The organism is Staphylococcus taiwanensis, from assembly GCA_020544305.1.
GTDB lineage: Bacteria > Bacillota > Bacilli > Staphylococcales > Staphylococcaceae > Staphylococcus > Staphylococcus taiwanensis.
This window is the reverse complement of the sequence record CP058667.1, coordinates 230686-288356: the sequence shown is the minus strand read 5'-3', so window position 1 is coordinate 288356 and position 57671 is coordinate 230686. Positions and strand designations below refer to the sequence as shown.

The window sequence follows — 57671 nt, the reverse complement described above, 5'->3', positions numbered from 1 at the left end:
CGTGGGACTCTAAGTATGCAATCATTGGAAGCACGAGAGATTCATATTGATTATATTTGGTGAATTTAAGGGCACTGAAATCAGCTAATCCTCCAATATGATGTACAAATCGCATTAAATAACGACGCATTTCCATCGCAGAATGCCATGGTTCAAATGCGAACATCGTTTTCCAATAAATCCAGAAATTCGAATGCATAAAGTCATTTGAGAAGACATCTGTAATCTTCACATCATTTAATGCCTCTTCTTTCATTAAGCATAATTGCACGATTTCTTTAATTGCCTGTTGCGTTAAAGTAAAGTCACCATCAGTAGGTAACTGATGTCCCCTTTTCTCAATAACACGACATCGTGAGTAGTTTGGATCTTCTTTATTTAACCAATAAAACTCATCTAATACAGAAGCATCTTTCATTTCAAGTGATGGGATGGAGCGAAATAAATCCCATAAACATTCGAAATGATTCTCCATTTCTCTTCCGCCTCTTACAACATAGCCTTTTAAAGGAAGTTCATCTCCGTCCAAACTTCCACCAGGTTTAGATAATTCTTCTAACACATGGATTTTTGACCCATCCATTTGTCCGTCTCTAATCAAGAAACATGCAGCAGCTAACGATGCTAATCCAGATCCGATAAGATAAGCAGATTTGCGTTCTACATTTTCTGGTTTTTTAGGACGTGCAAATGCTTCATAATTTCCATTACTATAGTACATATATATCACTTCCCAAGTTTTCATAGTTTTTAATTTTTAGATTGAAAAGTAGTAAACTATAAGTAATCTTTATGAAATTAATCTACCCTTCGACTGTATTATAAGATGACGAGGGGCGAGAATTGTGCGTCACTTATGTGTGTTTGTAACATAAGCGACAATGACGTCAAAATGTCCGATATGAGGAGTGATTAAGTTGAACAAACAAGATTTGCGCGTCCAAAAAACACATCAAGCTCTAATAACTACATTTTCTGAACTGTTACAAACAAAGTCCTTTGAACATATTACAATTCAAGACTTATGTACGAAAGCAAATATCCGACGCTCAACCTTTTATCGCCATTTTAGTGATAAATATGATTTATTGAACCATGTGGTTGGTACTTTGATTGACCATTTTAGAGAATTGTATTTGCCAGACATTAATCCTGATAATCCGAGACAGTTCTTTGAGAAATTGATGCACGATATTTTAACGTTTATTTATGATAATAAAACGATTGTTCGCAGCGTGATTACGATTCATTTTTACGGGGAAGTCTATACTATTTTTTACGATCAAATTTACAAAGCGGTTCAAAAACAAATCGCATTTGATAAACAAAACGGCCAATTTTATGTAGACGTCACGATATATGCACAATTTTTAACTGGTGGCATTTTAAGCGTGATTACGAATTGGATTCAACATGGCCAACAGCAATCCATTGATAAAATAACGAATGAAATCGTTAATATGATTTGTGGGGCAAGAGAGGTACATTTAAAGAAACTGAAATAGTGCGCGTAGGACAAATTTATTATCCTACTCCCAGCCTCTAAAGTTTTTCTAGCCATTAAAAAACTGTCGACAAGGTCATTGCTTATCGACAGTTGCACTATATTTTTAAATGTTTAGAACCATTTCCATTTCTTGTCTGCTGCTACACGAGGATACTTCGTTCCGAGTAAGAAGTCACGTTTATAATGAACATAGACTTTACCGTCGTTATTAACTGCTAATGTCCATTTCTTTTTGTTCTTTGGAACAACATCATATAAATCTTTTTTCACATGATATGTTCTGCCATCAATTTTATGGTCTCCTTTAGACACCACTTTTTCATATTCATATTGTTGACGATAATGTTGAATCATATGATTGCCAATAATACTTTTATTCTTTTTCGCCGTATCATCTGGATAAGATTGCACATTCATAACTGTGGCATTTAAACGCATATGGTCACGATGATTCGTCAACGCAATACTATAACCTGTATCGCTTGTGCCAGTCTTCAAGCCATCCGTGCCTCTATAATATTCTGGATTACCTTTCACTGATAAATTCGTATTTTTGAATGTGTTCCCTTTTTGCGTATCTTGACTCATTTTAGTAATATCTAATATTTCTGGATGTTTAGCGATCATGTGATGCATCAAGATATTAATATCTTTTGCTGTGCTTACTGGATGTCTTTGTGATTGATATTTGCTAGGTGCATATTTACCTAAGGCTGCGTTATCTGCACCAGCTGGATTAATAAATGATGTATTCGTCATCTTAAAATCTTTTGCTTGCTGATTCATTTTTTCTGTAAAAGTTGACGTCGAACCGCTCACTTGTTCACCAAGAATAATTGCCGCACTATTACTAGAAGCTAACATTGCCTGCTTAATTAGCTCTTTTATTGTATAAGTATCACCTTGTGTTAATGGTACAGATGATAAATTAGCAAGATTAGATATTTGTGCATCTTTAGCTGATATTTTTACTTTATCATTTAATTTAAGCTTACCTTGCTCTACCGCTTCTAACGTTAAATAAACGGTCATCGTTTTAGATAATGAAGCAGGATCTACTTTTTTATTTCCTTGGAAATTATACAGAATTTGACCTTGCTGCGTCGCTACCGTAAGACCACTCGGTTGGTAAGATGTATTAATTTCCACACCTTTATCTTTGTTAACTATATCTAACGGCTTTTCTGCAGCCATTGTCGTACTTGTATATAGTAAGCACGCCAAACTTACAACGCCAATACTCTTTACTGATTTTCGAAACATCTTATTCCCTACTTTTTAAAATAATTAAAATATTGCGTATCTAATTATATATCACTTTCATATACGAGTTACAACTATACCTACTACATATAATCTTATTCATGTTTATAATTTGAAATTTCTATAAGATTATTATCAGAATCTCTGACATAGATTGACAGAATATCTCCCATAGCACCTGTTCGATTAACGGGTCCTAACTCAATCGGCACACGATGTTGCTTCAACTGTGCCTCCACTTCCTCAATATGGGTTTCTGTAATGAAACACAAATCAGCCGAACCTGGTTTAGGGTTACTCGCACTTGGTTTGATGATATTCGTTACATGGTGAAGATTAATCTTTTGATTTCCAAACTTCAATGCTGTTCTATTGTCTCCAAATTGAATCTTTTCCATACCCAATACGTTGCTATAAAAATCTACTGTGTCGTCAATATTTGAAACAGTCAAAACTAAATGATCAAGATTTTTTATTTCCATAAATATAGATCCCTCTTTATATTTTAAATTTTAAAAATTTTTATCTTCTTTCACAAATATACCACCTAGGTCACGATGTCAATTTTTTAATGCTTAAAGCAAGTACTAAAAAACTCTGAGAAGGATGTGATGTCTTCTCAGAGTTTGTTATTAATCTACCAATTATTTATAATCTTTATCGCCTTTGAAATAGCTACGATCTTCTTTGCTATAAACTTTGTCAAAATCTACAAATGGTTTCAACTTATATTTAAATTCATATAAATTTAGGCCGTCAATTGCAACACGATCTTGATAAACACTATCTTTGCCAATATCTGTAAAGTTATTAGGTCCTACACCAGCTAAATATTTAAATCCTGCTTTATCTTCTAAATATTGATAACCTGCTGAACCTCTATCTTGCGCACCATGAGGGAAGATAAATAAATCTGTCTTTCCGATAATTGGTGTAACTTCTTTTTGCCAGCGTTCTGTATCTTTAACAATATGCTCATATGAACTATTGGCGAAATCAATATGCCCCCATGAATGACTCGCAAACGTCCAACCATCACGCTTCATCGCATTAGCGACTTTAGTGGCTTGTGCTTTGCGCTTATTATAATCTTTACTATCTAATTCGTCTGTGCGGTATCCAAGTACACCATTGTATCCTGTTAATCCGACCACACCTTTTTGCCCATTAAGTGAAAAGTCTGGATGTTTCTTCACGAAATTATTTAAAATCGGCACAATATCATTGGAATCACTTTGTGTGACTTTGCCATCTTTACCTTTCGTTTCAGATACAACGTGATTGTTTTTATCTAAGACTAGACGATCTGCATAACCATTTCCTTTCATATATTCATAGTAATTCATATCGTCAATCGATAGAATTAATGGTTTCTTACCTTTTGGCAATTTTAAAGTTTTCTTTTTAATTGGTTTTGAATTTAAATCGTAAGCATCATGCGGATCTACCAATATGTAATTATGTTTATATAGCTCATCAAGTGAACGGTTGAATTCATCGACAGTAATCATCCAATCATTATTACCTTTAGCCTTATTAGGTTCACCTGTGAATGCGACTTTAGGATCAGTGATTAAAGGATGGAAGAAGACATGTGCAACGTCGCCCTTATATTCAACCCAATCTTTCTGATTATCATTTTTCTTTTTAGCATATACATTTTCTTGTTCTTTTTTATCTTTTTGCGTTGATGCCGCTTCTTTATTATTTGATTGAGATGTAGATTGGCACGCACATAAAACAATGGCTATTAAAACTGTAAACACACTAAGTAAATATTTATTAGTCATGCAATTGCTCCTTTAAATTAAGAAATATATTTTATGCCGTTGATTTTACTATTATATAACATTTTTATACTATATATAATACATCAACTATAACTTAACGGAATTTTTACATGAATTTAATTTATTTAGTGATTAATCAGATTGTTATATCTTATTTTTCTTTAAAAATTGTATAACCCCATTAACAACTAGTCCTAAAACAATAACTAATTTCAACATTAATTCATAAATGTCAGGCATCGTAAACGTGCTGATAAAAAGAAAAGCTAAAATTAATATTAAAGCTATCTTAGTATGAATATCTAAAAACATCATTATCACCTTTAATTGAATAATTATTTCTTATATAATTGCATTATACATATAAAAGGAGATGGATTATTTGAAAAAGTTATTTGTGGCTGTATTAGTATTTGTATTAGCCTTAGCTGCATGTAGTAATCATAGCGATAATAGTTCTTCTAAAGATTCTAAAGAAGCGACTAAATCGTATAAAACGGATTCTGGAGATAAAATCAAAATTCCTAAGAATCCAAAACGTATCGTTGTGTTAGGTACTACGTACGCTGGGGGCTTAAAAGAACTTGATGCTAACATCCAAGCAGTTGCTAAAAATGTTGACGATAGCTCAGTATTAAAAGATAAATTTAAAGGCGTTAAGAAAATTGACCCTGAAAATGTTGAAGCAGTCGCTAAAGAAAAACCGGATTTAATCATCACATACAATACAGATAAAAACTTAAAGAAATTGAAAAAAATCGCACCAACTGTTGCTTTTGATTACATGAAACATGACTACAAAGAACAACACTTAGAATTAGGTAAAATCATTGGTAAAAAAGATAAAGCTCAAAAATGGGTAGACCAATGGGATGAAAAAACAAAAAATGATGGTAAAGAAATCAAAAAGGCAATTGGTAAAGATGCCACAGTTTCAATTATCAAAGACTTCGACAAAAAAATCTATGTCCTAGGTAAAACATATGGTCACGGTAGTGAAGTACTTTACGATTCATTTGGTCTAAAAATGCCAAGTAAAGTTGAAAGTGCTACTAAGAAAGAAGATTTAGCCGACATTTCTGCTGAACAAATTCCAGATATGAGTGGCGACTATGTGGTTACGCCAGTCGCTAAAGGTGCTAAACTTTCATTTGAAAATAAAGACGTATGGAAAAACACTAAAGCTGTTAAAGACAAACATACATTCAAAGTAGACGAAGGTGTTTATTGGTTAAACGATCCATATTCATTAGACTTTGAACGTAAAGACTTAAAGAAAAAATTATTAGACTCAGCAGATAAATAATGAATTCAACAACATAAACGATAAGCGAGGTTCCGACAAATACCAATTGCCGGAACCTCAATTATTTATATACACTAACTTCGCTATCTATATATCTAAATCCTCTAAATCTTCTAATGTCGGCATACCACCTTGTGCCCCCATACCTGTCACTGAATAACTTGCCGCTAAGTTAGCAAACGTCAATGCCTTTGGCAAATCGTAGCCACGTTGCAAGCCCACTGCCAATGCACCATTAAATGTATCACCCGCACCTGTTGTATCTTTAACATCACGCTTAAATCCTTTAATTTCGACTTGCTCAACACCATCATGGTACATCGCACCGAGTTCACCTAACGTGACAATTAATTTATCAGGGTAACGTTCCAATGCTTGGTCCACATCGCCCTCAAACATGTTCTCACTTTCTGTTTCATTTGGCGTAATATATGTGGCTTGTTCAATCACATCATCTGCAATGTCTCTATAAGGTGCTGGGTTTAAGATTGAAATCAATTCACGCTCATAACAATACTTCACAGCCGCTTCAACTGTTTCAGAGGGAATTTCTTGTTGAAGCAAGACAATATCACCCGCTTTAGTAGCTTCCAAAGCTTGTTTCACATATTCGGGTGTCACTTCATTATTCGCTGAAGGCACCACAATAATACTATTATCATTATCAGCTAACGTAATATGCGCTGTACCTGATGGTCCTGCTGTTGACTTCACATGTTCAACGTTTACGCCATTATTTTTTAAATTTTGGAAAATGTCTTCACCAAACGTATCATTTCCAATGCGCCCTACCATATGTACATCTTGACCCAATCGAGCTGCTGCTACTGCTTGATTGGCACTTTTACCACCTGGTGTCGTAAAGAATGAATTGCCAAGTACGGTTTCACCTTTTCCAGGGACAATATCGGTTGAAACAACTAAATCCATCGACATGCTTCCAATAACATAAATATGTCTCTCCATATGTTACACCTCTTTATAATTATCTAACCTATTAATATTATCTTACCCAATTATGATTAGAACAATTTAAAGAGTCCGGGACATAAAGTTCTTGGATAAGTGAATAAAAGACAATTTCTATTGAAATAATATAGAAATTGTCTTTTTTATAAATTTTTTGATTATTTTCAGCTCGTTGAGCTACTACTTTTCTTATATTAAGTGCCATTAATACAAAACCAAGTTCTCTTTTGACTTTATTGAGTCCTCGGACAGACATCCGAGTGAAACCCAAAATAGCCTTCATAAATCCAAAAACAGGTTCCACATCAATTTTTCTTTGACTGTAGATATTTTTTGTTTTTGGTTCTGAAAGCTTTTTGTTAATTTGGGATTTAAAATATTCCCAGTTATAATTCTTCATTATTTTTTTGTTTGTTTTTGAATTGAAGTTCATACATTGATTTTTCAGAGGACATTCTGAACAATCGTCACATTCATATAATTTGAAGTCTCGCTTGTAACCATACTTATCATGACGATAGGCATATCTTTTAAAACCTAGCCGTTTATTATTCGGACAAATGAATTCGTCATTAATTTCGTCATAGTCCCAATTTTGAGTATTAAAGATGTCACTTTTATATTTTTTAGTTTTATCTTTTATAAACATTCCATATGTTATGAGTGGCGTTCGATTAAAGTCATCTATAATTGCCATATAATTTGATTCACTACCATAACCTGCATCAGCTACAATATATTCAGGTAAATGACCGTAGGTCTCTTGAATTGAATTTAAAAATGGAATCATCGTTCTAGTATCCGTTGGATTTTGATACACATTATAAGATAAAACAAATTGGGAATTTGTCGCTATTTGTAAATTATACCCTGGCTTAAGTTGTCCATTTTTCATGTGATCTTCTTTCATTCTCATAAATGTCGCATCATGATCTGTCTTAGAATAACTATTTCTATCCTTTAAAATAGATTTTTGAAATTCGTATCGATACTTTCGCTCAGAATAATCATTGATTTGCTTTTTGTATTTTTTGATTTTAGTTCTTTTGAGACGTATTTGTTTTCTTGTTTTAGTACATTTTTCATTGTTGATATGTTGGTTTAAATCTTCGATTTCTTTATCTAAATGACTACCAATCAAATCTATTTCTTCTTTTGTTAATTCATTATCATGATCTTCTTTGATTTCCGGTATGATTTTATTGGTTACCAATTCATGGTAGAGGGCTTTAGAATCCTCATTCATCTTTGATTCATGGTTTTGAATACTCTTTTTCCATACAAATGTATATCGATTGGAATTTGCTTCAATTTTTGTACCATCAATAAAAATAGCTTTATCATCTATAAGATTTTGTTTTATACACTGACTGTAAAATTGAATAAATAAAGATTCTAATAAAGCATCTACTTTTGGATTTACTCTAAATCGATTAATTGTTTTATAAGAAGGTTTTTGATTTTGTGATAGCCACATCATTCGGATGCTATCATTAAGCATTTTTTCTATTTTACGACCTGAGAATACAGATTGTGTGTAGGCATATAGAATCACTTTTAACATCATTTTAGGATGGTACGAAGTTGCACCACGGTGATGTCTGAATTCGTCGAATTCATTGTCAGGAATTGTTTCAACAATATCATTTACATGTCGTGAAATATCATTTGTGGGGATAAGAACTGAAGTTTCCATTGGTAGAGTAAGTTGAGTCATGTTATAATTTTTATACATAAGGCACCTCGTTAATTTAGTTTAGTGATGTTTATTAAATTATACGAAAGTGCTTTATTTTTTTAAAGTATTACAATGTAAAATTACATATAAATACAAAGTATTTTGGCGAGACTCTTGAGGGAACAGGACAAGCTGAAGACTACAGGCTGAAGCTGTCCCCTAAGAAAGCGAGCCAACAATACGGAGTATTGTAAATAAAGAAGCCAGTAAATGAATTTGTTAAAACTCATTTACTGGCTATTTCTCTAGGAATTATGTCCCAGACTCTTTGTATGTCTTACTTACTGCTCACTTGTGGTTCTACCTGCAAACATGACTATCCATGTCGCAAAGATAAAGGGTGCAGTAAATACCGGTAAACCAACCGGTGCAAGCAATGTTGCCACTGCCCCATGCATAACAACTGTCAGTAATAGACCGGTCACAACAGCGACATACGTATTTAATTTCGTTTTAAATGTCGCACCTAATGCAATTCCTGTCAAAATAGAGTTATAACCATATAAACCATTGGTAATAGACGGATAATCGCCACCAAGTGATACGATAAATACCACTGCTAAGATACTAGATAATATCGCAAAGATACCACCTTTGACTGAACCAATAAAGATACCAATGATAATCAATATACTACCGATAACAGAAGTCACTAGAAAGATTTCACTAAAGTTGGTCGTAATACCACTTAGCCAACTAATATGGTCATGACTAATATCAGGATGTTTCACTTGTTGGGGCAGGATATCAACATTTACCTTTAACTTTGAAAATTGTGTCGTCATTGCTAAGGTTAACCATGTCATCAACACAAAAGGAAATGTTAACATCGGCACGCCAAAAGGTTTAAGCAACTCACGCATGGCAGCGCCAACTGGCAATGTTAAAATAACTGCTAAAATCAGTACAATCCATGCAATCACGGATGATTGTAAAAACAATGCTAAACCAATTGCAGTTAACACAGAATTATAACCTGCTAAACCGTCCTTTATTTCTTCTTCACTATAATTGAAATACGGTGCCAGGAAGAGTGCCAAGACACTACCTATCATTGCCGCTAAACCAATTTCCCATTTTGCAACAAATAGACCGATTAGAATAAATAATCCTGACCACTGATTATTCATAAACACAACTTGTGCGATATTTTTGAAAAAGATATTTACATACTTCACATACTCACCTTACTCTTCAATCATTACATTTCTTTCTCTTAAAGTTTAGCACTATTCATTAGTACGACAAACATTTTTGCTAAATTAAATCATGTAGAAATTCATTTTAAGTTAATATTTAAATTTATTGTACGACTATATTACTTGTGAAAACTTTTCAACCGTTCTAACATGAAGAGTACGAAAGTCATCTTAAAATGGAAAGAAGGAATAAATGTGCATTTTACTCAGCGTGAACAAGATAAATTAATGATTGTTGTTGCTGCAGAAGTTGCAAGACGTCGTAAAGCACGCGGCTTGAAACTAAATCATCCTGAAGCCGTCGCTTTAATTAGTGATGAATTACTTGAAGGTGCTCGTGATGGTAAGACTGTTGCTGAACTCATGAGTTACGGTAAAACCATTCTAAACGAAGACGACGTAATGGAAGGCGTTGCAAATATGATTACTGAAATCGAAATCGAAGCAACATTCCCAGATGGTACGAAATTGATTGCCGTCCATCATCCAATTGTGTAAGGAGGACATATTATGATTCCTGGAGAAGTTAAAGTAAAAAATACTGAAATCGAAATTAATAAAGGACGAGCTGAAACTGCATTAACTGTTAAAAATACAGGTGACCGTCCAATTCAAGTAGGCTCTCATTTTCATTTTTTCGAAGCGAATAAAGCTTTAAAATTTGAACGTGAAAAAGCCTATGGCAAACACCTAGATATCCCCGCTGGTGCTGCCGTGCGTTTTGAACCTGGTGATGAAAAGAAAGTTCAATTAGTAGAATATGCTGGTCAACGTAAAATTTACGGATTCAGAGGCATGGTAAATGGTCAAATTGATGAAGATCGCGTGTACCGTCCAACTGATGAAAACGATGAATATGCCGGCGTATTTGGTGACGAAGGTGAAGAAAATCATAATAAAAAAGGTGGCAAAGCGTAATGAGTTTTAAAATGACACAATCTCAATATACCAGTCTTTATGGTCCAACTACAGGCGACTCAATCCGTCTTGGTGATACAAACTTATTTGCACAAGTTGAACATGACTACACAAGTTATGGTGATGAAGTGACATTTGGTGGCGGTAAATCAATCCGTGATGGTATGGGTCAAAATCCAAACGTGACACGTGACGACCGTTATGTTGCAGATTTAGTTATTACAAATGCTGTTATCATTGATTACGATAAAGTAGTTAAAGCAGATATCGGTATTAAAAATGGTTATATCTTTGCAATTGGACAAGCTGGTAACCCAGATATTATGGACGGCATTGATATTATTATCGGTGCGACAACAGATATTATTTCAGCAGAAGGTAAAATCGTAACTGCTGGTGGTATCGATACGCACGTTCACTTTATTAACCCTGAACAAGCAGAAGTAGCACTTGAAAGTGGTATTACAACACATATTGGTGGCGGTACAGGTGCTTCGGAAGGTGCCAAAGCGACAACCGTTACCCCTGGTCCTTGGCACATCCACCGCATGTTAGAAGCCGCTGAAAATTTACCAATTAATGTTGGTTTCACTGGTAAAGGTCAAGCCGTTAATAACACTGCCCTTATTGAACAAATCCATGCTGGCGTTATCGGATTAAAAGTGCATGAAGACTGGGGTGCAACGCCTTCAGCATTAGATCATGCATTAGAAGTTGCTGACGAATCCGATGTTCAAATCGCGCTTCATGCCGATACATTAAATGAAGCAGGTTTCATGGAAGATACTATGGAAGCCGTTAAGGGCCGAGTATTACACATGTACCATACAGAAGGTGCTGGTGGCGGACATGCGCCTGATTTAATTAAATCAGCTGCTTATCCAAATATCTTACCTTCATCTACTAACCCAACATTACCTTATACGCATAACACAGTAGATGAACATTTAGATATGGTGATGATTACACACCATTTAAATGCATCTATTCCTGAAGATATCGCATTTGCAGATTCACGTATTAGAAAAGAAACAATCGCAGCTGAAGACGTATTACAAGATATGGGCGTATTCAGTATGGTTAGCTCAGACTCTCAAGCTATGGGACGCGTAGGCGAAGTCATTATTCGTACTTGGCAAGTCGCACACCGTATGAAAGAACAACGTGGTTTCTTAGATGGCGATGCGGAATATAACGACAACAATCGTATCAAACGTTACATTGCCAAATACACAATTAATCCTGCCATTACACATGGTATTTCTGACTATGTTGGTTCAATTGAAGGTGGCAAATTAGCCGATTTAGTAATGTGGGAACCAGCATTCTTTGGTGTGAAACCAGATCTTATCGTTAAAGGCGGTATGATTAATTCTGCAGTTAACGGTGACGCTAACGGTTCTATTCCAACATCTGAGCCTCAAAAATATCGTAAAATGTATGGTCAATATGGTGGTAACTTACAACATACATCTATTACTTTCGTATCTAAAACAGCGTTTGAAAGTGGCATCTACCGTCACTTGAACTTACAACGTATGGTTCGCCCAGTGCATGGCATTCGTAATTTAACGAAAAAAGATATGAAAAATAATGATGCAACACCTAAATTAGACGTAGACCCACAAACATATGAAGTATTTGTAGATGGTAAAAAAGTCACAAGTGAAGCTGCGACAGAATTACCATTAACACAACGATACTTCTTATTCTAGGAGGCACTTTTTAATGATTATTGAAGAAATTCAAGGCAACATCGCTAACTTATCTGCCGAAGATAAACAAAAACACGTTGAAAAAGTTTATTTAGAGAATTCTGATTTAGTTAAACGTATTCAACGTGTTACTACTGATCACGGCACTGAAGTTGGTATTCGTTTAAAACAACCCATTGATTTACAATATGGCGATATTCTTTATCAAGATGATACTAATATGATTGTGGTTGACGTCAATTCTGAGGATTTACTAGTTATTAAACCACGTACATTGCAAGAGATGGGAGACATTGCCCATCAACTTGGTAACCGTCACTTACCGGCACAATTTACAGAAACTGAAATGTTAGTCCAATATGACTATTTAGTAGAAGACTTGCTTAAAACCTTAGGCATTCCTTATAGTCATGAAGATCGTAAAGTAAACAAAGCGTTTAGACATATAGGACATTCACATGATTGAGCATGCTCAGTTAAGACTTTTTCAGTTCTGTGATTCACAATTCCCTACCGGTGCATTCAGTCACTCGTTCGGTCTTGAAACTTATATTCAACGCGATGCCGTACATGATGCTGCTTCATTTAAAGAATGGCTTCAACTTTTCTTAAATGAACAGTTAACGTACTCTGACGGTTTAGCAATGCGTCTTGTTTATCAAGCTTTAGATAATGATGATACAAATGAAGTGTTAAACATCGATCGTTTAATCTTCGTTCAAAGTCTCCCACGCGAAACACGTGTAGGTACGAAACAGATGGGAACGCGTATGGCAAAGCTTGCTATGGAACTCTATGATAGTGAATGGATTACTTGGTACCATACGCAAATGACTGAAAAACGTGCTAAGTTACATCCGGCAATTTGTTTTACCATGCTAGGTCATCATTTAGGCGTTGATATCGAAACAATTATTGACTATTACTTGTATCAAAATGTTTCAAGTTTAACACAAAATGCGGTACGTGCGATTCCACTTGGCCAAACGACAGGTCAACAAGTTGTGACGGAAATGATTCCACATATCGAACGTACACGTCAACACATTTTCACATTAAGCAAAGAAGACTTTGGTATAACAGCTCCAGGATTAGAGCTTAACCAAATGGAACATGAGAATGTTAATGTGAGAATCTTTATTTCATAGGAGGTTATTGTTTATGGCAAATCCAATTAAAATTGGTATAGGCGGTCCTGTTGGCGCAGGTAAAACACAATTAGTAGAAAAATTAGTGCGCCGTCTGTCTAAAGATTTAAGTATCGGCGTTATTACAAACGATATTTATACCAAAGAAGACCAAAAAATCTTAGTTAACACTGGTGTGTTAGCTGAAGATAGAATCATCGGTGTTGAAACTGGTGGTTGCCCTCATACAGCTATTCGTGAAGATGCTTCAATGAACTTTGCGGCCATTGATGAATTATTAGAACGTAATGATGATATCGAACTGATCTTCATTGAATCTGGTGGCGATAATTTAGCTGCTACATTCAGCCCTGAATTAGTTGATTTCTCTATCTACATTATCGACGTTGCTCAAGGCGAGAAGATTCCACGTAAAGGTGGTCAAGGGATGATTAAATCTGACTACTTTATCATTAATAAAACAGACTTAGCTGAATTTGTAGGTGCGTCATTAGACCAAATGGCAGAAGATACAAAGACGTTCCGTGGTAATCGTCCATTTACTTTTACAAACTTAAAAACAGATGAAGGTTTAGATAATGTGCTTGAATGGATTGAACGTGACGTATTCCTTAAAGGGTTAGCTTAATGACTGAAGAAATGAAGCAAGATACTGAACAATCTTGGACTGGCCAGCTTGACCTGACAGTATTCAATAATGGTAAACGTTCGGTAGCACGTGATATCTTTTTTGAAAAAGCATTGAAAGTCATTCGACCTGTTTATTTAAATCAATCGACAATTCCAACGTTCTATATTGTGAATGTTGGTGGTGGTTACTTAGATGGTGACCGATATCGTATGAACATCAATGTAGATGAAGCGGCTGCTGTAACGTTAACATCGCAAGGTGCTACGAAGATTTACAAGACGTTGAATGATCGTGTGGAACAGTATCAAACATTTCATATAGCAAAAGATGGTTATATGGAATATGTTGGTGACCCGATTATTGCATATGAGCATGCGAAGTTCTTCCAACATAATGTATTTAAATTGGATGCAACGGCGTCAATGTTCTACACAGATATTCTTACACCTGGCTATTCTTCCAGTGAGGCGCATTTCACCTATGACTATATGCATTTACTAAATGAAATTTATGTAGATGATGAACTTGTCGTGTATGACAATTTGCGTATGCATCCGAGTGAAACGAAGATAAGTGCGATTGGTTACATGGAGAACTATACGCATTTAGGTTCAGCTTACTTTATTCATCCTGATGTGACGCAAAAGCTAATCGAAGAAGTGTATGAGGAAATCAAAGATTATACGCAGCAGTATGATTGTCGCCTTGGAATAACACAATTACCGACACATGGCTTTACTGTGCGTGTGTTATCAAATATGACCCAGGAAATTGAAGAGATTCTGAATACGGTGCAATCTTATATTGCGAATAAGTTATATGATCGTCAATTAGACTTTTTAAGAAAGTATTAATATTTAAACTAATAACACCTTATAGTGCGAATAATGAGCGTACTATAAGGTGTTTTTTCAGTAATCAAGAAAGAATTTATTTTTAAATAAACAGGTCTATATATTAATGTCTACTTAAAAATCAAAACCTAATTGTTCTACATTATTACTTTCTTGATTATCAGTTTTCACTGGTTTAGATTGTGACATTTGTTTTTTATCTTTTTCAAAATTAACATTTGAATCATTATAATATGTTTGCATTAATTCATCGAAATGTTCAATACTACTTAACTCATATAATGGATACACTTCATTATCATTAATTCTCTTTAAATTCCCTTGTATTTGTTCTGTGTTGTTTCGTTCTTCATTGCTTAACTTTGGAAATTTAGTATGGTCTAACATGCCCACTGGTTTATTTTGTTTTAGACCATGGTTCAAAGCATGATTTGTTCCACCTTTTATTCCTGTTTCAACTGCAATTACACCATTACTCATAGATGTTTGCCATTCATCTCTTGCTACTAAAAATTGGGGCACCAATTTTTGACCAAGTGGATAAGTACTTAACCAAGCACCACCAGCCTCTAATATTTCATCAGCTAAACGTCTATTTTCCTTAGGATAAACAGGTTGATCTAAACCATGTGCAAGAATGGCAACTGTTTTTCCAGTCATCTGCACACCTACTTGATGAGCGATTGCATCATGACCCTTTGCAAGGCCACTTACAACAGTGTATCCTCGCTCATAAAAATGTTTGCTAATACGTTCATTCATTTTTTTACCTAAAATTGTAGCGTTTCTTGTACCAATAATCGCTACAGTTTTTTCATTATTTAAAATAGACAAATTGCCTTTTACATATATAATCAGAGGGTATTTCTTTTGTTTTAATAAATTTTGGGGATAAAGTTTCTCACTAAAGTTAATGACTGAAATACCTTGCTCTTCTGAATTAATCATTTGTGCTTTAGCTTTCTCAACTGATGATAACCAAATCTCTTCATTAGTGATTTTGTCATTAATTAAATTCTGTATTTTTTTCCCCTCTAATTTAGATAAGTAGTTATAATCTAATATATCTTCATCAACATTTACTTCTTCTAAAACAGATTTAACTGTCGCATCGCCTACTCTTTTAAAGCTGCTTAATGCCAAAATAAAAATCGATATTTTATCCATTGTATTACCTCAATTACATATTATTTAGGGAGATTATTAGCAATAAATGATTTAAATTCATTTACTGTATCAAACACATAGTTAGCACCTAAATCATTATCAATAATTTGATCATTTCCCCAGTTAACTAATACACTTTCAATATTTGCATTGTTATAAGCTGATATATCATTTAATGCATTACCAATACCTATCACTCTATTTGTTTCTGTATTAAGCCCCATTTTTTTGATTGCTTCATCTATTAAATAACTGTCTGGTTTCATTCTAAAAAGCTTTTGTTCTTCATCTTCAACTATACAATCTTTAAATGATAATAAAAAGTTGGTATCTGAATTATCATTTGTGATATATAATTCATCTTTAAAATAATCTAACATTGTTTGAGCTGTTTTACCTCTATTACTGACAAAAGCAATTTTTAAATTTTTATTAGTTTGAACAATAGACATCAATTCTTTAATTTCATCAAACAATTTAATCTTCTTATCATTCAACATTTCAGTAACTAATCCTCTACTGTTTTGTTCTTTCATATCATAATTAAACAGTATACTATTATCAAAAATTGTTTGGTCTAAATCAAAAATGATACCATCTATTGATTGATTTTGCTTAGGTATATTTTTAGTTGTATTTAACATAATATAATTGTCATGTTTTATTGTACGGCCATAGCTATAAAAATAAATATTTTCTTTATCGATTCCAAGTGATTGGATTAATAATTTATAGATTGCTATAAATGAACTCCCAGAAGTCATAACATCATCTATAACTAGAATCGGGTAATTTTTATATTCTTTAGGTATTGTGTTAACACTTAGACTTTGTAATTGGTCTTGCCAATTTCTAGTTCCACTTTTTTCATGTGCAGTTTCTGTATTATTTACTTTTTGAATTAAATTATTCGCATTAATAAAACGCGCATCCTTATTACAAACATAGTCTACAACTTTATTTGTAATGCTTACTTTATCAATTTTAGAACTTGGTATTGATGCTAATAGAATCTTGCCTCCATAGTCACTATTTAATAAGTGAAGAATACATTTACTATAACCAGGAATATTACCAAATTCTTCTAAAAATTGATGGAACTTTTCTTTATCCTCACTGTTAATATACTTATCATTATCTACATATTTTAACCCTTTTATAAATCGATACTTCTTATATGTTTCATCATCATATGACAAATTATCACCGGTTACATAATCTACATAGTACATCACGGGATGCGGTAATTCTGGATTGATATATAAATTATTAGTGTTTAGGATTTCTCCAGTTTCTTGTTTAATTAACTGTTGTTCATTTAAAATCTCTTCTTCAATATCAATATGATTAAATTCGTATAAAAATGTCAGATACGTTCTAAGAACACTGCCAAATTTGAAGTCCTCAAACACAATTTCTGTCGGATGATTTTGTTTTTCATACTCCATAAACTTATTAAACAATTCGTTTTGGTTTTCACTATATTTAGGTCTTTTCCCTTTTACAATTTCAATTATAGTTTCAGTATCATCCTCTAATATAGATTGATATATATTCCTAAACAATTTACTAGAAGTGTACTGTAAAAAATTTTTATTATAATAGTTTTCTTTCATTTCACTATTTAAAAATTCACCAATGACACTTAGCGTATGAATATAATGATGAATTGTTTTTTCGCTAGCCTTGTTTTTACCAATTAACCATCCAGTAAATTCACTTTCTAAGTTTTTCATATGTATCATCCCACCCTAAATAATAACTAATATATTATTTAGATACCCTGAATTAATATTGCATAATACATCATTTTATATTTTATAATTCTTTTTTTATTAAATTATAAAAAACACCTTAAAAAATGTTCTTTAGTCACAAATTTGTAGGTGTTTTTTAGGAATAAAGACAGTATTTATTTTTGAAAATGGATTGGCGCGGGAATGTATTTAATACTTTGTGTTGATTAGGTTCGCTTGCTCTAGGCATAGTTTTGGAGTGAGATAGAATTCTTTTTAAATTCGTCGTCCCACTCCCAATCAGCTACTGTGGAACTAAGTTGTTTTGAGTAAGGAAAAGCGATGAATCGCTTGACCATCCTTTTACAAAGACTATATGGTCATGATTCATCGCTTTTGTTTTCATTTTTGTCTTAAGACGTATGCGATTCCTAGTAGCGTCTTGCCATCAATGCGACGTAGTTGTACTAGGAAAGATAAATTGGTCAGGCTATTCGGTATCGCCAAATATATATTTATATATGTCTTGTGATACTTGTTCGAAGTTATCGACATTGAGTGACAGATAGAATTTCAGTTTGGGTTCTGTGCCTGATGGTCTTAAGGCAATAAATCCTTCATTAAAGATAATTCGAATCACATTTGCTTGTGGTAATGATATTGTTTCTTCGGTATTATCTTCTTTATTTAGGCGTTTTAATGTCTCATAATCTTCTACTGCAACAACTTTTAAACCTGCTATGGTTTCAGGAATATTTTGTCTTAACTGATTCATTAATTCATTAATCTGTTGTTGTCCTTCTTTACCTTCAAAGACTTTAGACATCGGTTTATCACGATACTGGCCTACTTCTTTATGGATTTCTTTTAATGCATCGTGCAGTGTTTTGCCTTCATTTTTCAAAATAGAAGCATACTTAATAATCAATGGCACAATTTGAATGGCGTCTTTGTCTCGCACGAAATCATCGGCTAAATAGCCATAGCTTTCTTCATAAGCAAATAAAAATGATTCTGTGTCATCTAATTCACGAATGGCTTTAGCAATGTGTTTAAATCCGATTAAGACTTCCTTCACAGTGACCCCATGTTGTTGTGCAAGACGTTTACCTAACTCGCCACTTACGATAGATTGAATGACAACCGAATGATTCGGCACATTCGTGTATTCGAGCAGATATTTAATGAGTAATGCACCGATCTCACTGCCACCAAAGTAATATGTACGACCATTTGTATTTCGTTCTACAAAGCCCATTCGATCCACGTCAGGATCTGTTGCAATAATTAAATTAGCGTCGATATCATGAGCTTGTTGAATTGCTAAATCAAAGGCTTCGCGTTCTTCGGGATTCGCACTTTTCACGGAACTAAAATTCGGATCAAGTTCACATTGTGATTGAACTAGGCTTACATTCTTGAAATTGAGATGCTTTAAAACGTCTGGAATAATCGGCACACCAGTACCATGCAAACTCGTATAAACGAGCTTTAAATCAGATTGTGGAATATCGCCTATAAGATTTGTAATTTCATTTATGTAACTACCATAAACCGCTTTTGGTAAATCAATAGTGTTCTGCTCAACACGTTCTTGGTTTAATTTAATATTTAACTCAAGTGGATTACCTAAGTTATTGATATATTCAGCAACTTCTAATGACGTATCCTCATCTAATTGCGCGCCATCTGCACCATAAACTTTGATACCGTTATAATCTTTAGGGTTGTGGCTTGCTGTAATCATGATACCCGCAGATGTTTGCAAATATCGCACAGCATAAGATAGTTGTGGCGTTGTTTTATACCCATCTGCCAGATAAACTTTGATATCATTCGAAGTCAAAATTTGCGTAATAATATGCGCGAATTCTGAAGATAAATGACGGATATCATAGTGAATGACAATTGAAGGATTATCTTCTTTATCTTTTAAGTAATTAGCAATTCCTAAAGCCAAACGTTGTATGGTATAGCGATTTAAACGACCTGGACCCAGTCCAAACTGGCCACGAATACCTGCAGTACCAAATGCTAATTCAGTTTCAAATCCCTGTTCTTGAAACGTCGTGGTCTGGCTATCATAGAATGATGCTACAAGACTGTCATCTTTATATTTCATCCAATTGTCTTTCATCATATACTCCTTTCATACTTATGCGGATGTCTTATTATTCTATTACAGTATACTGGATATTCGAAAAAGTTTCATTGGATTAGAAAATAAGCATTACTTAGTAATCATTTATGCTGGACGAATTAAACTTGCAATAAGTTACTCATAGTGATATAATACATTCATAAATTAATTCCATTGGCAACACCAAACCCCTCACTAGGTCGATAGTGAGGGGTTTTATGGTGTGTTAGACGATGTCGCTTATTTCTTATTACGGTTGTCTAACCAATATTTAAAAGCCGTAATAGTACATCCTTTAATAACAGGACCAATGATGGTTAAAAAAATTAACTCCATTGGCATCACACCTCCTTCCGTCGAAATTACCGCCGGAAGAGCTAGCGACGCCTTGATTATAGCACCAAAGTGTAAAATCACTCTACGTTGCAAATTTTTATATATTAAATGCTACATTAATATTTAAATTAATAAATTCACGATTATTTATAGAAAACTGTTTTGTTTACTCTAAAATAATTTATATTTACTATCTTTCTGAGTTTTTATTACTTACTGAAATTGATAGCTTTCATGACCTTTCGCAAAGGCTTCGACGGTATAAATCATAGAACCACCTTCTGAGCCATTCTCAATGTCATTGGTACAAATGAGCAATTGGTTTGTTCCAGGAATAAATTGTGGATGTGTTGAACGTAACATTTTACCTTCATCACGCCCTGGCATTAAGATTTGACCAATAGGATAGCCACGTTTATTAAAGACTAAAACACGACCTTGTCCATACATCGCGACATATAAATTATCATCGCTATCAATACATACTGAATCTGGCCCTTCATGACCAGTAAAGTAATATGGAATCGTTGCACCAAATGGTGCAATTGTCACGCCATCGTCCTCTAATTGAATACGATGAAGTCGGTTTGTCGTCGTTTCCGTAACCCATAGTACTTTTTCATCCGTACTTAACGCTACACCATTCGCTACTGAAATGTTCTGAATGACTGGGGTCACTGTCTTGAAGTCAGGCGAAACGTAGTAGACGCCACCTTTAGGATTTGTAGAATACCCTCTGAAATCAGTGAAATAGAAACCACCTTTACTATCAAAGACCATGTCATCGATACAATATTCCGTGTTAAGTTCCGAAATAATCTCTTCAAATTGTTCACCGTGTTCATCTGTGGCGAAGATGCCACCTGTTGACTCAAAGTCACCTAAATAGCATGTAAATAATCGTCCATCTTTATGTATTTTGACTGCAGCTGGATTTTGTTTTGTTGATTGAAACGCTGTTGAAACTTCTTTTGTGTTTAGATCAACTTTAAAAATTTTACCGTCAAATACTTCACATAAGAACAAATTATGATCTCTATCAAAGATTAACCCTTCTAATTGAAGTCCTTCATCTGAAATTTTCAGCCAAGGTTCTGCAGTTACCGTTTGTAATTCATTTTCAGAAATAATGGGCACTGCACTTTTAGATACTCCTGTATATGTTAATTTTGGTAATGATTGATTTGTCATAATTAACAATTCCTCCCTTTTCGAAAAGTATAGTCTTATCTCATTATAATCCTTTAATACACTTACTACTTATCGTACTACATGTAATCGCTTTCAAAAAGTAAAATTACTTATAGCATAGGTTTGTTGCCCTATTTTATAGACCGAAATATTGAAAGTTATTGTAAATTTGGTAAAATAATATAATGTTGATTTTTATAAAAAGAGAAACGAACTAATATTTATATGATACGGTTTGCCCTTACGATATATTACAATTTTTAGAGGAGAATTAGAAAATGGATTATAGAGTGTTATTATATTACAAATATACAACAATTGATGACCCCGAAACATTTGCAGCTGAGCATTTAGAATTCTGTAAAGCGAACAACTTAAAAGGTAGAATTCTAGTTTCTACAGAAGGTATCAATGGCACATTGTCTGGTACGAAAGAAGATACAGATAAATATATTGAACATATGCATGCAGATGAACGTTTCGCAGATATGACGTTCAAAATTGATGAAGCTGAAGGCCATGCTTTCAAAAAAATGCACGTACGTCCTAGAAATGAAATCGTTGCTTTAGGCTTAGAAGATGATGTTGATCCACGTGTCACAACTGGTAAATATTACTCTCCTAGTGAATTTAAAGAAGCATTAGAAGATGAAGATACTGTTATCTTAGATGCACGAAATGACTACGAATTTGATCTCGGTCACTTCCGCGGTGCCATTCGTCCAGATATTACACGTTTCAGAGACTTACCAGACTGGATTCGTGAGAACAAAGACCAATTAGACGGTAAAAACATTGTGACATATTGTACTGGTGGTATTCGTTGCGAAAAATTCTCTGGTTGGTTAGTTAAAGAAGGCTTTGAGAATGTAGGACAGCTACACGGTGGTATTGCAACTTACGGTAAAGACCCTGAAACAAAAGGTCAATATTGGGACGGTAAAATGTACGTCTTTGATGAACGTATTAGCGTTGATGTTAACCAAGTTGAGAAAACAGTAATCGGTAAAGAACACTTTGACGGTACACCTTGCGAACGTTATATTAACTGCTCAAACCCTGAATGTAACAAGCAAATTCTTGTTTCAGAGGAAAATGAAGACAAATATCTTGGTGCTTGTTCTTATGACTGTGCCAAACATGAACGTAACCGTTATGTAGCTAAAAACAACATTAGCGATGAAGAATGGAATCGTCGTTTAGAAAACTTTAAAGACGTACCAGAACACGCACATGCTTAATATATGAATCAAATCCCTTATGAGTTTTAATTAGCTCATAAGGGATATTTTTATGCCTAACTAATGCTATAATAGTGTAAAATTACGATAATCATTGGGAGGTGTAGCCATATGAAAAAACATAGTAAAGATTACTTCTATCTATTTTATAGTCAGTTATTTGCTAACACTGGTGATGTTTTAACGATTGTCGGCCTTATTGCTATTGTTTTTAATATGACATCTAAAACGACTGCTGCCTCAATGATTCCCATTATCTTTACATCTGGCATTTTTGTGAGTAGTTTTATTTCCAATTATATTTATCAATATTTTACGCAAAAGCAAGTCTTATCTATATTTCAAGGTCTTAAATTAGTAAGTTTAGCAAGTATCGCTGGTTTATTAATATTTGGCATATCACCCTTCTTTATTTTTGTTTTACTCTTTTTTAATGCTATGTTTGATGGGTTCACAAACCCAATTAAGAATTCAATGATTCCTTTTATTGAGCACAAAGAAGCAATCACATCAGCAAATGCTTTAATGAATATGATGAGTAGCATTATTCAACTGTCTACTTGGGCATTGGGCGGTATTTTAATGAGTCTTATCGGTGCAAAATACTTATTTTTATTTGCGCTAGTACTTGAAATGATAAGTTATTTTTTTATTTTACGCCTTTCAGAACGTCATATTTATAAAAGAGAAAAGGAGAATATTTTTAGTAGTTTTAAAACAGTAGTTCATGATAATTATCGTGATAAACTGAGTTTATTTTTAAACATTTCTACAATTTTTGAATCTTTCGCGACGACCATTTGGATCGCAGCGTTCATTTTAACTTATACAAGAACCTATTTACACGTCCCTGATTATTGGTTTGGACTGATTAATGCCCTTTTCTTTACTGGGACAATAATTGCAGGCCTTTGGATTAATTATAAGGACCGCTTCTTCACCCAAATGAACTATTCAATTATTATTTACGTTCCGTTACTTTTAGCATTCATTAATTTAAGTTTTATTCTCCATCATTCAATAATGGTTGCCCTACTATTTTCATTGTTTATGGGCATTTTCGAAGATATGCGTTATATTTCTTTCAATTCGATGGTTCAACGTTATACGCCTAAAGAGATTCTTACTTCTACCTACATACTAAACAATTTATTCAATAGTATTTTCTTCGCTATTGGAACTTTTGTTATATCAGTGATTGTTGACTATTATGGTATTATTTGGGCCTATATTATTTGTTTTAGTATGTATGTATTAACTTTTATATTAGGACTTTTTTTCCGAAAAACTTTAAAAATTGAAATGGATAAATAGAAACTTTATAATTGATAATAATTCTCATTTTAAACAATGGAGGTTTCTACATATGTGTACGGGTTTTACGTTTCAAGCTAAAAATGGCGACATTATTTTAGGTCGCACTATGGATTACGATTATCCACTAACTGGTCATCCTGCTGTGCAACCACGTCATTTCTATTGGGAATCACGTGTAGATTATAAAAGCACAACAAAGTATGGCTTTACCGGTGCTGGGTCTGATATGGAAGGGTTTATTTTCGGTGATGGTGTAAATGAGCACGGACTCGCAATTTCTAATCAATATGACCGAGGTTATGCGTCATATTCTAATGAAATACGCGATGGCTATATCAATATTTCACAAACTGAAGTATTAACATGGGTTCTTGGATATAATCAATCGATTGCTGAACTTATTGAACAGTCTAATCAAGTCAATGTCGTTGCGCATACTTTAAACGATATCAATGAAGCGCCACCATTACATTATCACGTGTCTGATGCCACAGGTCGTACTGCAGAAATTACGTTTGTCGAAGGACGCATTGTTGTCCATGACAATCCTGTTGGCGTGCTTACCAATAGTCCAGATTTAAATTGGCATTATGAGAACTTGAAGAATTTTGCGAATATAACGCCATACAAACCGCAATATAAGCGATTTGAGAATTTATATATAGGAAATGAAAGTGGCACATCTGGCCTGCCAGGTGGATATACATCAGCAGAACGTTATGTAAGAGCAGCATATCTCGTAAGTAATATGTTACCTGACGATGGCGATGATGCGGTACTTGATGCTTTTAGAATTCTAGATAGTGTTAGCATTCCTAAAGGTGCTGTTCGCCCTTCTGAAAATGAATTCCACTATACGCTGTACCAAACTGTATTTAACTTATCAACGCGTACGTTGTATGTGAAGTATTACAATTCTAATCGTATCGCTGAGTTACAATTAACAGAGGATTTACTAAACAGCAACGATTTAGTTATTTTTGATCCTATACCTCAAGGATTGTCTACCGATAAAGTTAATTAATTTACCATAAATAAACAAGCGTGGCTGATTGAACAGTCACGCTTGTACTTTATATTATACTCTCCAGTGTCAATACTCGATTTATCTATACACTAATCCACCGTCTGTTAGGATAGCTTGTCCTGTAATATAGTCAGAATCCGGCGATGCTAAGAATGCTACTAAAGCAGCTACATCTTTTGGTTCTTGGTAGCGTCCTAATTTGATTGCTGATGAGAATTGCTCAAATGCATCGCCTGGTTTCAAATTGTCATCTAATTCAACCATGGCTGCATCGATACGATCCCACATTTCAGTTTTAGCTACGCCCGGACAGTATGCATTCACTGTAATACCTTTTTCAGCTAATTCTTTAGCTGCTGTTTGTGTGAATGAACGTACTGAATATTTTGTAGCACAATATGTACCTAACACTTCATAAGATTCGTGTCCGGCGATACTACATGCGTTAATAATTTTACCTTTACTATTTTGCTTAATAAATTGTTTCGCTGCTGCTTGAATGCCGAAAAGCGTTCCATAAACGTTAATATGGAATAATTTATCTAATTCGTCTTCAGTAATTTCTAAAATTGAAGATACAGCATCTACGCCAGCATTGTTTACAAAGACATCAATTTGACCAAATTCTGCAACTGCAAATTGAACTAATTCCTCTTGTTCTTTCTTTTTAGAAACGTCACTATGGAAAGCTACAACATTAAAACCTTTGTCTTTAAATTCTTCTTCGGTTTTTAATAATGTATCTTGGTTAATATCTTGAAGCACAATATTAAACCCTTCATTTGCTAAACGTTCTGCAATTCCTTTACCTAATCCCGCGGCTGACCCTGTAATAACTGCTGTTTTTGCCATAATACATTCCTCCTTTAATTTATAAGTAAATTTTATCATATAAGTATAATAATACATTAATAAATACTTATGTTCATAAAATTCTCATAAAATATTTTATGATTTTATACAATTTTTCATTAATATGAGCACATATTAAAATATTAATCTTTTTATTTTATATCCTCTTCTATATAGAAAATAGTTGTGCTAATATTAAGAAAATTATAACTTTTTATTTTTTATTATAGTTAATACATCAAAGGAGTGTTCATATGGAATGGATTAAATTAATTGGTATTTTAATTATCATTATTGGGTTTATCTTAAAATTTGATACAATAGCGATTATTTTAATTGCTGCTGTTGTAACTGGTTTAGTTGCTGGTATGGATATCGTTGAAGTACTTTCTACACTTGGAAAAGCCTTTGTGGATCAACGTCTTGTAACTTTATTTATGCTTACACTTCCTATGGTTGGTTTAATTGAACGTTTTGGTTTGAAGCAACAAGCTTCTAAACTAATTAGTAACGTTAAGAAAATAACAACCGGTCGCCTTCTTACTTTATATTTAATTATTCGAGAAATCGCTGGCGTGGCTTCAATACGTATCGGTGGTCATCCTCAATTTGTTAGACCTTTAATCAATCCAATGGTTCAAGGTGCTCTTCGAACACGTTATAATCTCTCAGATAAAGATATTGATGAAAAAGATATTGAGAAGTTAAAAGCCGAAGCATCAGCTATGGAAAACTATGGTAATTTCTTCGGTCAAAACTTATTTGTTGGTGCTGCGGGTGTCTTGTTAATGGTCGGGACTTTCCAATCTCTAGACATCAAAGTGAATGCAATGAGTTTAGTGCTCGCTTCAATTCCTATTGCTATCATCACACTTATCTTAGTTTGGATTAAAAATATTTTACTCGATCGTTACTTCAATAAAAAATATGGACACAACGAGGTGAAAAATCATGAGTGAAACAACTTTAAACCATATTTTAGAAATATTTTACATACTTATTGGACTACAATTTCTATATACTGCTTATCGTGCTTTACGTTCACAAGATAAAACTAAAAGCATAGGTACATCAGCATTTTGGACAATTTTAGCTATTTTATTCATAGGCGGGCCATATATCCCTAACGCAATAAATGGGTTACTTGTTTTAGCTATGGGTGTTTTAACTCTTTTCAGACAAGTTAAAATTAAAAATATTATTGATGTCAATGACAAAGAAGTTGAAAAAGGTTCTGCTAAATATGGCAATAAGCTTTTTATTCCAGCAATTGTCTTAGCTGTCGTAGCAGTAGTTGTTTCAAATTGGACACCACTTGGCGGTGCAATTGGTTTAGGTATTTCATCTGTTGTAGGTTTAATTGCAGCACTCATTATTATAAAACCAAAATTATCTTATACATTGTATGATAGTGACCGTTTAACGCAACAAGTTGGAACGACAGGTATATTACCACAATTCTTAGCAGCACTTGGCGTACTTTTTACTGCTAGTGGTGTAGGTCAAGTCATTTCAAAAGGTATATCTTCATTTTTACCTGAAGGTAACCATTTAATAGGTGCAATTGCATATATATTAGGTATGGTTCTTTTCACAATGCTTATGGGTAATGCTTTCGCTGCATTTACTGTTATTACAGCAAGTATTGGTATTCCTTTTGTCATAGCACAGGGTGGAGATCCAATCATAGCAGGCGCACTTGCCATGACTGGTGGTTTCTGCGGAACGTTGTTAACGCCTATGGCAGCCAATTTCAACACACTACCTGTCGCACTACTTGAGATGAAACAAGAATTTGGTGTAATTAAAGCACAGGCGCCTATTGCATTAGCACTTATAGTAATTCACATATCTCTAATGTATTTCTGGGCATTTTAAACAATTCAAAGGAGGAAATGAATGATGAAGATTTTAGTTACAGCATTTGATCCATTTGGTGGGGAAAAGATTAATCCTGCATTAGAGGCAGTAAAGCAATTGGAGGATACGATTGGCAATCATACAATTACAAAGTTAGAAATTCCAACTGTTTTTCACGAATCAAAAAACGTCATCGATAAGGAACTGTCTAACGGCAATTACGATGCCGTACTAGCGATTGGTCAAGCTGGTGGCCGTTATGACCTTACTCCTGAACGTGTGGGTATCAACATAGATGATGCACGTATTCCAGATAATAAAGGCAATCAGCCTATCGATGTTGCCATTCAAGATGATGGTGCACCTGCTTACTTTTCAAACTTACCAGTGAAGAAAATGACTGAAGCTATCAAACAAGCTGGCGTACCAGCAAGTCTTTCAAACACTGCAGGTACTTTCGTATGCAATCACATCTTATATCAATTAGGATATCTCGCAGACAAATCTTACCCTGGACTATTATTTGGCTTTATTCATGTCCCATTTATACCAGAACAAGTGACTGATAAACCTGAGAAACCATCAATGTCTATCGATACTATCACGCAAGGTTTAACTGCTGCCATTAAAGCTATTTCAAGAGAACAAGACGTTAAAGTAGCATTAGGTGAAACACACTAAAGAATTTTATCACACTCACTTTTCATAAGTGACCGCTTCATTTCAAATCACTATCAACCCTAAACATATTATCTAAAGCAGAACGATGAATTCATTTCTACAAATAATGGATTACTGTTCTGCTTTTTTTGATTGCACAATCAATCTCTTTACGTCGAATGCAACCTTATTTGTTAGGGATTTATCATTTAAATGTGTATCTCAAGGGTGTATCATATAATAATGTCTATTACTAAAATATTATATTTTACACGTGAACTTAAATATAAAAATACATATTACAATCGAAAGAAGGTAAGACTTTGAAGAAGCGCATGGTATGTTCACTTTCTATGTGTGCGATGCTCATATTAAGTGGCTGTGCTCAACATCAACATGAAGATCATTCGCATAAAGAGGTTAAAGTCTCACTACCCCGTGAATTTAATCCGAACAAGCTGGATGCACAAGCATTTGATGCACCTATGCCTGTGTATAGTGCGGTCTATCAATCACTTGTGACGTATGGTAAAGGTGGCAAAATCGAGCCAGGTCTTGCGACATCATGGGAATCATCTGATGATGGTAAAGACTACACGTTTCATCTAAAGCGCCATGTGAAATTTAATGATGGCTCTCATTTTGACGCGTCGGCGGTTAAATTTTCAATAGAGAGGGCGAAGGCGACGGATAAGACGGATCCTATGGAAACGCTAGATAAGCTACAGTCGGTAAATATTAAAGATAAATATACTGTTGAAATCAAATTAAAAGAACCATCTAACCAAGTATTACCTGAGTTAACTCAAATTAGACCGCTTCGGATTATGAGTCCACATGCCGTTAAAGATGGCAAAACGACTGGCAAATTTGAGAAAGCTATAGGCACAGGACCTTTCAAAGTGGCTGATTCAACTAATGAGACAGTGTCATTTAAACCGAACAAGTATTATCATAATGGTCACCCTTTGAATTATCATTTAACATTCCAGACGATTGAAGATAGTGACTCTCGTCATCTCGCAATTGAAAGTAACTCCATAGATATTACTGGTGGTTCCTTAGGACAAATGACACCTCAACAAGTGAAAGAGTCTCATCGTAATAACCATTTAACTGTGCATGAATGGCCAAGCACTGAAACACAGTTCATGGTCTTCAATCCTAAGAATAAAGTGTTACAAGATAAGACGATGCGTGAAGCAATCAGTAAAGCCATTAACACGGATGACCTTTCACATAAGAAGAAACTTAAAGGCCTATTCCAGAGTGGTGTTCAGTATGTTAATGCTGATAATCAACCGAAACATCAGTATGCACCTTCGGAAGCTAAGAAATTAATTCATTCATTAGGTTATAAGATGAATTCAAATGGCTATTTTGAAAAGGACGGCAAGGTACTCTCACTAAGTCTCGCACTTCAAACAGAAGAATTTCCTGAGTGGAAAACAAAAGCAGAAATTATGCAACAAACACTGAAAAAAGTTGGAATTAAACTGAACATTAATATCTTAGATTCACAAACATACTATGAAACTTTAACGGTGCGTAAAGACTTTGATTTAGCATATTATCGTACCTATACAAATGCCTTAATGCCTTATAATTTCTTGAATGCGCGTTTTAAACAAGACGGTAAGCAACCTGGTGCTTTCGCCAATGACTCGAAATTAACATCAATGATTCAACAATTCCCAACGAAGATTACTCAGGATGAACGTCAACAAGCGTTCAATAAACTATCTAACTATATTGAGAACCAATACTTAGAAGTGCCAATTTCTTATCCTAATGAAACATTCGTTACGAGTCCTAAAATTAAGCATTTCCAATTCTCAGGACAAACGGATGCACCTATAAACTTTGATAAATTGAAGGTATCGAATCATGATTAATATCGCTAAACATTTCATTAAATTAATCATATATTTAGTTGTTATTTCATTTATTTTGTTTGTTCTTTTAGAAAATACAACCGGCAACCCAGCTGTCCAATATTTACAAGAACATGGTGTCTCACAAATTACACCAGAGCGAATTAAAATGGCGCAAGACAAGTTAGGTCTTAGCCAAGCAATGCCGATTCGTTATGTACAATGGCTTGGTAATGCCTTTACAGGTGACCTTGGAACAAGCTTTAGTAATGGTGAACCTGTGATCGATCGCATTGCACTTGCGATTGTGCCAACACTTAAATTAATTTTAGGTTCAGCCATTATCCTATTCCCATTGGGGTATATCATCGGTTATCTATGTGGCAATCATCCACGTAAAACATGGTCATTCGTTATCACCCGTGTTTCACAAATCATTACATCGTTACCTGAGTATTGGTTAGCTATTATTTTCATTTATTATTTCGGCGTTAAGTGGCATATATTCCCGTTTGTAGGTAGTAATAGCTGGGCGTACTTTGTGCTGCCGATAACCATTTTGGTGCTCGTTGAAGGTAGTCATATGATTTTGTTAAGTAGTCATCTTTTCGAAAATACGTTACACAGTCAACCATATCAATTAGCACAACTACGTCATTTCAAATTAAAAGATCGCATCTATGTCCAAGTGAAAGAAATTCTAGCACCACTGTTAACTATTACCATTAACAATTTCATTCATTTGTTTAGCCGCGTGATTATCTTAGAAGTCATATTTAGTATTTCTGGACTAGGCAAGCTATTAATTAATGGCATAAATTTACGAGATTATCCTTTAACTCAAGGTATTCTCATGATTATTATTGTAATGATTATGGTACTTAATTTCTTCGGCGATATTTTACTTGAGAAAAGCGACCCACGTCTGAGAATGTCGAAATCGTTAGGAGGCCGTATAACATATGAAGATTAAATATTGGATATGGCCGATTATCGTTCTCGTTTTAGCAATATTTGCTTATCTGTTATATGACAAAGCAAATACGATTCATCAATCAGAAGCGTTATTACCACCTAGTCTTCATCACCTTTTAGGTACGGATGATTTAGGTCGTGATTTCCTAACGCGCCTGTTTGTAGGTAGCATGGTAACACTTGGATTAACGACGCTTATTTTAATTGGTACTGTGATACTTGGATTGATTTTAGGATTAATGTCTGCCCTTATCGGACGTTGGTTCGATTCCATTATGATGGCGTTTGCTGATATGTTAATTGCTTTACCTTCAATCATTATCGCCTTAGTGATACTTGGTTTCGTCAATAATTCAATTATTGGTTTATGCCTAGCCTTAATCATCGGTTGGTTAGGACGCTATCTACGTTACTTTAGAAATCTCGCACGCGATGCTAAGACGCAGCCTTTTGTGAAATACGCAGCTTTAAGTGGGTTATCTAAGTCACAGACAACACTCTTTCATATCGTGCCTCACCTCCTCAGTAACGTGATGGCATTAATAACTGCAGATTTCGGTAAATTGATGCTTAGCATTTCCGGATTAGCCTTTATTGGGTTAGGCGTTAAACCACCCTTACCAGAATTAGGCGCCATTCTCTATGATGGTAAGAGTTATTTCTATTCAGCACCTTGGTTATTCTTCTTCCCAGGGATTCTATTAGGAGGTTTCGCACTCATATGTCAAATACTCAACCGTCGCTACATTCGTTAGATTCTGTTTTACATTTGGAAAATGTCTCTGCCCATGATGGCGCTATGTCTTTACTCAATCAAATTAATTTAAATGTGCTAGAGGGAAGTTTTCATTGTTTAGTAGGAGAAAGTGGCAGTGGTAAATCCCTACTTTCAAGAGTGGCGTTAGGCATGGCAAATACGCAATTATCTATCACAGGTCAAATAGACATAAACTTGGATGACACAGATGCAATGTTTCAAGATACGAGTAGTAATTTCTTTCAAAATGTACGTATTAGTAAACACTTTGATGCATTATTCGATTCACTAAATTCTAAATTGTCTCGTACAGAACAACATGAATTTGTGAAGCGACAATTTACGCATCTTGGCTTAGATCATCCACAAGAATTATTAACCTATTATCCATTTCAGTTAAGTGGTGGTATGGCGCAACGTATCGCTTTAGTTATGTCCATTGTTCGCGAAGCACGATTCTTAATTGCTGATGAACCAACTAGCGCGTTAGACTATGATAATCGCAATAATCTGATGTGGCTCCTAAACCATGTTGTGAAACAACATGATATGACAATTTTATTTATTACACATGATTTAAGTTTAGTTAAGGATTACGCTACACATATTAGTGTGATGCATGAAGGTCATATCATTGAAAGCGGACATGCTAAAGACATTTTAGAATCCCCTCAACATCCCTATACTCAACAACTGATTGAACTTGCGAATAGGAGAAATCACTATGTTACGGATTAACCAACTCAGTAAATCATTTCAGATAAACAAATCTTTAAACATTTTGATTTAGAGATGAATACGCATGAGCATTTAATTATTAGTGGTGTTAGTGGGAGCGGTAAGTCTACCCTCGCTCAAATTATTGCAGGGTTAGATGATGATTATCAAGGTGTCGTGAGTTACAAAGATTTAACACTTGGCCAAGTATCTCGCCATGACTGGGTTAAACATATTCAATATGTACCTCAATATAACACGAATACATTGGATCCTAAAAAAACGGTGTCGTGGATCTTAAAACAACCTTTAAAAACACTTATATTCCTAAAATCCAACATGAAGACAGGTAACGGAAGTAATGAAACAATGCAAACTCGATCAAAGTTTATTACCTAAAAAAAGTGAGCACCCTAAGTGGTGGTCAATTCCAACGATTGTGGAATTGCGAAAGCATTATTAGTTGAACCCGATATATTAATTCTAGATGAGGCGACAACCAATCTTGATGTCATTACGAAGAGACAATCATTCAAATGTTTGCAAGAATTCAATAAGTTACAGCTAATCGTAATCACGCATGATCCTTATTTATTAAACAGCCTTCCTGGCATAGTGGACCGATAATACCAACAACGCTTAATTGCAAAATAAACGGTTTTCCTTTTAACATGTCATTAAGTTCTTGTTGGTTTTCTGTTATTGAAATAGGTTGACTCAGCACAAAATAAATTAATTGGCATACTATGACACCAACGACGATATAAATCAATTGTCGCTGGGAAAGTTTATTAAAACGAAATAGTTTGATCTTTAGCCATTTACTTATTAAAAATGCAATTATCAGTATAGCAATACCTATTAAACCGCTAGATAGACTGTAAAGTATATCGCCAGACACTACATAGCTAATACTCACTAAAATGATAAGCAGAATGGTTTGTAACAGTAATTTCCAATAAGGTTTATGTGAAAGTTCAAATGATTCGTATTGCGTCTGTTGATTCACTTTTTATCTCTCCTCTACCAAAAATAATTTTGGAATGTAGCAAATATATTACCAAGCATGTGCATAATCATAGATACTTCGAGTCGACCCGTTCTCAAGTATGCAATAACGAAAATTAAACCTGAAAAACCATAAATGAACCATTCACCTATGTTACTTGGCCCATGGGCACCAGCGAATAAGATAACGGACACGATTCCGCCGATTATAGGTGCACCTCTGAATATGCCTTTAATCAACAACCCTCTAAAGATTATCTCTTCCAAAATAGGGCCTAAAATACCTATCGCAATCAATTGTAAATAAAGTGGCACATTTTGATAACTTTGTTCTAATTCTTTTTCATTTCCTGTAATAGGCATAAATTCGAAATAAATATAATCTGCTCCATTAGCAAGAATGAATCCAATGATAATAAATAGCCATTGTTTTTTCGTTATTTGCGTCAATTGAAATAGATGTAATTTACTCATTTTCAAAATTAAAAGCGCAATGATGACGGCTATAATGGCAATCCAAAAGTATCTCGGCTTCTCTACTAAATAGATAACCATCGATTCAGCCATAAAGAGTATTAGAATTAAGAAAATGGATTGTAATAGCAACTTCCAATAGGGTTTCTGTGAAATTTGGAAATGTTTATGTTTTTGATTCGACATGTTATCAGACATGATTAGCCTCCTCATATCATAAATATATTTGTTAAATATTCGATAAAATAGGTTATTTTCAAAATTGCTCTATTAAGAATGTCAAATATATGTTACATTCACTTTAGGGTTATTCATTTTCAAATTTAATTAATTCTGAATAAAGGTGGGTTTATTATGACTGATTATGAAAATCTGAATACAAATGCTTCATCATCACAGCATTCACATGAACACCCTGCAATACATACTGATGAACGCCATCCTACCGGGAATAAAGTAGTAAATGCTTTAATCTTTATCGGTTGGATGCTTCTCATTCAAATTCCTTTAGTCACTATCATGTTTATTTATTCTTTTTCTGTAAAAATGGATGGCATGTCGGCGACGCTTGCCTCAATTGTCTACCTATTATTAGCTGCCATCGTGGTATGGCTTGTTAGACGGTATTACAAACGTCATAGCTATGAAACACCTAAAAAGTTTAAAGGCAAAGATATCGCAGTCAATATTGGTTGGGCAGCTTTACTACGCGTAATTGTCATCGGCATGTCTTATTTAATGTTGTTTGCGACAGGCTCAATGCAAACACAGAACGATAAATTATTACTTGGTGACATGAATGCTGCTAAACCTACGCCAGATCAATTAGGTCAAGTCTTTCCATTAATCATATTCGTACTTACCATTACATTCATAACTCCCTATTTAGAGGAACTGGTTTATCGTGGCATTTTTAAAGAAAGACTTTTCAAACGCACACGTTTCTGGTTACCGTTTATCTTGTCATCTTTAATCTTTGCTTCTCAACATGGCATTTCAAACTGGGTTGCCATTATTATGTATACATTGATGGGAATGATCTTCTACCTTGCTTACCATCGTCGAGGTAACGTAAGAGATAGCATGATGGTTCACATGATTCATAACGGTGTCAGTGGTATTATGATTTTATATGGTTATTTCATGGTATTTTTTAGTTAATGATTGAACTAACCTTCTATTTATAACTTAACAAATTTCGATTCAATTTAATCTTAAATGTTTCTTAATTTAGAAATGAATACATTACTATAAAGATAAAAGCAGGACTTCATTCCGTCGAAGTCCTGCTTATTTTTATTTATCAAATGCAATGGTCTTTATATTTTTCTCTTTCAAGAATTTCTCAATTTTAGCTTGTTCTCGACCATTTGCAATCGCCTTGTCTTTATTGACATCAAGAATATCTTTTAATGATGCATCTTCATCTAAATTTAACGCACGTTGATTTGTTTGATATGTTGCTATCATATAATTACTTATCTTTTTAGTGTATTGTTCATATTCTTTGTTAGGCATTTGATTATTTTTTATGTAATTGGCAAAGTTTTTTAAATTTCGTTCTTGTAAGTCAACAATATGATTGAATTTTTGTTCTTTCTTTTTAGATAACTTTTCGTCAGAGTCTAACTTGTCCTCGTATGGCTCTCTAGCATCTGTTAATTTTCTATCGGTATCTAAATAGGTTTTAATATCTTTTTTAATCGTACTTTCAGAAATTTTCTGATCTTTAGTTGTTTTATCAAAAATATGTTTTGGTATTTTGTGATTATGATTAGCACTATTGTGTGACTGCTTATTATCTGAAGATGTGTCTTTAGAATTTTTCTCGTCTGATGATGACGAACATCCTACTAATGAAAGGGTTAATACTAATGTTGAAATGAATAATATAAACTTTTTCATATCAAATCTCCTTTTTTATTTATCAGTATTAAATATATTCACAGTCAGAGTATATCGTACAAAATTATATAAATAAACAGAATTGAAAACTTAAATGGTATAACTATAATTAGTATGCTCTTGACGTTGACTAAAAAATATGAACGTTCGATATAAATAACTAAAAGCCTGGGATATAAATTATATATTAATGTTATTTTGCAAATCCGCAGTAGCTAACTGAACTGAGAAGGCGCTTAAATCAAGCTTTTCTCAGTTCTAGTTATCCTTGCGGGGGTGGGAAGACGAATTTAAAAAGAATTCTGTCCCACTCCCTTTGATTATGCTTGCTTTCGCTTAATTGTTAGTAAAATTAAAATCATGCATACATATCCAGCGATGGATATCACTGATGCTTCATAACCAAATTGATTGCCTGTTATAGCTATGTTCTTAGTATGTACGACATACTGCCATATGCTATACTTGCTTTCCTTTTCAGTGATGAATAAAATTTGGGATAAATTCCAGCAAAAATGTAACGTAATGCTTGCCCAAATCGTATTGAATTTATAAGTCGCTAAACCAAACATGATGCCTACTAACGAACCGCTAATTAATAATAAGAAGAAACTAGTTACATTTAGTCCACCGTTTAATAAATGAATGGCACCAAAAAATATTGCCGTGGAAATAATAGCAACTTTGATATTGGTCTTCTTCTCAACATAGCCCATCAACAAACCTCTGCATACCATTTCTTCAACGATTGCGCCACCAATGGCTGTTACAAAGATAGACCAGAAAAACGTGTGCAATGTATCATTCAAAGTACTAAAATGATGTACGATGAAATCACCTGGTACAAAGATGAAATATACCGCATAAACTGCCACTGGTAAACCTATACCTAATACCACATAGATGACATTAAATTTAGGTTTCGTGATGCGATACGCTTTCAAATTATCTTTAAACACACGCGTTATGAATAATCGAACAACGAGAAATGAAAAGATGACATATAATACCCCTTGTAAAATAGCGTCTATACCTAGAAATGGAATTAAGTCACTAAAGATGGATGCAATGCCTTGCGTAATGCTCATGATTAGTAGTGCTAGAATGAACATACCTATGATTTTTAATAATTTCATGGTTATACCTCTATTTGTTTTATCTTTCATTTTTATCTTAGCATAACTCTAGAGGCATAAAATACGAGTCGAACAAAAAGTTGTGTCCAACTCGCATACAAAATATTATTTTTTCTCTACTACTTTAGAAATATATGTTGATGGTTTATCTTTATCGAAGATTGTTAATCCGGTAATATCTTTCGCATTTTTAGCTGGTACAACCAGACTTACTAAGTAGCCGAAGACGAAGGCCACGACGAAAGAAATAATTGATACATAGAATGGAGAGTTACCTCCACCGACGCCATTCAATACATAAGCTATGATTACACCTGCTACTAATCCTACTAAGACACCAAATGTATTCGCTCGTTTTGTAAAAATACCTACGGCAAAGATACCAGCCAGCGGTACACCAAATAATCCAGTGATTAATAAGAATAAATCCCATAAATTATTTGAATCTGCGGCGATAAGATACATTGAAATACCATAACTCAATAAACCGGCCACGATAATGACTAATCGTGCAAAGTTAACTTCTGCTTTATCTGCACCTTTTCCAAAGAAACGGTGTTTAATATCTTCCGAAATACAAGCAGAGATAGAGTTCAAGCTTGATGAAATCGTTGATTGTGCAGCTGCGAAAATAGCTGCTATCAGTAATCCACCTACAAATGGTGGCATTTCAGTTAAGATGAAATATGGAACGATAGATGATGTATTAAAGCCTTTAGGTAAGACTTGTTCATGTTGATAGAATGAATACATCATTGTTCCCATTCCGTAGAAGATTGGTGCAGAAATCAATGCTAATACACCATTTGTCCATAATGATTTCTTCGTTTCATCCATTGAATCGGATGCTTGATAACGTTGAACAACATCTTGACTCGCCGTATATTGGTGTAAGTTGTTAAAGATATTTCCAAGGAAAATAATTGGAATCGCAGCCGCTGCTGAATTCAATTTCCAATTATCCGCACTAATAAACTTTTTATTCGCTATCGCATCACTGACGATTGTGCCGAAACCACCTTTGATTTCAAATGCACCAATGATGATAATCATTAACGCCCCACCTAATAAAATGACACCTTGGATAAAGTCGCTCCATACAACACCCTCGAATCCACCTAAAAACGTATAAAGAATACATAAAATACCGACTAAACTAGCTACAATATATGGATTCATATCGGATACAGCTGTAATGGCTAATGTTGGCAAATAAATTACTATGGCGATGCGTCCTAAATGGAAAATAACAAATAATAAAGAACCGATGACACGGATACTTGGTCCGAATCGTGCTTCTAAATATTCGTACGCCGATGTTACACGTAACTTTTTAAAGAATGGTACATAGAACGCGATTAAAATTGGAATAATAGCAACTATGGCAATATTTCCTGCGATGTACGCCCAGTCTGTTAAAAAGGCTTTTTCCGGTGTAGACATAAAGGTAATGGCACTTAATGTTGTCGCATAAATTGAGAAACCAATTGCCCATGAAGGCAAGCGACCACTCGCTGTAAAGAAACTATCCGTATCTTTACTTGCTCTTTTCGTAAAGTAAGCTCCAATTAATAACATAATAACAAGATAACCAATCACGGCTACCCAGTTCCATGCCCCAAAACCGATTTGATGCATAATCAACACCCCTTGTATTTCATATTCTGTTGTCTAAGTGCACTGTGTTCGTTTATAAATCGTATGTTTTTATGAGATTATCTAATGCTTCACGATGTTTTTCATCAAACGGTTGGAATGGACGTTTAGGTAGACCGCCATCGATACCACGAGACTTCAATATTTCTTTCAAAGTAGGATAAATCCCCATACTTAATACCGTTTCAATAATGTCATTTGTATCGTGTTGTATTTGATATGCTTCGTCAATTTTGCCTTCACGTGCTAAATCAAAGATTTGACGTGCACGACGACCATTGACATTGTATGTTGAACCAATCGCCCCATCGACAACTGAGATTGTGGCTTGTACTAACATTTCATCAAATCCAGATAATATTAATTTGTTAGGGAATGCTTTACGAATTCGTTCTAGTAAGAAGAAATTAGGTGCCGTGTATTTCACACCAACCACTTTTTCATGGTTGAACAGCTCGCCAAATTGTTCAATGCTAATATTCACACCTGTTAAATCAGGGATTGCATAAATAATCATATTGTTTTGAGTTGCTTCGATAATATCGAAATAGTATTGCTTAATTTCTTCAAATGAGAATGGATAATAGAATGGTGTAACTGCTGATAATGCATCGTAGCCCAATTCTGTTGCATATTTACCAAGTTCAATCGCTTCATTTAAGTCTAATGATCCAATTTGAGCGATTAAGTTCACATCGTCTCCAACAGTTTCTTTCACAACTCTAAAGATTTGTTTCTTTTGTTCTTTACTAATTAAGAAATTCTCGCCAGAACTTCCGTTAACATATAAACCATCGAGTTGTTCCGTTTCAATTGCGTTCTTAGCAATTTGTTTTAATCCCTCTTCTTTTACTTGTCCATGTTCGTCAAACGGTACAAGCAATGCAGCATATAAACCTTTTAATTTATCTTCCATGTCACGTTCCTCCAAATCATTTTTATTCAAATTCATTTTTATAATTTTTGAGATAAATTCAATTACAATAAATTTCTATTTACATCTCGAATTGTAAACGCTATCATTTTCTTAAACAACTACTTTTGAAAAGTTTTAACAAAATATTGCGAATTCAGTGAAAATAATTTTCAACTACAAGTAAAGTCAACGCTTAAAGTTGAAGTGTCGTTATAATGGAATGGAATAAGGAGGTACTTAAATGTATAAAATAGCAGTAGATATAGGTGGAACAAATATTAAAGTAGCCGTCATCGATGATAACTTAGACATGATAGACTATCAGAAGATTAAAACACCAGATAATATTAACGTGCGTATTGTAGACGAGGCTTATCAATTAGTTGCATCATTTATTAAACAATATCGTCTCAATCGGCCATTGGTATTTCAAGTGCAGGTGTGGTGAATTCAGAATTAGGACAAATCATTTATACTGGTCCTACCATTCCAAACTTTGATGGTACAAATTTCTTTGATGTCTTTAGTGATTTAACTTCTGACATCACTGTTTATAATGACGTGGATGCTGCATTGTTAGGAGAACTTACATTTCATCAATATACAGAGGATAATATATTTTGCTTAACCCTTGGAACTGGCATTGGCGGTGCATTTTACAGCGAGACTTCTGGTATTTATCAAGGCGCACGTCATCGTGCCAATGAAATTGGTTATTTACTTTATCGCGAAACAGATGGTAAAACATTTGAACAACGTGCCTCAACATCCGCACTGAAAGACTTAATGACGCTTAGAGGATTTGAATTTGGAACCGATGTACCTAAACTATTTGATTTGGCAGAGGACGGTAATGAAGAAGCACGTCATATTCTTAATGAATGGAGTAACTATGTTGCTGAGGGTATCGCACAAATTCAAATTATTTACGATCCAGGACTCATATTAATTGGTGGTGGTATTTCATCACAAGGAGCGACACTTTTAAAATACATAGAACCGAAAATCCATCATTACCTCCCTTCTGATTATGGTATTGCTAGGTTACAAACAACTAAAACAGAAAATCATGCTGCTCTATTTGGTGCAATTACTAAATCATAACTTTATAGAGGATTGGGAGTGGGACAATGAATTCAAACAAATTGAATCCTGTCTCACTCTCCCCCTCATTCTTTCTCATTTCCTAAAATAACAGCTCTTGTTTGTTGATACACTTGATGCATATGCGGATCTTTAAGTAGTAAATAGCTCACAATATCTAATAAAAAGTGTGTCGCTATTTGAGAATTGATAAATTTAGAATCATTGTTACTGGATTGTGCAGTTGTTATCAGTACTAAGTCTGCATTTTTAGTTAATGCACTCCCTTCAAAGTTAGTAATGACGACAACATAAGCGCCTTGTTGTTGCGCGATTTTAGCCGCTTCGATTAATTCAATTGTCTCTCCACTATTTGAAATCGCGACAAACATATCTTGTGCGTTTAGTAATGACGCCGATATCTTCATTTGATGCGCATCTGTTGATACCGAACCTTTAATTCCCATACGCATAGTGCGATAGTAAAATTCACTTGCAGTTAAACCTGAACTTCCTAATCCCGCGAAATTGACCTGTCTACACGTTTTCAAATTATGTGCTAAGCGTTTAATCTTTTCCTCGGAAATAAATTCTCCTGTTTGTTGAATAATATTTTGATGATAACGATGAATTAATTGTACAAGCGGTGCATTTTCTACGACTTTCTCTGACTTCTCATGTTGTAAATTAAATTTCATATCTTGAAAGTTTGCGTAATTTAATTTGCCACTAAATCTTGTAATGGTAGCTGGTGACGTACCAATAGCATAAGCTAATGAATTTATCGTTGAGAAATGATCATCGAGTTCATGCGTTTGAATATACTCGATAATTTTTTTATCCATTTTTGTTAACAAATGACGACTCTGTTGAATTCTATTTTCAAATTTCATTTCATCACCTCGTGATTGTGTTATAGCAACTATATTATTTTTGAAAATATTTTTCAAATAATGAATTTAAATTGATAAATATTTTCTTAATGTTATCATATGAGTAAATAAACCATTCAATTACATGTTATTTCTATTTACAATTTTGAGAATATGGAGTGTGTTGATTTATGTTACCAAACGGATTAATCGTGTCTTGTCAGGCTTTACCTGATGAACCGTTACATTCATCTTTTATTATGTCAAAAATGGCTTTAGCTGCTTACCAAGGTGGAGCAGTTGGTATACGTGCAAATACAAAAGAAGATATTTTAGCTATTCGTGAAGAAGTATCTCTCCCAGTTATCGGAATTGTAAAACGAGATTATGAAGGATCAGATGTCTTCATTACTGCGACGACTAAAGAAGTAGATGAATTGATTGAAAGTGGTTGTGACGTCATTGCTTTAGACGCGACTCAACAAACACGACCTAAAGAAACACTAGAAGAATTAGTACATTATATACGTGAAAAAGCACCAAACGTTGAAATTATGGCTGATATTTCTACTGTAGAAGAAGCAATAAATGCTGATCATTTAAACTTTGATTACATTGGCACAACATTACATGGGTATACATCTTATACAAAGGGACATATTCTCTTTGAAAATGATTTTGAATTTTTAAAAGAAGTATTACAACAAGTCAATGCAAAAGTAATTGCAGAAGGTAATGTTTTGACACCTGAGATGTTTAAAAAAGTACATGATTTAGGTGTTCATTGCACCGTAGTTGGCGGTGCAATTACACGTCCTAAACTAATCACTGAACGTTTTATACAAGCTATCCAGTAATCACAACATACGTATTTGGGGGCGCAATATGATGAAAATAACAAATTTAAAGACGCAAACACTCGCAAGTGACTATGTTTCAATTGAATTATTAAAATTAGTGCAAAATCATCCGAATGCCATATTAGGCTTAGCAACTGGTAATACCATGACTGAGGTCTATCCTCGTTTTTCAGAATTATTAACAGCAAACCATGTTGATTTAAGTAATGTACAAACCTTTAATCTTGATGAATATGTCGGTTTAACACCAAATCATCCACAAAGTTATTATATGTATATGCATCATTTACTATTTGATCATAATGATAGTTGGCAAACCTCTCATATTCATATACCTCAAGGTGATGTTGACGATTTAGATGCCGAAACGAAACGTTACGAGGCACATTTGAAGTCTATCGGGGAACCTGATATCCAACTCTTAGGCATTGGTGAAAATGGTCATATCGGTTTCAACGAGCCAGGCACATCTTTCGATAGTGAGACACGTGTAGTCGATTTAACAGAATCTACAATCAAAGCCAATAGTGTTCACTTTGATCGCATTGAAGACGTGCCAAAACAAGCAGTATCTATGGGATTAAAATCAATTATGCGTGCGAAACGTATCATTTTATTAGCATTTGGCGAACGTAAACGAGATGCAATTTATCGTTTGTTACACGAAGATACTTCAGAGTCATTGCCTGCCTCTATCTTGCATCAACATCCAAATGTAGAAATCATTGTTGATAATACAATTTTTGAGAATCTATAAATTTTAAAGACAATATATTAAAAAGGAACAACATAGGAATCCGTAATACACACATCGAATCCTATATTGTTCCTTTTTTTATGAATGCTTAAATAATTTAAGTATTAAATACATAATGATACTAATAATCGCAACAATTGAGAATGTGATTAATAAGATTAACTCTGTCTGATGAAACTCAAATGCTAACGTAAAATTAGTAAAACTTTTAAATGTACTATAAATAACTAAGTTAAATACTAATAGTGCGATTAAAGCAATTATAGACAACCATGCTAACCAACTAAAAAAGTGTTTCGCATTTGGGAATCTAAAATCATTATTCATATGTATACACCTCTCTTCCACCATATGTCTGTCGTTTCAAACATTTACTACTTATATACACTAGAATGCATACTTTTAAACTCTGGTAGAAAAGCTGTGTACCGCACTATATTAGTATTGATGAACTGTGCCCGCTTTAATCGTTTTGTCTATTTTAATCGTGTCATCAGTAATAACAATATCTGCGTCTTTGCCAATGGCCAGACTACCTTTACGGCCATCAATATTGAGTGCGATAGCTTGATTTAAACTTGCTACACGCCATAAATGTTCTAATGAATCATGTGTATATTCGATTAAATTGTGTAAACCATCATTCATTTTTAAAATACTGCCTGCTAAAGCACCACTAGCTAATCGTGCCTCTTTACCTTTCACAATAACGTTTTGTCCACCTAAATCATAATCACCGTCTTGCATCCCTTTTGCACGCATCGCATCTGTGATGAGATAGACATGTTCATTCCCTTTTTGTTTATATGCAATATGCACTGAAGCTGGATGTGAATGAATGCCATCAACGATGATTTCAGTATTCAGTTTGTCATTCGTCCACGCTGCACCAAAGACACCTGGATTACGATGTTCAAATGGTGTTGCTGCATTATATAAATGTGTGACATGTTTTGCGCCATGTTCAACCGCTTCATTTGCTTCGTCAAATGTTGCCACAGTATGACCCATTGAGAAAATAATATCGTCATGCAACTGATTTAATGTATCGTGTGCACCATCAACTTCTGGTGCAAATGTGATAATTTTAATTTGATTATTCGCTACTTCTTGGAAATGTTGAATCTTTGCTGCTGAGGGACGTTGCACGTATTTAGGATTCTGCGCCCCAACTTTATGTTCTGAAATAAATGGACCTTCTAAATGGATACCTCCAATTTCAGCTGCTTCTCCTTGTTGCTGATTAGCTTGATAGGCCACAATATTTTTCAACGCATTTTCAATATTCTCATCCGATTGCGTCATCGTTGTCGCTAGAAATGTCGTCGTGCCCTCTGATAACAATTGTTCCGCTAAATGTTTCAGGCCATCATATGATGCATCCATTGCATCTTCTCCATATCCACCATGAATGTGAATATCAATAAACCCTGATAAGACATTGTGTCCCTGTGCATCAATTTGTTCTAAGTCACCCGTGTATTCCCCAGCTTGAATATCACTTATTGTGCCATCTTTTACTACAAGATATCCATTTTCAATAACTTGATCTTCTGTATAAATTTTGCCGTTTGTAATGACATAATTTGTTGACATGATATACCTTCTTTTCTAGTTTAATTCTTTTATTTTCAACTCAATTATAGCATTTCATGTGTCGCAATTAATTCAAATTCCTGTTTTGGAAAAAGTTTTCAAAATGATCAACTAGTTATATAAATACCTTCTTAGAGTCACTTTGATAGTTCACCTGAATATCGATATACTCAAAGTAAACAATTGGTTGATAATCGCATGTAATTGCTTAGCAATATCTTCTAACGATTAACGTTTCTTGAAAGGAGTAAAACTATGAAAAACAATCAAAGTCATATAGAACAATATATGAATTTATTACCTTTAGTTGGCGTAATCATAAGTATATTTCTATTCATATTATTTTTTGGCATCTATCATGTTGATAACAATTGGATCATCGTAAGTTTATACTGCCTTTTACCTATACTCGTCAATAGTTCCATCACTTTAGCCTATAAATTATTTAATAAATAGCATGTATCATGCCCTTGCCTTAAGTGTAAATTTAAAATATTGTAGTAATAAGTACTACACATTTAAGGGGAACAAGGGGGATTTAAAATGGATTATAAATATACATCACCACAAGATTTGCGTCAGTTGATTCGAGAAGGTAAGATAACTGGTCATACAAGTGGCATGGCAGAAGGTTATATTCAGGCAAATGTAGTCATATTACCTTCTACATATGCTTATGACTTTTTGAAATTTTGCTTTAGAAACCCAAAGACATGCCCACTATTAGATGTATCAGAAGTGGGTGCCCATTCATTTCCATATTATGGACCACATGCTGATATTCGTACTGAAGTACCGAAATATCGTATCTATAAACATGGCGAGCTTATCGAAGAAGTAGATGATATCACTGACCTTTATACCAACGATATGGTTAGCTTCTTAATCGGATGTAGTTTTACCTTTGAACACGCTCTACTAGAAGCCAACGTACCCGTCCGCCATATCGAGGAAGGACATAATGTACCTATGTATCGCACCAACATTCCAGCTGAACCTAGTGGTCAATTTAAAGGGAACATCACAGTTAGCATGCGTCCAATGACAATGGCTCAAGCAATTAAAGCCACTGAAATTACAACACACTTTAAGAATGTTCATGGTACACCTATCCACATTGGTAATCCTGAAGCACTTGGCATTCAGAATATTAATCAACCAGATTATGGCGAACCTGTAACTATTAAACCTGACGAAGTCCCTGTCTTCTGGGGTTGTGGCGTGACGCCTCAATCTGTGGCACTCGACACGAAGCCAGACATTATGATTACCCACTCACCAGGTCATATGTTTATTACTGACATTAAAGACAGCGAATTAAACGATTAACTTTTTTTAAAATAAATTGGGAGATACACAGCGTTACAACTTGAGCTGATGTACCTCCCAATTTAATATTTGATTAACCTATCTGTATTAAAAGTTGATAAATGAGTGTGCCGGCATAGTTACCTATGACGTAGCCTAATGTACCAATGATCAGTATTGGACCTACCAAACCTTGCCAACCTTTACTAATTGCTAGTGCTGCTGCAGTCGTTGGACCACCCGCAGTCGCATTACTCGCTAACAATATCTCTTCAATCTTAAAGTTAAATAATTTACCAATAATTAAACTTAACCCTAAATTAAATATTAAAATAATTACCACAAAGACAAATAATAATGGTGCAGTTTTAATAATGGTTACAAACGACGCTGGTGTACCGATGACTACAAAGAATATGTAAATAATGAAGGTTCCAATTTCTGAAGATCCGGCTAACTTTTCAAAGAAATCTCCCCAAATAGCCACCGCTAGTAACGTGAGTGTCGTAAGTAGTAAATATTGGTCACCAAAGAATGACACTAGGATTGTGAGTAAGACATTAGACTTCGGTACAACATGTTGAATCACTTCAGATAACTTAAAACTGATTGCCACTAAAGCGACCGCAATTGCAATCGAAAACGCAATATCTAATAATTGAATAGGTTTGGGTTGCCAATACGATTGTTGTGTTTCTGGTGTTGCTTCACCTTTATAATCTGTCATAAACCTTTTCTTGATAAAAGGTAATGATGGAATCGCAATTAACAACATAAAGTACAATGCCATGACACTATTATCTGCCACTACTGTAGATGAAATCATATCACTTGGCGTTTTGAACTTCGTACTTAATGCCGCAAAGTTAACTCCACCGCCAATATAACTTCCTGTCATCATGGCTCCAATCTTTGCTAAATACGGAATCCATTGATGCAGTATGATAAAGCCAACAGTTGTACCCACAATCGTTCCTACTGAGGCGATAAGAAAGATATATAATAATCGTCGACTTTCTTTCCATATTTTTAAAATATTAGAGCTAAACAATAATAGAGGAATTGATATTGGCACTGCATAATCCCATACCGTATCATAAACGGGTGATGCAGTTGGAATGACTTTGAAGTTGGAGAGTAACATTGCTCCAACCAAAGCGATAATTGCCCCTGAAATCGTACTTGCCCACTGATATTTCTGTTCTAAAAAGATACTCACCGCGGCCCATACAATAATAATTGCCCATAATATCCAAGTATCGTCTTTCGCAATGAATGCTCCCATTGTAAACATAATTCCATCCCCTTTCTTGAGTAACATTTTATACTAAATGCCGGTTCATTTCGATGTTGGTTGTCAAAAATAAAACTTTAAAATTTCGTTGATAATAATTCTCAACAAAACGTATAAAGCCTCTGTACAATGTATTAAAATAGGTCTATTCTAGTTATGGAAATGTTCGTCAGATTGGAAAGAAGGTTCAGATATGGAGAATTCTGTAAAATATAAAAAGTTTATTCTACCCCTTGTCATTGGCATCCTTATTGCAGTGCTAGCGCCGTTCAGACCTGAAACGTTAAGTCTACAAGCCTGGATGATGTTCGCTATCTTCGTGGGTACCATAATCGGTTGTATTACCCAACCTATGACCATTGGTGCTGTATCAATGATAGGGTTCACATTAACCGTCTTAGTGGGCGTCGTTGATACTCAGACAGCTGTTCAAGGATTCGGGAATCCTAGTATTTGGCTTATAGCGATGGCTTTCTTTATTTCTAGAGGTTTCGTAAAAACAGGCCTCGGCCGTCGTATTGCATTACAATTTGTTAGATTATTTGGGAAAAAGACGCTCGGTCTCGCATATTCTCTTGTAGGCGTAGACTTAATTTTAGCCCCAGCCACACCAAGTAACACGGCACGTGCTGGTGGTATTATGTTCCCTATTATTCAGTCATTGTCTAAATCTTTCGATTCAGACCCTAAAAAAGGTACTGAACGTAAAGTGGGTTCATTTTTAATATTCACTGAATTTCACGGCAATTTGATTACAGCGGCGATGTTCTTAACTGCCATGGCTGGCAATCCTTTAGCTCAGAATTTAGCTGAAAAGACCGCCCACGTACATGTAACATGGATGAATTGGTTCTTAGCTGGTATTGTGCCAGGATTAGTGTCATTAATTGTGATACCATTCGTAATTTATAAACTGTATCCGCCAACAGTTAAAGAAACACCAGATGCGAAAAATTGGGCTGAGAATGAGCTCGCACAAATGGGCTCAATCGCAAAAGCTGAAAAATTCATGATTGGTATCTTTATTATCGCCTTACTTTTATGGGTGACTGGTAGCTTTATTGGTGTCGATGCGACGTTAACAGCATTTATCGCATTGTCATTATTACTTGTAACTGGTGTATTAAATTGGAAAGATATTCTAAATGAAACGGGTGCTTGGAACACATTAGTGTGGTTCTCAGTGTTAGTGATGATGGCCGATCAACTGAATAAATTAGGCTTTATCCCTTGGTTAAGTCATACAATTGCGCATAGTTTAGGTGGCTTGAGTTGGCCACTTGTACTTATCATCTTGGTCATCTTCTATTTCTACTCACACTATCTATTCGCAAGTTCAACTGCCCATGTAAGTGCGATGTATGCAGCGTTACTTGGTGTTGCAGTTGCGGCAGGTGCACCACCATTATTTAGTGCATTAATGCTAGGTTTCTTCGGTAACTTAATGGCTTCTACAACACATTATAGTAGCGGTCCTGCACCTATTCTTTATGCAGCTGGTTATGTCACTCAAAAACGTTGGTGGCTGATGAACCTTGTTTTAGGTGTCGTTTACTTTGTAATATGGCTTGGTTTAGGTTCTCTATGGATGAAACTGATAGGATTGATGTAACGATATATTAGGAGAGGAACAAACTTGCGTTCCTTTCTTTTTTTATTGTTTACAATTATTTTTAAAATACACTTTTATGATGCAAAAAAAACGCCATTACCTTCCCCGGTAATGGCGGTTTTTCATGTTCTTTTTGTACTTTCTTCTACTTTTTAAAATTCCGTTCTTCTTGAAAGTTAATGAGTCGCCTTGGCAGGCGCCTCTAGTTTCAAACATGAAGAAACGGAGGTGAAACCTATGCTTTATAACATAATCATTCAGGAACTTGCGAAATATCAACAAACGCCAAAAAGTATCGTTAATTGTTATGAACGACTGGATTTTGGAATATCTCGAGTGAATGATCAAGCATTACTTTTATCAATTTTTCATAATATTTTTCACAAATTAAATCACTATGATGCGACAAGAGATAATTTAAAAGACATTGCCTCAACGCCTGATGACCTAATTGAGTGGTTCGTATTTCAGTCCTATGTCATTGGTAACGATTGAGATAGACATTATATGTCTTCTTAAATTTCAAGAACTTTAAATATGTAACGCAATATTAAATAAATTGAACTATTTATAAAATTAAATCTTTTAACTAAATGACCCATATTGTCTAGGGTCATTTTTTATAATAATTATAGGTTTCGTGAAGGGAAGAATTGCGAATGGAACAGGCATTCAGAGTATTAAATATCTATTCCAAATTATTGAAAAAACAGACAGTTAATAAAGCCAATTTAGCTAAACAATTTGGCGTAAACCCAAGAACCATTCAAAGAGATATTGAAAATATTCGACATTATCTATATGAAGTGAACCTTAATTCAGATATTGCAGAAGAAATTACATTTGACCAACATAAAAACAGTTATTTTATTAAAAGTAGCCATAAAAATATGGGAACAGCACTTCAGACTACTAAAGTCACTTATGAAGTTACGACTCATTTATATCAAAAGCTTAAGCATCATTATGAAATGAAAGTCTTACAACGTACATCTAAGTCTTACACTATCGAGATTGAGATCAATACTAAGGAAGCAATTGAGTTGTGTTTCAATTATCGAAGATCATTACGACTCATTTCACCGACGACGTTACTCAATCAATTCACAACTGAACTCATTAAATTACAAATGATCTATTTACGAAATGAAGTTTAACTAAAGGTGTGAAATGATTGCGAGATAGAATTTCAATTTATTAAAGATTGGATCATCTCGCTTCTTTTCACACTACTTCAATTTTCAACTTTAAAATAAATTAAGGAGCGTTACCTATGGACAATACTAAAGAACAACTCATGTCTGACATCGCACTAATGATAAAAGGTCATAATCAAATACAGACTTGCAATCAAACTATTAATAAGGAGAACAAAAAAATTCACAACATGATATTAAATCATATTAAAAGAAAAAATATGTTGTTTTTACTTTTACCAGGTCTTGCTGTCATGATTTTATCCATTTTATTATTTCATTCAGTTAGTTTATTTTGTATAGGTATTTTTATTTTGATTGCTTGGTTCACCCAAAATAAAAAAGTTAAAAAGCCAAGTAAAAATTTTATAAACTCAAATCGCTATAGCAATGCACAACAAGAGATTCACGCACAACCTGAAGCTCAAAATGCATTACAACATATACGTGACAATAAAAATATCATTACTGAAGTTAATCAAACGTTAAATACCTCTGGTGTTTATAGTCGCATTCCAAGTGCTTATTCTCATATCACAGCATTAAGTTCAATGTTCAACTATCTTTATAATCACCGTGCTGATAGTTTAAAAGAAGCCATTAATTTATTTGAAACAGAGTCACATCAAGCACGTATGGAAGGTCAACAGCAACAAATTCTTTCTAAAGTAACGCAAACTAGTATAGATGCAAGAGCTGCCAAATACGCATCTAATCTAGCTGCAACCAATTCCGCTGCTTCAGCACATTGGGCAAACCAGGCATCTGAATACTCAAAAGAAGCAAGAGATTACGCTACTTCAGCAAGTTATCAATCCTCTGAAGCAAATCGTAAAGCCGGTTACGCAGCTGCCGACGCTCATAAAGCACGTAAGCATAGCGAACGTTGATAAAATCATAAAAACCACTTATCTAGTCACAATGATAGATAAGTGGTTTTATATTAATCTTCATTATTCTCCAAAATAAGTGTGCCATGTTTAATTTTTAAATCTAAAAACTCGTCTTCTTTCAAACTTCTTTGACATTCACTTAAGCTATTATCACTTTTTTTCAAATTACCTTTTGATATTTTACCTGATGAACGCCCTTTATCACTTCTATTTGTAAAAAAGTAAAAATATTCATCTTCCATTTCTTTTAACATTTCTTTAGCATCTTCATTATTAACTTTATAATCATTTTTTAATACTGTCATAATAAGATTTTTCCATACTAAATCATATCTTCTAAATATAAATATGGGTTGGACATTATTACTTAAATCATCTTGAAGATATAATGCTATTCTTCTCAAAATAATACGAGCGCCTAATAATACCGTATTTGCTTCTGTTTCAACTAAATCTCTACCAAAGTTATTACTTCCAAAACCTAACTTAGGTTCTTTAGAACGAAATGGAAAAACTTCAAGATTACACGTCTTTAATTTTTTAGCATTTTCTTTTACTACTTCATAATTTTCTTCTTTACCTAGCTCTTTTTTTAGCTTCTGAAAAATTTTATTATTCTCATTATCACTTGTTAATAAAGGATAAAAATACTCTCCTAGATAATAAAAACTATTTGTTAATTTCTTTACGCCACTCATTATTTCTTTGAATTTAATTTCATTTACTTTAATTAACTCTAATAATTCTTTACTTAGCATCGAGCTTTTGGTATCCACAATATGTTTTCCAATTTTATCCTTATCTGAAAAATTCACAAATTTTGCACTTAAATCCCCAGTATCTATGCTTTCAAATTTTCCAAAGAAATCTTCCAAATTTTCTGGTTTACGTTTGTTATCTTTAATCGCAATATTTGGATTAAGTAAACATTGGAAGATCGTTGATTTATCAATATCTCCATGTATTTGGTTTGGTAAACCATAATGTATGTTTTTAGGAAATTGATTTCTATTATCTGTTTTTAAATACTTCTTTTCTAAGTTCTCTTCAATCGCTAGCCAAGAAAAGTTTTCACTATTGTAATTGAAATCACCAGAATAATAATTAGATTCATTATCTTTGTCCATTATCTTTAAATAATTATTAATAAGATGTGTAGCTCTTTCTTGTGCCCATGGATTGTATTTTGCCATAAATTCTTTTTTATTAAATATTGTATTTTCTAACAATAACTTCTCAAATTTTTCTTCCATTATTTTCATCCCAATCTTTATAAGTTTAAGACTTTTAAGTTACATTTACTAATAGTCGTCTCAACAAACTTATTTAATCATTTGATAGGGACAATATATGAGGTTGATACTATTATGATTATATATCTTCCATTTTCTTCACCGTAACTATGCTATTACCAAATCAAACATCATACCCATTTTCAAAAAATGTTAGAAAGATAAATGAATGGGTATACTTCCTAGTAATTCGATTATAGGAGTGAGTTCATGAAATATACGACTTTAGGCAATACAGATTTAAATATATCTAACATTGGTGTAGGTGGCATGGTATTTACGCCAGATATTTATGGTGATACAAACGACAAAGATAGTATGGCAGTAATTCAACGTGCCAAAGAACTTGGCATTACGTTCTTCGATACTGCGGACGCTTATGGTAATGGTCAAAATGAAACACTCGTTGGTAAAGCCTTAGGTAAAGATAGAAAAGATGTAACCTTAGCAACGAAAGTAGGTTTCTTAGAGAACTTTGCAGGGGTATCCAACGACCCGAAATACATCAAACAAGCAATTGATAAATCCTTACAACGTTTAAATACAGATTATGTTGATTTATACTACATCCATCATCTCGATCCTGAAGTACCGATTGAAGAATCAATTGGTGCAATGTCTGAATTAGTTGAAGCTGGTAAAATTAGAGCCATTGGCTTATCCAATGGCGTGACACCAGAATTATTACGTCGTGCACACGATACACATCCTATTTCAGCTTTACAATTAGAATATAACATTTGGACTAGAACCGCAGATGAAGACGTCTTCCCTCTAGCTAAAGAACTTGGCATCACACCTGTTTCTTATTCTCCACTTAGCCGTGGCTTAATTAGTGGTAAATTGGAGAAAGACCAATCATTCGCACAAAACGATGCGCGTAATCATCTACAACGTTATCAAGCCGATGTGTATAATCACAACGTCGAAGTTGTGAATCAATTGAACGATCTAGCTTCTCAGAAAAATGTTTCTATCGCACAATTATCATTAGCTTGGATTATTCAACAAGGTGTTGTACCCATTCCAGGTACGAAACATGTTCATTATTTAGAGGAAAATGCGAAAGCAAGTGACATTATATTTACACAAGATGAATTAAACGAACTTGAACGCTTATCAAAAGCATATCAACTACAAGGTGAAGGCGGAAACGCACAAGCTTAATATAATTCGCGTCTCTAATATTTCATTAAAAAAGTAATACAATTAATAACACACGCAATGACTGCCATTACGGTAAATATTGCGTGTGTTATACGTTAATGCGTGATTTCAATTATCCAATTTTTCTTTTTCTTTAATTTTGCCTAAATTAACGATTCCTATGGTAAGTGGACCATATAGAAACAATAATGCATACGCAACGTTAACACCTATTACAAAATGAAAAATGCAGAAAGATAAAATACCAACTAGTATTAGTAAAATATTATGCCAACGTTTATCTCCAAATGATGCTCGTTTTGATGACATGTCATTTTCATCCTTTTCAATAATTATTCTTTTTCATGCTATCAAATTTAGATACTCATATAAATGCGATTTCAAAACTTGAACCATTATGCTCTCAGTTTCGTAAAAATTCATCTTAAATATCTAATTCAGGATTAATACTGGTACCCATTTCATTTTGTATATCACTGGCAATTGGCTTAAGTTCTGGAAGATAATTATTTGCGAAACCAATAATGATTTGGTTCTTAATCAATGGATATAATTCTCTATCTTCAGGCAAAGCGTCATCAATTAATCTTATTAAGTCATTATATTGGATGTCTTCAGCCTTTTTATGGGCAATATATTTTAAAAAGTTAATAAAGACCCTCTCAAAGACCTCGTGTTCTAAATCCATATCTAAGAAGATTAGGCTTACCGATTTCGTATCCATTTGATTTTGGCCCATCTGTTCTGCTAATTCGCTAATCGCTTGATAGAGTAATTTCGTACTTTCTTTATCTTGTAACATATCAAATCACCTTTCAAAACGAATGTTATTTTGTTTTACCCATCAATCTCAAACCCTAAATCTTCAATCATTTGATAGTCGAGTTCGTTCGGTTGTCCACCTGTAATCAGATAATCACCTACAAAGATGGAATTGGCTGTTTTTAATGCAATGGCTTGCAATGAACGCAAATTAACTTCACGTCCACCTGCAATACGTATTTCTTTAGATGGATTGATGAGTCGAAACATCGCGATAATTCTTAAACATTTCATCGGTGATAACAAATCGAGTCCGCCAAATTTTGTCCCTTTGATTGGATGTAAGAAATTAATCGGAATACTATCAGCGTCAATGGCTTTTAGCGCAAATGCCATATCAATAATGTCCTCATTCGTTTCCCCCATCCCACATATCACACCAGAACATGGTGAGATATGATTCGCTTTCATGATTTCAACCGTACGTACACGATCTTCATATGTATGTGTCGTCACGACTTCGTTATGGTAACGTTCACTCGTATTTAAATTATGATTATAGCGATCTACACCCGCTGCTTTTAACTTCTCAGCTTGTGCTTCATTCGTTAACCCTAGACATGCACAAATTTTAAGTTGAGGATGCAACGCCTTAATATCATGAACCGTTTCACAAATATGGTCTACTTCTCTGTTCGTTGGTCCGCGTCCACTCATCACAATACAATACGTACCAATATGATTATCTGTCGCAACCTGTGCACCTGCTTTTATTTTGTCAGGTTCAACTAATGCATAGCGTTGTTTTTGTTTCATTTTGATTGATTGACCGCAATAACCACAGTCTTCTGAACAAATTCCACTTTTCGCATTGAGTATCATATTCAATTTCACTTTTTTGCCGAAAAAGTGTTTTCGAAGAATATAGGCTTCATTTAATAATTCGAATGTATCTAACGTTTCATCTTCAAATAGTGCTAACGCCTCTTCTTTACTTAAAACGTCTTGATTTAAAATACGTTCTGCTAAATTTAATCTCATGTTGTTAAACCCCTTACCTTTTAAAAATATCCCGTGGCAATTCTTAATGTAAACTTTTTATAAAATTAAGTTTACATTAAAACGAACATGAATTAAATATTTAGCGGAAAATTAAACAAAACAAAGGGCTGGGACAAAATAAATGTCTCAGCCCCATATATCATTTTGGCAGTAGCTGACTGATTTGAAAATGCGCTTAAATCAAGCTTTTTTCAAACCTAGTCATCCTTGCCGGGGTAAGGCAACGAAATCTTTTAACATCTTAGATTTCTACCTTGCTCCCTATTCTTCATCATAATTTTTCTCTAATTTACGTAATTCATCACGTGTTTTCTTCTGCAAACCCTCACCGTAATCCATCATTTGCACAATATCTTTAAAGGCAGCATGTGGGATAGCCAGTTCATCAAGTTCGTCTGGTTGTACATGCAAATCAATATCTTCTTCTCGACCTTCAGCCAGTTTATGCACGAAATCAGGTTCTGTGACAAATGGTGAAGACATGCCAACCATATCAGCGTTACTTAAAGCATCTAGTGCTGTTTCAGGTGAATTAATACCACCACTCGCAATTAAAGGTACGCGTCCATTTAAATAATCATATACGACTTGATTCACCCGACGTCCGTAATTATCTCCCGGCGTGCGTGACTTATTCCGATAAATATTGCGTCCCCAACTTGCGATAGCCAGATAATGAATATGTGCGACTTCCATGACCCAATCCAAATGTTGGTTAAATTCATCAACGGTATAACCTAAATCACTACCTCTAGTTTCCTCAGGTGTCGCTCGATATCCGAAAATGAAATCACTAGGTGCTTCCTCATCGATGACTTTCTGTACTGCTTGCATGACTTCTAAACCAAAGCGTGCTCTGTTCTCTAACGAATCCACGCCATATTGATCATGTCGTTTATTTGAAAACGTAGAGAAAAAGGTTTGAATCAGTAAACGTTGTGCCACTGAAATTTCTACACCATCAAATCCCGCTTGAATCGCACGTGATGTCGCCTCAGCGTATTGTTGAATGACTTCATGAATCTTATCTACTGACATTTCTAAAACGTCATGTTTAATAGGTGAATGTAAGGTCATCGGACTTGGCCCATAGACTTCCCCATACTTCATAATCGCAGTATTTGAGAATCTGCCCGCATGCGCGAGTTGAATAATCGCTTTTTTGCCATCTTGCTTCATCGCTTGCGCCACTTTTCTCAAACCTGGAATACAGGCATCATCAGAAATGTTAAATCCATATTCGAATAATTGGCCATACGGTTCAATATACGCCGCGCCAGTCACTTGTAATGGTGCTGAAGCTGCTCGACGTTCAGCATAGCGTAAGTCTTCATCTGAGATATGTCCTTCTTTCGTCGACGAATTGGTCGTCATAGGCGATAAGACAAAGCGATTGGCTAACTCAATGCCATTGGGTAACGTAATGGGTTTAAGCAATGGTGCATATTTTGACATTTTGCGACATCTTCTTTCATTCGTTTAGTATTAGTTTCAAAGTAACATGCCTTATAACAATACTCAATCGACTTGTTTGTGAACAGTTCAGACGCTTTTCAGAAATAGAATAACGTAAGCTAGAACATTTCTGTGTCGTATAAATCAAAATTAACCAAAATTCTGTCAAACACGTTAAAATAGTGGTGGGTATTATAATTAGGGAATAAACAAATTATCGTTGGAGATGAGCATCAAGTGGATTTCAGTATATTAGATTATGCCATGATTGATGAAGGCAAAGATGCACAACAGGCACTGCAAGATACGACACGCCTCGCAAAGCTTGCTGATGACCTTGGATATAAACGGTTCTGGTTAACAGAGCATCATGATGTTCCGGCATTTGCCGGCAGTAGTCCTGAACTCTTAATGATGTATTTGTTAGGACAAACTACTCGTATTAAGCTAGGTTCTGGTGGTGTAATGTTGCCTCACTA

General features: G+C 34.4%; 58 protein-coding genes and 2 pseudogenes (2 of these 60 only partly in view). 32 read left to right on the top strand and 28 right to left on the bottom strand.

Translation table 11 applies throughout. The annotated features are described in order from the left end of the window. Positions 1-721, bottom strand: the beginning of a protein-coding gene (locus HYI43_01350; protein ID UDI77261.1) for an oleate hydratase. 1055 nt of this gene lie to the left of the window's left edge; only the first 721 of its 1776 coding nucleotides appear in the window; it begins with the start codon at positions 719-721; the stop codon falls past the left edge of the window. Between the two features lie 196 nt (positions 722-917). Here HYI43_01350 and HYI43_01345 point away from each other — a divergent pair, with 196 nt between their 5' ends. Continuing rightward, positions 918-1505, top strand: a complete 588-nt coding sequence (locus HYI43_01345; GenBank protein UDI77260.1) for a TetR/AcrR family transcriptional regulator — start codon at positions 918-920, stop codon at positions 1503-1505. Between the two features lie 113 nt (positions 1506-1618). On the opposite strand, the gene HYI43_01340 is transcribed toward HYI43_01345, so the two are convergent. From HYI43_01340 to HYI43_01330, 3 genes are all read right to left on the bottom strand, one after another. Next, a complete protein-coding gene (locus HYI43_01340) occupies positions 1619-2770 on the bottom strand; it encodes a DUF1958 domain-containing protein (protein UDI77259.1) in 1152 nt (383 codons plus the stop codon). A gap of 95 nt (positions 2771-2865) precedes the next feature. After that, on the bottom strand, positions 2866-3252 hold the full coding sequence (locus HYI43_01335; protein UDI77258.1) for a VOC family protein: 387 nt from the start codon (positions 3250-3252) through the stop codon (positions 2866-2868). 162 nt (positions 3253-3414) lie between these two features. Then, positions 3415-4560 (bottom strand): polysaccharide deacetylase family protein, encoded by a 1146-nt coding sequence (locus tag HYI43_01330; protein UDI77257.1) that lies wholly within the window; start codon positions 4558-4560, stop codon positions 3415-3417. Positions 4561-4942: 382 nt separating this feature from the next. Here HYI43_01330 and HYI43_01325 point away from each other — a divergent pair, with 382 nt between their 5' ends. After that, a complete protein-coding gene (locus HYI43_01325) occupies positions 4943-5866 on the top strand; it encodes an ABC transporter substrate-binding protein (protein ID UDI77256.1) in 924 nt (307 codons plus the stop codon). 87 nt (positions 5867-5953) lie between these two features. On the opposite strand, the gene rbsK is transcribed toward HYI43_01325, so the two are convergent. The 3 genes from rbsK to yut all read right to left on the bottom strand — a co-directional run bounded on the left by rbsK (position 5954) and on the right by yut (position 9751). Further along, complete coding sequence (gene rbsK / locus HYI43_01320) at positions 5954-6832, bottom strand: ribokinase (GenBank protein UDI77255.1); 879 nt, start codon at positions 6830-6832, stop codon at positions 5954-5956. A 37-nt stretch (positions 6833-6869) separates the two neighbouring features. Further along, entirely contained in the window at positions 6870-8570 is a 1701-nt protein-coding gene (locus tag HYI43_01315; GenBank protein UDI77254.1) for an IS1182 family transposase, read from the bottom strand. A 284-nt stretch (positions 8571-8854) separates the two neighbouring features. Continuing rightward, positions 8855-9751, bottom strand: coding sequence for an urea transporter (gene yut, locus HYI43_01310; GenBank protein UDI77253.1), 897 nt, complete (start codon positions 9749-9751; stop codon positions 8855-8857). Between the two features lie 216 nt (positions 9752-9967). Between yut and HYI43_01305 the strand changes: the two genes are divergently transcribed. Genes HYI43_01305 through HYI43_01275 form a run of 7 tightly spaced genes read left to right on the top strand, consistent with a single transcriptional unit; the run spans position 9968 to position 15038 of the window. After that, positions 9968-10270: an urease subunit gamma gene (locus HYI43_01305; GenBank protein ID UDI79246.1), complete on the top strand. Its 303-nt coding sequence runs from the start codon at positions 9968-9970 to the stop codon at positions 10268-10270. Positions 10271-10282: 12 nt separating this feature from the next. Continuing rightward, entirely contained in the window at positions 10283-10690 is a 408-nt protein-coding gene (locus HYI43_01300) for an urease subunit beta (protein ID UDI77252.1), read from the top strand. Beyond that, complete coding sequence (ureC, locus tag HYI43_01295; protein UDI77251.1) at positions 10690-12405, top strand: urease subunit alpha; 1716 nt, start codon at positions 10690-10692, stop codon at positions 12403-12405. Before HYI43_01300 ends, ureC begins: the two co-directional genes overlap by 1 nt. A 13-nt stretch (positions 12406-12418) precedes the next feature. Then, on the top strand, positions 12419-12871 hold the full coding sequence (gene ureE, locus HYI43_01290; GenBank protein UDI77250.1) for an urease accessory protein UreE: 453 nt from the start codon (positions 12419-12421) through the stop codon (positions 12869-12871). Then, on the top strand, positions 12864-13553 hold the full coding sequence (locus tag HYI43_01285; protein ID UDI77249.1) for an urease accessory protein UreF: 690 nt from the start codon (positions 12864-12866) through the stop codon (positions 13551-13553). Before ureE ends, HYI43_01285 begins: the two co-directional genes overlap by 8 nt. Positions 13554-13566: 13 nt before the next feature. After that, the gene (gene ureG / locus HYI43_01280; GenBank protein ID UDI77248.1) at positions 13567-14181 is read left to right on the top strand and encodes an urease accessory protein UreG; all 615 of its coding nucleotides are present in this window, start codon (positions 13567-13569) and stop codon (positions 14179-14181) included. Next, entirely contained in the window at positions 14181-15038 is an 858-nt protein-coding gene (locus tag HYI43_01275) for an urease accessory protein UreD (protein ID UDI77247.1), read from the top strand. Before ureG ends, HYI43_01275 begins: the two co-directional genes overlap by 1 nt. A 114-nt stretch (positions 15039-15152) precedes the next feature. On the opposite strand, the gene HYI43_01270 is transcribed toward HYI43_01275, so the two are convergent. From HYI43_01270 to HYI43_01250, 5 genes are all read right to left on the bottom strand, one after another. Then, positions 15153-16205 carry a DNA-processing protein DprA gene (locus HYI43_01270; GenBank protein UDI77246.1) on the bottom strand — a complete coding sequence of 351 codons (1053 nt, stop codon included), beginning with the start codon at positions 16203-16205 and terminating at the stop codon, positions 15153-15155. A gap of 20 nt (positions 16206-16225) precedes the next feature. Then, the gene (locus HYI43_01265) at positions 16226-17941 is read right to left on the bottom strand and encodes a hypothetical protein (protein UDI77245.1); all 1716 of its coding nucleotides are present in this window, start codon (positions 17939-17941) and stop codon (positions 16226-16228) included. A gap of 490 nt (positions 17942-18431) precedes the next feature. After that, positions 18432-20078 (bottom strand): phospho-sugar mutase, encoded by a 1647-nt coding sequence (locus HYI43_01260; protein ID UDI77244.1) that lies wholly within the window; start codon positions 20076-20078, stop codon positions 18432-18434. 243 nt (positions 20079-20321) lie between these two features. Continuing rightward, positions 20322-20417, bottom strand: coding sequence for a type I toxin-antitoxin system Fst family toxin (locus HYI43_01255; protein ID UDI77243.1), 96 nt, complete (start codon positions 20415-20417; stop codon positions 20322-20324). A 213-nt stretch (positions 20418-20630) separates the two neighbouring features. Beyond that, the gene (locus HYI43_01250; protein UDI77242.1) at positions 20631-21608 is read right to left on the bottom strand and encodes an SMP-30/gluconolactonase/LRE family protein; all 978 of its coding nucleotides are present in this window, start codon (positions 21606-21608) and stop codon (positions 20631-20633) included. Positions 21609-21886: 278 nt separating this feature from the next. On the opposite strand from HYI43_01250, the gene HYI43_01245 reads away from it, so the two are divergent. The 3 genes from HYI43_01245 to HYI43_01235 all read left to right on the top strand — a co-directional run bounded on the left by HYI43_01245 (position 21887) and on the right by HYI43_01235 (position 25190). Further along, positions 21887-22849 carry a rhodanese-related sulfurtransferase gene (locus HYI43_01245; GenBank protein UDI77241.1) on the top strand — a complete coding sequence of 321 codons (963 nt, stop codon included), beginning with the start codon at positions 21887-21889 and terminating at the stop codon, positions 22847-22849. A gap of 111 nt (positions 22850-22960) precedes the next feature. Beyond that, positions 22961-24163, top strand: a complete 1203-nt coding sequence (locus HYI43_01240) for an MFS transporter (protein ID UDI77240.1) — start codon at positions 22961-22963, stop codon at positions 24161-24163. A gap of 52 nt (positions 24164-24215) precedes the next feature. After that, the gene (locus HYI43_01235) at positions 24216-25190 is read left to right on the top strand and encodes a choloylglycine hydrolase family protein (protein ID UDI77239.1); all 975 of its coding nucleotides are present in this window, start codon (positions 24216-24218) and stop codon (positions 25188-25190) included. A gap of 81 nt (positions 25191-25271) precedes the next feature. Here HYI43_01235 and HYI43_01230 read toward each other — a convergent pair whose 3' ends face one another. Then, a complete protein-coding gene (locus HYI43_01230) occupies positions 25272-26045 on the bottom strand; it encodes an acetoin reductase (GenBank protein UDI77238.1) in 774 nt (257 codons plus the stop codon). 254 nt (positions 26046-26299) lie between these two features. Here HYI43_01230 and HYI43_01225 point away from each other — a divergent pair, with 254 nt between their 5' ends. The 8 genes and pseudogenes from HYI43_01225 to HYI43_01190 all read left to right on the top strand — a co-directional run bounded on the left by HYI43_01225 (position 26300) and on the right by HYI43_01190 (position 33515). Beyond that, positions 26300-27004, top strand: a complete 705-nt coding sequence (locus HYI43_01225) for a DUF969 domain-containing protein (GenBank protein UDI77237.1) — start codon at positions 26300-26302, stop codon at positions 27002-27004. Then, entirely contained in the window at positions 26997-27923 is a 927-nt protein-coding gene (locus tag HYI43_01220; GenBank protein UDI77236.1) for a DUF979 domain-containing protein, read from the top strand. The genes HYI43_01225 and HYI43_01220 overlap by 8 nt, the downstream gene beginning before the upstream one ends. Positions 27924-27947: 24 nt before the next feature. Then, the gene (gene pcp / locus HYI43_01215) at positions 27948-28586 is read left to right on the top strand and encodes a pyroglutamyl-peptidase I (GenBank protein UDI79245.1); all 639 of its coding nucleotides are present in this window, start codon (positions 27948-27950) and stop codon (positions 28584-28586) included. Between the two features lie 302 nt (positions 28587-28888). Continuing rightward, a complete protein-coding gene (locus tag HYI43_01210; protein UDI77235.1) occupies positions 28889-30460 on the top strand; it encodes a nickel ABC transporter substrate-binding protein in 1572 nt (523 codons plus the stop codon). Further along, a complete protein-coding gene (locus HYI43_01205) occupies positions 30453-31412 on the top strand; it encodes an ABC transporter permease (protein UDI77234.1) in 960 nt (319 codons plus the stop codon). The genes HYI43_01210 and HYI43_01205 overlap by 8 nt, the downstream gene beginning before the upstream one ends. Then, a complete protein-coding gene (locus HYI43_01200) occupies positions 31402-32169 on the top strand; it encodes an ABC transporter permease (protein ID UDI77233.1) in 768 nt (255 codons plus the stop codon). The genes HYI43_01205 and HYI43_01200 overlap by 11 nt, the downstream gene beginning before the upstream one ends. Continuing rightward, positions 32136-32909 (top strand): ABC transporter ATP-binding protein, encoded by a 774-nt coding sequence (locus HYI43_01195; GenBank protein ID UDI77232.1) that lies wholly within the window; start codon positions 32136-32138, stop codon positions 32907-32909. Before HYI43_01200 ends, HYI43_01195 begins: the two co-directional genes overlap by 34 nt. Next, positions 32896-33515: pseudogene (locus tag HYI43_01190) on the top strand (ATP-binding cassette domain-containing protein). The gene HYI43_01195 and the pseudogene HYI43_01190 overlap by 14 nt, the downstream one beginning before the upstream one ends. Here HYI43_01190 and HYI43_01185 read toward each other — a convergent pair. Both HYI43_01185 and HYI43_01180 read right to left on the bottom strand, forming a co-directional pair. Then, positions 33463-33897, bottom strand: a complete 435-nt coding sequence (locus HYI43_01185; protein ID UDI77231.1) for a hypothetical protein — start codon at positions 33895-33897, stop codon at positions 33463-33465. The pseudogene HYI43_01190 and the gene HYI43_01185 overlap by 53 nt on opposite strands. A 14-nt stretch (positions 33898-33911) precedes the next feature. After that, positions 33912-34568, bottom strand: coding sequence for a CPBP family intramembrane metalloprotease (locus HYI43_01180; GenBank protein ID UDI77230.1), 657 nt, complete (start codon positions 34566-34568; stop codon positions 33912-33914). Between the two features lie 156 nt (positions 34569-34724). Here HYI43_01180 and HYI43_01175 point away from each other — a divergent pair, with 156 nt between their 5' ends. Beyond that, the gene (locus HYI43_01175) at positions 34725-35531 is read left to right on the top strand and encodes a CPBP family intramembrane metalloprotease (protein UDI77229.1); all 807 of its coding nucleotides are present in this window, start codon (positions 34725-34727) and stop codon (positions 35529-35531) included. Positions 35532-35666: 135 nt separating this feature from the next. Here HYI43_01175 and HYI43_01170 read toward each other — a convergent pair whose 3' ends face one another. The 4 genes from HYI43_01170 to HYI43_01155 form a co-directional block, all read right to left on the bottom strand. Next, positions 35667-36275 carry an NDxxF motif lipoprotein gene (locus HYI43_01170; protein UDI77228.1) on the bottom strand — a complete coding sequence of 203 codons (609 nt, stop codon included), beginning with the start codon at positions 36273-36275 and terminating at the stop codon, positions 35667-35669. A gap of 320 nt (positions 36276-36595) precedes the next feature. Then, entirely contained in the window at positions 36596-37411 is an 816-nt protein-coding gene (locus HYI43_01165) for a CPBP family intramembrane metalloprotease (GenBank protein ID UDI79244.1), read from the bottom strand. 105 nt (positions 37412-37516) lie between these two features. Then, positions 37517-39049 (bottom strand): sodium:solute symporter, encoded by a 1533-nt coding sequence (locus HYI43_01160; protein ID UDI77227.1) that lies wholly within the window; start codon positions 39047-39049, stop codon positions 37517-37519. Between the two features lie 52 nt (positions 39050-39101). Continuing rightward, entirely contained in the window at positions 39102-39983 is an 882-nt protein-coding gene (locus tag HYI43_01155; GenBank protein UDI77226.1) for an N-acetylneuraminate lyase, read from the bottom strand. Positions 39984-40224: 241 nt separating this feature from the next. Between HYI43_01155 and HYI43_01150 the strand changes: the two are divergent. Beyond that, positions 40225-41087 (top strand): annotated as a pseudogene (locus HYI43_01150) (ROK family protein). Positions 41088-41152: 65 nt separating this feature from the next. On the opposite strand, the gene HYI43_01145 reads toward HYI43_01150, so the two are convergent. Beyond that, positions 41153-41959, bottom strand: coding sequence for a MurR/RpiR family transcriptional regulator (locus HYI43_01145; GenBank protein UDI77225.1), 807 nt, complete (start codon positions 41957-41959; stop codon positions 41153-41155). 170 nt (positions 41960-42129) lie between these two features. Between HYI43_01145 and HYI43_01140 the strand changes: the two genes are divergently transcribed. Both HYI43_01140 and nagB read left to right on the top strand, forming a co-directional pair. Then, a complete protein-coding gene (locus tag HYI43_01140; GenBank protein UDI77224.1) occupies positions 42130-42795 on the top strand; it encodes an N-acetylmannosamine-6-phosphate 2-epimerase in 666 nt (221 codons plus the stop codon). Positions 42796-42826: 31 nt separating this feature from the next. Next, positions 42827-43555, top strand: a complete 729-nt coding sequence (gene nagB / locus HYI43_01135) for a glucosamine-6-phosphate deaminase (GenBank protein UDI79243.1) — start codon at positions 42827-42829, stop codon at positions 43553-43555. 78 nt (positions 43556-43633) lie between these two features. Here the strand turns inward: nagB and HYI43_01130 are convergent, their stop codons facing one another. Both HYI43_01130 and nagA read right to left on the bottom strand, forming a co-directional pair. Beyond that, positions 43634-43882 (bottom strand): hypothetical protein, encoded by a 249-nt coding sequence (locus HYI43_01130; GenBank protein UDI77223.1) that lies wholly within the window; start codon positions 43880-43882, stop codon positions 43634-43636. 111 nt (positions 43883-43993) lie between these two features. Then, on the bottom strand, positions 43994-45151 hold the full coding sequence (nagA, locus tag HYI43_01125; protein ID UDI77222.1) for an N-acetylglucosamine-6-phosphate deacetylase: 1158 nt from the start codon (positions 45149-45151) through the stop codon (positions 43994-43996). A 255-nt stretch (positions 45152-45406) separates the two neighbouring features. Here nagA and HYI43_01120 point away from each other — a divergent pair, with 255 nt between their 5' ends. Together HYI43_01120 and HYI43_01115 are read left to right on the top strand one after the other, a co-directional pair. Then, a complete protein-coding gene (locus tag HYI43_01120; GenBank protein ID UDI77221.1) occupies positions 45407-45607 on the top strand; it encodes a hypothetical protein in 201 nt (66 codons plus the stop codon). Positions 45608-45694: 87 nt separating this feature from the next. Then, positions 45695-46480 carry a putative hydro-lyase gene (locus HYI43_01115; protein ID UDI77220.1) on the top strand — a complete coding sequence of 262 codons (786 nt, stop codon included), beginning with the start codon at positions 45695-45697 and terminating at the stop codon, positions 46478-46480. A 73-nt stretch (positions 46481-46553) separates the two neighbouring features. On the opposite strand, the gene HYI43_01110 is transcribed toward HYI43_01115, so the two are convergent. Beyond that, positions 46554-47753, bottom strand: coding sequence for a DUF819 domain-containing protein (locus tag HYI43_01110; protein UDI77219.1), 1200 nt, complete (start codon positions 47751-47753; stop codon positions 46554-46556). Positions 47754-47946: 193 nt separating this feature from the next. Between HYI43_01110 and HYI43_01105 the strand changes: the two genes are divergently transcribed. The 4 genes from HYI43_01105 to HYI43_01090 all read left to right on the top strand — a co-directional run bounded on the left by HYI43_01105 (position 47947) and on the right by HYI43_01090 (position 51451). Continuing rightward, a complete protein-coding gene (locus HYI43_01105; GenBank protein ID UDI77218.1) occupies positions 47947-49365 on the top strand; it encodes an anion permease in 1419 nt (472 codons plus the stop codon). A 237-nt stretch (positions 49366-49602) separates the two neighbouring features. Continuing rightward, positions 49603-49860 carry a hypothetical protein gene (locus HYI43_01100; protein ID UDI77217.1) on the top strand — a complete coding sequence of 86 codons (258 nt, stop codon included), beginning with the start codon at positions 49603-49605 and terminating at the stop codon, positions 49858-49860. Positions 49861-50024: 164 nt separating this feature from the next. After that, the gene (locus HYI43_01095) at positions 50025-50522 is read left to right on the top strand and encodes an HTH domain-containing protein (protein UDI77216.1); all 498 of its coding nucleotides are present in this window, start codon (positions 50025-50027) and stop codon (positions 50520-50522) included. Positions 50523-50638: 116 nt separating this feature from the next. Further along, the gene (locus tag HYI43_01090; protein ID UDI77215.1) at positions 50639-51451 is read left to right on the top strand and encodes a hypothetical protein; all 813 of its coding nucleotides are present in this window, start codon (positions 50639-50641) and stop codon (positions 51449-51451) included. Between the two features lie 53 nt (positions 51452-51504). Here HYI43_01090 and HYI43_01085 read toward each other — a convergent pair whose 3' ends face one another. Then, positions 51505-52707: a hypothetical protein gene (locus tag HYI43_01085; GenBank protein ID UDI77214.1), complete on the bottom strand. Its 1203-nt coding sequence runs from the start codon at positions 52705-52707 to the stop codon at positions 51505-51507. Positions 52708-52956: 249 nt separating this feature from the next. On the opposite strand from HYI43_01085, the gene HYI43_01080 reads away from it, so the two are divergent. Next, positions 52957-53913 (top strand): aldo/keto reductase, encoded by a 957-nt coding sequence (locus HYI43_01080; protein ID UDI77213.1) that lies wholly within the window; start codon positions 52957-52959, stop codon positions 53911-53913. A gap of 108 nt (positions 53914-54021) precedes the next feature. On the opposite strand, the gene HYI43_01075 is transcribed toward HYI43_01080, so the two are convergent. From HYI43_01075 to HYI43_01060, 4 genes are all read right to left on the bottom strand, one after another. Continuing rightward, positions 54022-54222, bottom strand: coding sequence for a hypothetical protein (locus HYI43_01075; protein ID UDI77212.1), 201 nt, complete (start codon positions 54220-54222; stop codon positions 54022-54024). A 115-nt stretch (positions 54223-54337) separates the two neighbouring features. Beyond that, the gene (locus tag HYI43_01070; GenBank protein ID UDI77211.1) at positions 54338-54715 is read right to left on the bottom strand and encodes a hypothetical protein; all 378 of its coding nucleotides are present in this window, start codon (positions 54713-54715) and stop codon (positions 54338-54340) included. 35 nt (positions 54716-54750) lie between these two features. After that, complete coding sequence (gene bioB / locus HYI43_01065) at positions 54751-55716, bottom strand: biotin synthase BioB (GenBank protein UDI77210.1); 966 nt, start codon at positions 55714-55716, stop codon at positions 54751-54753. A gap of 282 nt (positions 55717-55998) precedes the next feature. After that, positions 55999-57192: an NADH-dependent flavin oxidoreductase gene (locus tag HYI43_01060; GenBank protein UDI77209.1), complete on the bottom strand. Its 1194-nt coding sequence runs from the start codon at positions 57190-57192 to the stop codon at positions 55999-56001. A gap of 237 nt (positions 57193-57429) precedes the next feature. On the opposite strand from HYI43_01060, the gene HYI43_01055 reads away from it, so the two are divergent. Continuing rightward, positions 57430-57671 carry the beginning of an LLM class flavin-dependent oxidoreductase gene (locus tag HYI43_01055; protein UDI77208.1) on the top strand. It continues 760 nt past the right edge of the window, so 242 of the gene's 1002 nt are visible here — the first part of the coding sequence; its start codon is at positions 57430-57432; its stop codon lies off the right edge, out of view.

Bases quoted from the DNA above. Each gene is read 5' to 3' on its own strand.
- HYI43_01160 (UDI77227.1), bottom strand. From the start codon at position 39,049: ATGCATCAAATCGGTTTTGGGGCATGGAACTGGGTAGCCGTGATTGGT.
- ureE (UDI77250.1), top strand. From the start codon at position 12,419: ATGATTATTGAAGAAATTCAAGGCAACATCGCTAACTTATCTGCCGAA.
- nagB (UDI79243.1), top strand. From the start codon at position 42,827: ATGAAAATAACAAATTTAAAGACGCAAACACTCGCAAGTGACTATGTT.
- HYI43_01095 (UDI77216.1), top strand. From the start codon at position 50,025: ATGGAACAGGCATTCAGAGTATTAAATATCTATTCCAAATTATTGAAA.
- HYI43_01335 (UDI77258.1), bottom strand. From the start codon at position 3,252: ATGGAAATAAAAAATCTTGATCATTTAGTTTTGACTGTTTCAAATATT.
- HYI43_01275 (UDI77247.1), top strand. From the start codon at position 14,181: ATGACTGAAGAAATGAAGCAAGATACTGAACAATCTTGGACTGGCCAG.
- HYI43_01120 (UDI77221.1), top strand. From the start codon at position 45,407: ATGAAAAACAATCAAAGTCATATAGAACAATATATGAATTTATTACCT.
- HYI43_01070 (UDI77211.1), bottom strand. From the start codon at position 54,715: ATGTTACAAGATAAAGAAAGTACGAAATTACTCTATCAAGCGATTAGC.
- HYI43_01085 (UDI77214.1), bottom strand. From the start codon at position 52,707: ATGGAAGAAAAATTTGAGAAGTTATTGTTAGAAAATACAATATTTAAT.
- HYI43_01285 (UDI77249.1), top strand. From the start codon at position 12,864: ATGATTGAGCATGCTCAGTTAAGACTTTTTCAGTTCTGTGATTCACAA.
- HYI43_01240 (UDI77240.1), top strand. From the start codon at position 22,961: ATGAAAAAACATAGTAAAGATTACTTCTATCTATTTTATAGTCAGTTA.
- HYI43_01200 (UDI77233.1), top strand. From the start codon at position 31,402: ATGAAGATTAAATATTGGATATGGCCGATTATCGTTCTCGTTTTAGCA.
- HYI43_01090 (UDI77215.1), top strand. From the start codon at position 50,639: ATGGACAATACTAAAGAACAACTCATGTCTGACATCGCACTAATGATA.
- HYI43_01250 (UDI77242.1), bottom strand. From the start codon at position 21,608: ATGACAAATCAATCATTACCAAAATTAACATATACAGGAGTATCTAAA.
- HYI43_01175 (UDI77229.1), top strand. From the start codon at position 34,725: ATGACTGATTATGAAAATCTGAATACAAATGCTTCATCATCACAGCAT.
- HYI43_01265 (UDI77245.1), bottom strand. From the start codon at position 17,941: ATGAAAAACTTAGAAAGTGAATTTACTGGATGGTTAATTGGTAAAAAC.
- HYI43_01235 (UDI77239.1), top strand. From the start codon at position 24,216: ATGTGTACGGGTTTTACGTTTCAAGCTAAAAATGGCGACATTATTTTA.
- rbsK (UDI77255.1), bottom strand. From the start codon at position 6,832: ATGGAGAGACATATTTATGTTATTGGAAGCATGTCGATGGATTTAGTT.
- HYI43_01195 (UDI77232.1), top strand. From the start codon at position 32,136: ATGTCAAATACTCAACCGTCGCTACATTCGTTAGATTCTGTTTTACAT.
- HYI43_01165 (UDI79244.1), bottom strand. From the start codon at position 37,411: ATGAAATTATTAAAAATCATAGGTATGTTCATTCTAGCACTACTAATC.
- HYI43_01260 (UDI77244.1), bottom strand. From the start codon at position 20,078: ATGAAAGACAATTGGATGAAATATAAAGATGACAGTCTTGTAGCATCA.
- HYI43_01155 (UDI77226.1), bottom strand. From the start codon at position 39,983: ATGGAAGATAAATTAAAAGGTTTATATGCTGCATTGCTTGTACCGTTT.
- HYI43_01340 (UDI77259.1), bottom strand. From the start codon at position 2,770: ATGTTTCGAAAATCAGTAAAGAGTATTGGCGTTGTAAGTTTGGCGTGC.
- HYI43_01330 (UDI77257.1), bottom strand. From the start codon at position 4,560: ATGACTAATAAATATTTACTTAGTGTGTTTACAGTTTTAATAGCCATT.
- HYI43_01080 (UDI77213.1), top strand. From the start codon at position 52,957: ATGAAATATACGACTTTAGGCAATACAGATTTAAATATATCTAACATT.
- pcp (UDI79245.1), top strand. From the start codon at position 27,948: ATGAAGATTTTAGTTACAGCATTTGATCCATTTGGTGGGGAAAAGATT.
- HYI43_01255 (UDI77243.1), bottom strand. From the start codon at position 20,417: ATGGAGTTAATTTTTTTAACCATCATTGGTCCTGTTATTAAAGGATGT.
- HYI43_01060 (UDI77209.1), bottom strand. From the start codon at position 57,192: ATGTCAAAATATGCACCATTGCTTAAACCCATTACGTTACCCAATGGC.
- HYI43_01075 (UDI77212.1), bottom strand. From the start codon at position 54,222: ATGTCATCAAAACGAGCATCATTTGGAGATAAACGTTGGCATAATATT.
- HYI43_01170 (UDI77228.1), bottom strand. From the start codon at position 36,275: ATGAAAAAGTTTATATTATTCATTTCAACATTAGTATTAACCCTTTCA.
- HYI43_01130 (UDI77223.1), bottom strand. From the start codon at position 43,882: ATGAATAATGATTTTAGATTCCCAAATGCGAAACACTTTTTTAGTTGG.
- HYI43_01110 (UDI77219.1), bottom strand. From the start codon at position 47,753: ATGTTTACAATGGGAGCATTCATTGCGAAAGACGATACTTGGATATTA.
- HYI43_01140 (UDI77224.1), top strand. From the start codon at position 42,130: ATGTTACCAAACGGATTAATCGTGTCTTGTCAGGCTTTACCTGATGAA.
- HYI43_01220 (UDI77236.1), top strand. From the start codon at position 26,997: ATGAGTGAAACAACTTTAAACCATATTTTAGAAATATTTTACATACTT.
- HYI43_01180 (UDI77230.1), bottom strand. From the start codon at position 34,568: ATGTCTGATAACATGTCGAATCAAAAACATAAACATTTCCAAATTTCA.
- ureG (UDI77248.1), top strand. From the start codon at position 13,567: ATGGCAAATCCAATTAAAATTGGTATAGGCGGTCCTGTTGGCGCAGGT.
- HYI43_01230 (UDI77238.1), bottom strand. From the start codon at position 26,045: ATGGCAAAAACAGCAGTTATTACAGGGTCAGCCGCGGGATTAGGTAAA.
- HYI43_01300 (UDI77252.1), top strand. From the start codon at position 10,283: ATGATTCCTGGAGAAGTTAAAGTAAAAAATACTGAAATCGAAATTAAT.
- HYI43_01145 (UDI77225.1), bottom strand. From the start codon at position 41,959: ATGAAATTTGAAAATAGAATTCAACAGAGTCGTCATTTGTTAACAAAA.
- HYI43_01245 (UDI77241.1), top strand. From the start codon at position 21,887: ATGGATTATAGAGTGTTATTATATTACAAATATACAACAATTGATGAC.
- HYI43_01225 (UDI77237.1), top strand. From the start codon at position 26,300: ATGGAATGGATTAAATTAATTGGTATTTTAATTATCATTATTGGGTTT.
- HYI43_01100 (UDI77217.1), top strand. From the start codon at position 49,603: ATGCTTTATAACATAATCATTCAGGAACTTGCGAAATATCAACAAACG.
- ureC (UDI77251.1), top strand. From the start codon at position 10,690: ATGAGTTTTAAAATGACACAATCTCAATATACCAGTCTTTATGGTCCA.
- bioB (UDI77210.1), bottom strand. From the start codon at position 55,716: ATGAGATTAAATTTAGCAGAACGTATTTTAAATCAAGACGTTTTAAGT.
- HYI43_01115 (UDI77220.1), top strand. From the start codon at position 45,695: ATGGATTATAAATATACATCACCACAAGATTTGCGTCAGTTGATTCGA.
- nagA (UDI77222.1), bottom strand. From the start codon at position 45,151: ATGTCAACAAATTATGTCATTACAAACGGCAAAATTTATACAGAAGAT.
- HYI43_01315 (UDI77254.1), bottom strand. From the start codon at position 8,570: ATGTATAAAAATTATAACATGACTCAACTTACTCTACCAATGGAAACT.
- HYI43_01270 (UDI77246.1), bottom strand. From the start codon at position 16,205: ATGGATAAAATATCGATTTTTATTTTGGCATTAAGCAGCTTTAAAAGA.
- HYI43_01105 (UDI77218.1), top strand. From the start codon at position 47,947: ATGGAGAATTCTGTAAAATATAAAAAGTTTATTCTACCCCTTGTCATT.
- HYI43_01205 (UDI77234.1), top strand. From the start codon at position 30,453: ATGATTAATATCGCTAAACATTTCATTAAATTAATCATATATTTAGTT.